55 protein-coding genes and 1 pseudogene (1 of these 56 only partly in view) are annotated in these 55,926 nt (G+C 62.8%); 29 read left to right on the forward strand and 27 right to left on the reverse strand.

Annotated elements, in window-relative coordinates:
* Positions 1 to 498, forward strand: a 498-nt coding sequence (locus AB4Z53_RS09580) for a TOBE-like domain-containing protein (protein ID WP_441595650.1), incomplete at its 5' end; no start/stop codon positions are given.
* 27 nt (positions 499 to 525) lie between these two features.
* Here the strand turns inward: AB4Z53_RS09580 and AB4Z53_RS09585 are convergent.
* Positions 526 to 855, reverse strand: a complete 330-nt coding sequence (locus AB4Z53_RS09585; RefSeq protein ID WP_113535234.1) for a YciI family protein — start codon at positions 853 to 855, stop codon at positions 526 to 528.
* 142 nt (positions 856 to 997) lie between these two features.
* Here AB4Z53_RS09585 and AB4Z53_RS09590 point away from each other — a divergent pair, with 142 nt between their 5' ends.
* The 4 genes from AB4Z53_RS09590 (at position 998) to chrA (ending at position 4,692) form a co-directional block, all read left to right on the forward strand.
* On the forward strand, positions 998 to 1,264 hold the full coding sequence (locus AB4Z53_RS09590; protein ID WP_113535074.1) for a hypothetical protein: 267 nt from the start codon (positions 998 to 1,000) through the stop codon (positions 1,262 to 1,264).
* Between the two features lie 235 nt (positions 1,265 to 1,499).
* Positions 1,500 to 2,258, forward strand: coding sequence for an alpha/beta hydrolase (locus AB4Z53_RS09595; RefSeq protein WP_113535075.1), 759 nt, complete (start codon positions 1,500 to 1,502; stop codon positions 2,256 to 2,258).
* A gap of 204 nt (positions 2,259 to 2,462) precedes the next feature.
* On the forward strand, positions 2,463 to 3,284 hold the full coding sequence (locus AB4Z53_RS09600) for a chromate resistance protein ChrB domain-containing protein (RefSeq protein ID WP_441595651.1): 822 nt from the start codon (positions 2,463 to 2,465) through the stop codon (positions 3,282 to 3,284).
* A 1-nt stretch (position 3,285) separates the two neighbouring features.
* Positions 3,286 to 4,692, forward strand: a complete 1,407-nt coding sequence (gene chrA / locus AB4Z53_RS09605; protein ID WP_441595652.1) for a chromate efflux transporter — start codon at positions 3,286 to 3,288, stop codon at positions 4,690 to 4,692.
* Positions 4,693 to 4,707: 15 nt separating this feature from the next.
* On the opposite strand, the gene AB4Z53_RS09610 is transcribed toward chrA, so the two are convergent.
* A complete protein-coding gene (locus AB4Z53_RS09610; protein WP_441595653.1) occupies positions 4,708 to 4,902 on the reverse strand; it encodes a hypothetical protein in 195 nt (64 codons plus the stop codon).
* Between the two features lie 247 nt (positions 4,903 to 5,149).
* Here AB4Z53_RS09610 and AB4Z53_RS09615 point away from each other — a divergent pair, with 247 nt between their 5' ends.
* The 6 genes from AB4Z53_RS09615 to AB4Z53_RS09640 all read left to right on the forward strand — a co-directional run bounded on the left by AB4Z53_RS09615 (position 5,150) and on the right by AB4Z53_RS09640 (position 10,758).
* On the forward strand, positions 5,150 to 6,178 hold the full coding sequence (locus AB4Z53_RS09615; protein ID WP_441595654.1) for an NAD(P)H-dependent flavin oxidoreductase: 1,029 nt from the start codon (positions 5,150 to 5,152) through the stop codon (positions 6,176 to 6,178).
* 123 nt (positions 6,179 to 6,301) lie between these two features.
* Entirely contained in the window at positions 6,302 to 7,234 is a 933-nt protein-coding gene (locus tag AB4Z53_RS09620) for a LysR family transcriptional regulator (RefSeq protein WP_441595655.1), read from the forward strand.
* A 143-nt stretch (positions 7,235 to 7,377) separates the two neighbouring features.
* On the forward strand, positions 7,378 to 8,091 hold the full coding sequence (locus AB4Z53_RS09625) for an SDR family NAD(P)-dependent oxidoreductase (protein WP_441595656.1): 714 nt from the start codon (positions 7,378 to 7,380) through the stop codon (positions 8,089 to 8,091).
* A gap of 115 nt (positions 8,092 to 8,206) precedes the next feature.
* Positions 8,207 to 8,446: a tautomerase family protein gene (locus AB4Z53_RS09630; protein ID WP_223728808.1), complete on the forward strand. Its 240-nt coding sequence runs from the start codon at positions 8,207 to 8,209 to the stop codon at positions 8,444 to 8,446.
* A 240-nt stretch (positions 8,447 to 8,686) separates the two neighbouring features.
* Positions 8,687 to 9,427, forward strand: a complete 741-nt coding sequence (locus AB4Z53_RS09635) for a response regulator (protein WP_441595657.1) — start codon at positions 8,687 to 8,689, stop codon at positions 9,425 to 9,427.
* Entirely contained in the window at positions 9,424 to 10,758 is a 1,335-nt protein-coding gene (locus AB4Z53_RS09640) for a sensor histidine kinase (protein WP_441595658.1), read from the forward strand. Before AB4Z53_RS09635 ends, AB4Z53_RS09640 begins: the two co-directional genes overlap by 4 nt.
* A 142-nt stretch (positions 10,759 to 10,900) precedes the next feature.
* On the opposite strand, the gene AB4Z53_RS09645 is transcribed toward AB4Z53_RS09640, so the two are convergent.
* The 10 genes and pseudogenes from AB4Z53_RS09645 to AB4Z53_RS09690 all read right to left on the reverse strand — a co-directional run bounded on the left by AB4Z53_RS09645 (position 10,901) and on the right by AB4Z53_RS09690 (position 21,422).
* Positions 10,901 to 11,317, reverse strand: coding sequence for an organic hydroperoxide resistance protein (locus AB4Z53_RS09645; RefSeq protein ID WP_113535085.1), 417 nt, complete (start codon positions 11,315 to 11,317; stop codon positions 10,901 to 10,903).
* Positions 11,318 to 11,634: 317 nt separating this feature from the next.
* Positions 11,635 to 12,687, reverse strand: coding sequence for an alpha/beta fold hydrolase (locus AB4Z53_RS09650; RefSeq protein ID WP_113535086.1), 1,053 nt, complete (start codon positions 12,685 to 12,687; stop codon positions 11,635 to 11,637).
* A gap of 161 nt (positions 12,688 to 12,848) precedes the next feature.
* Entirely contained in the window at positions 12,849 to 13,790 is a 942-nt protein-coding gene (locus tag AB4Z53_RS09655) for a GlxA family transcriptional regulator (RefSeq protein ID WP_113535087.1), read from the reverse strand.
* A gap of 79 nt (positions 13,791 to 13,869) precedes the next feature.
* On the reverse strand, positions 13,870 to 14,508 hold the full coding sequence (locus AB4Z53_RS09660) for a VOC family protein (protein WP_441595659.1): 639 nt from the start codon (positions 14,506 to 14,508) through the stop codon (positions 13,870 to 13,872).
* Positions 14,509 to 14,561: 53 nt separating this feature from the next.
* Positions 14,562 to 15,910, reverse strand: a pseudogene (locus AB4Z53_RS09665) (epoxide hydrolase family protein).
* Between the two features lie 79 nt (positions 15,911 to 15,989).
* Positions 15,990 to 16,790 carry an SDR family NAD(P)-dependent oxidoreductase gene (locus tag AB4Z53_RS09670; RefSeq protein ID WP_441595660.1) on the reverse strand — a complete coding sequence of 267 codons (801 nt, stop codon included), beginning with the start codon at positions 16,788 to 16,790 and terminating at the stop codon, positions 15,990 to 15,992.
* A 352-nt stretch (positions 16,791 to 17,142) separates the two neighbouring features.
* Positions 17,143 to 18,468 (reverse strand): acetamidase/formamidase family protein, encoded by a 1,326-nt coding sequence (locus AB4Z53_RS09675; RefSeq protein WP_441595661.1) that lies wholly within the window; start codon positions 18,466 to 18,468, stop codon positions 17,143 to 17,145.
* 63 nt (positions 18,469 to 18,531) lie between these two features.
* A complete protein-coding gene (locus AB4Z53_RS09680) occupies positions 18,532 to 18,726 on the reverse strand; it encodes a hypothetical protein (RefSeq protein ID WP_441595662.1) in 195 nt (64 codons plus the stop codon).
* Positions 18,727 to 18,908: 182 nt separating this feature from the next.
* Positions 18,909 to 19,643: a peptide-methionine (S)-S-oxide reductase MsrA gene (msrA, locus tag AB4Z53_RS09685; protein ID WP_441595663.1), complete on the reverse strand. Its 735-nt coding sequence runs from the start codon at positions 19,641 to 19,643 to the stop codon at positions 18,909 to 18,911.
* Positions 19,644 to 19,652: 9 nt separating this feature from the next.
* On the reverse strand, positions 19,653 to 21,422 hold the full coding sequence (locus AB4Z53_RS09690) for a cytochrome c biogenesis protein DipZ (protein WP_441595664.1): 1,770 nt from the start codon (positions 21,420 to 21,422) through the stop codon (positions 19,653 to 19,655).
* A gap of 225 nt (positions 21,423 to 21,647) precedes the next feature.
* On the opposite strand from AB4Z53_RS09690, the gene AB4Z53_RS09695 reads away from it, so the two are divergent.
* Genes AB4Z53_RS09695 through tsaA form a run of 4 tightly spaced genes read left to right on the forward strand, consistent with a single transcriptional unit; the run spans position 21,648 to position 25,033 of the window.
* On the forward strand, positions 21,648 to 22,685 hold the full coding sequence (locus tag AB4Z53_RS09695; RefSeq protein WP_441595665.1) for an iron ABC transporter substrate-binding protein: 1,038 nt from the start codon (positions 21,648 to 21,650) through the stop codon (positions 22,683 to 22,685).
* 23 nt (positions 22,686 to 22,708) lie between these two features.
* Complete coding sequence (locus AB4Z53_RS09700; RefSeq protein WP_441595666.1) at positions 22,709 to 23,716, forward strand: FecCD family ABC transporter permease; 1,008 nt, start codon at positions 22,709 to 22,711, stop codon at positions 23,714 to 23,716.
* Positions 23,713 to 24,537, forward strand: a complete 825-nt coding sequence (locus AB4Z53_RS09705) for an ABC transporter ATP-binding protein (RefSeq protein WP_441595667.1) — start codon at positions 23,713 to 23,715, stop codon at positions 24,535 to 24,537. The genes AB4Z53_RS09700 and AB4Z53_RS09705 overlap by 4 nt, the downstream gene beginning before the upstream one ends.
* Positions 24,512 to 25,033, forward strand: a complete 522-nt coding sequence (tsaA, locus tag AB4Z53_RS09710) for a tRNA (N6-threonylcarbamoyladenosine(37)-N6)-methyltransferase TrmO (protein WP_441595668.1) — start codon at positions 24,512 to 24,514, stop codon at positions 25,031 to 25,033. Before AB4Z53_RS09705 ends, tsaA begins: the two co-directional genes overlap by 26 nt.
* 58 nt (positions 25,034 to 25,091) lie before the next feature.
* Here the strand turns inward: tsaA and AB4Z53_RS09715 are convergent, their stop codons facing one another.
* From AB4Z53_RS09715 to ligD, 6 genes are all read right to left on the reverse strand, one after another.
* Complete coding sequence (locus AB4Z53_RS09715; protein ID WP_043613318.1) at positions 25,092 to 25,298, reverse strand: TOBE domain-containing protein; 207 nt, start codon at positions 25,296 to 25,298, stop codon at positions 25,092 to 25,094.
* 162 nt (positions 25,299 to 25,460) lie between these two features.
* Positions 25,461 to 26,234, reverse strand: a complete 774-nt coding sequence (gene xth, locus AB4Z53_RS09720) for an exodeoxyribonuclease III (RefSeq protein ID WP_441595669.1) — start codon at positions 26,232 to 26,234, stop codon at positions 25,461 to 25,463.
* A 13-nt stretch (positions 26,235 to 26,247) separates the two neighbouring features.
* A complete protein-coding gene (locus tag AB4Z53_RS09725; protein WP_441595670.1) occupies positions 26,248 to 26,889 on the reverse strand; it encodes an alpha/beta hydrolase family protein in 642 nt (213 codons plus the stop codon).
* Between the two features lie 2 nt (positions 26,890 to 26,891).
* Positions 26,892 to 27,977: a tetratricopeptide repeat protein gene (locus tag AB4Z53_RS09730; protein WP_441595671.1), complete on the reverse strand. Its 1,086-nt coding sequence runs from the start codon at positions 27,975 to 27,977 to the stop codon at positions 26,892 to 26,894.
* A complete protein-coding gene (gene ku / locus AB4Z53_RS09735; protein ID WP_441595672.1) occupies positions 27,977 to 28,861 on the reverse strand; it encodes a non-homologous end joining protein Ku in 885 nt (294 codons plus the stop codon). Before ku ends, AB4Z53_RS09730 begins: the two co-directional genes overlap by 1 nt.
* Before the next feature lie 26 nt (positions 28,862 to 28,887).
* Positions 28,888 to 31,350, reverse strand: a complete 2,463-nt coding sequence (gene ligD / locus AB4Z53_RS09740; protein ID WP_441595673.1) for a DNA ligase D — start codon at positions 31,348 to 31,350, stop codon at positions 28,888 to 28,890.
* Positions 31,351 to 31,498: 148 nt separating this feature from the next.
* On the opposite strand from ligD, the gene AB4Z53_RS09745 reads away from it, so the two are divergent.
* The 3 genes from AB4Z53_RS09745 (at position 31,499) to AB4Z53_RS09755 (ending at position 33,963) form a co-directional block, all read left to right on the forward strand.
* A complete protein-coding gene (locus AB4Z53_RS09745) occupies positions 31,499 to 32,146 on the forward strand; it encodes a TetR/AcrR family transcriptional regulator (protein WP_441595674.1) in 648 nt (215 codons plus the stop codon).
* 159 nt (positions 32,147 to 32,305) lie between these two features.
* Positions 32,306 to 32,740, forward strand: a complete 435-nt coding sequence (locus AB4Z53_RS09750) for a hypothetical protein (protein WP_441595675.1) — start codon at positions 32,306 to 32,308, stop codon at positions 32,738 to 32,740.
* Positions 32,686 to 33,963, forward strand: a complete 1,278-nt coding sequence (locus AB4Z53_RS09755; protein WP_441595676.1) for a methyl-accepting chemotaxis protein — start codon at positions 32,686 to 32,688, stop codon at positions 33,961 to 33,963. The genes AB4Z53_RS09750 and AB4Z53_RS09755 overlap by 55 nt, the downstream gene beginning before the upstream one ends.
* Before the next feature lie 46 nt (positions 33,964 to 34,009).
* Here AB4Z53_RS09755 and AB4Z53_RS09760 read toward each other — a convergent pair whose 3' ends face one another.
* Positions 34,010 to 34,753: an SDR family oxidoreductase gene (locus AB4Z53_RS09760; protein ID WP_441595677.1), complete on the reverse strand. Its 744-nt coding sequence runs from the start codon at positions 34,751 to 34,753 to the stop codon at positions 34,010 to 34,012.
* Positions 34,754 to 34,852: 99 nt separating this feature from the next.
* On the opposite strand from AB4Z53_RS09760, the gene AB4Z53_RS09765 reads away from it, so the two are divergent.
* Together AB4Z53_RS09765 and AB4Z53_RS09770 are read left to right on the forward strand one after the other, a co-directional pair.
* Positions 34,853 to 35,755, forward strand: coding sequence for an AraC family transcriptional regulator (locus AB4Z53_RS09765; protein ID WP_441595678.1), 903 nt, complete (start codon positions 34,853 to 34,855; stop codon positions 35,753 to 35,755).
* Between the two features lie 114 nt (positions 35,756 to 35,869).
* The gene (locus AB4Z53_RS09770) at positions 35,870 to 36,457 is read left to right on the forward strand and encodes a YqaA family protein (RefSeq protein WP_223728781.1); all 588 of its coding nucleotides are present in this window, start codon (positions 35,870 to 35,872) and stop codon (positions 36,455 to 36,457) included.
* Positions 36,458 to 36,511: 54 nt separating this feature from the next.
* On the opposite strand, the gene AB4Z53_RS09775 is transcribed toward AB4Z53_RS09770, so the two are convergent.
* The 4 genes from AB4Z53_RS09775 to AB4Z53_RS09790 form a co-directional block, all read right to left on the reverse strand.
* A complete protein-coding gene (locus tag AB4Z53_RS09775; RefSeq protein ID WP_441595679.1) occupies positions 36,512 to 37,954 on the reverse strand; it encodes an amidohydrolase family protein in 1,443 nt (480 codons plus the stop codon).
* Entirely contained in the window at positions 37,947 to 39,053 is a 1,107-nt protein-coding gene (locus tag AB4Z53_RS09780) for an amino acid ABC transporter permease (RefSeq protein ID WP_113535109.1), read from the reverse strand. Before AB4Z53_RS09780 ends, AB4Z53_RS09775 begins: the two co-directional genes overlap by 8 nt.
* A 3-nt stretch (positions 39,054 to 39,056) precedes the next feature.
* On the reverse strand, positions 39,057 to 40,205 hold the full coding sequence (locus AB4Z53_RS09785) for an ABC transporter permease subunit (RefSeq protein WP_113535110.1): 1,149 nt from the start codon (positions 40,203 to 40,205) through the stop codon (positions 39,057 to 39,059).
* A gap of 178 nt (positions 40,206 to 40,383) precedes the next feature.
* The gene (locus tag AB4Z53_RS09790; RefSeq protein ID WP_441595680.1) at positions 40,384 to 41,415 is read right to left on the reverse strand and encodes an amino acid ABC transporter substrate-binding protein; all 1,032 of its coding nucleotides are present in this window, start codon (positions 41,413 to 41,415) and stop codon (positions 40,384 to 40,386) included.
* Positions 41,416 to 41,656: 241 nt separating this feature from the next.
* On the opposite strand from AB4Z53_RS09790, the gene AB4Z53_RS09795 reads away from it, so the two are divergent.
* Together AB4Z53_RS09795 and AB4Z53_RS09800 are read left to right on the forward strand one after the other, a co-directional pair.
* A complete protein-coding gene (locus AB4Z53_RS09795) occupies positions 41,657 to 42,343 on the forward strand; it encodes a GntR family transcriptional regulator (protein WP_441595681.1) in 687 nt (228 codons plus the stop codon).
* 157 nt (positions 42,344 to 42,500) lie between these two features.
* A complete protein-coding gene (locus AB4Z53_RS09800; protein ID WP_441595682.1) occupies positions 42,501 to 44,090 on the forward strand; it encodes an ABC transporter substrate-binding protein in 1,590 nt (529 codons plus the stop codon).
* A gap of 54 nt (positions 44,091 to 44,144) precedes the next feature.
* Here the strand turns inward: AB4Z53_RS09800 and AB4Z53_RS09805 are convergent, their stop codons facing one another.
* From AB4Z53_RS09805 to AB4Z53_RS09820, 4 genes are all read right to left on the reverse strand, one after another.
* On the reverse strand, positions 44,145 to 44,798 hold the full coding sequence (locus AB4Z53_RS09805) for an HAD family hydrolase (protein ID WP_419195855.1): 654 nt from the start codon (positions 44,796 to 44,798) through the stop codon (positions 44,145 to 44,147).
* Positions 44,799 to 44,939: 141 nt separating this feature from the next.
* Entirely contained in the window at positions 44,940 to 45,608 is a 669-nt protein-coding gene (locus tag AB4Z53_RS09810) for a metallophosphoesterase family protein (protein WP_113535115.1), read from the reverse strand.
* Between the two features lie 265 nt (positions 45,609 to 45,873).
* Entirely contained in the window at positions 45,874 to 46,245 is a 372-nt protein-coding gene (locus AB4Z53_RS09815) for a hypothetical protein (protein ID WP_441595683.1), read from the reverse strand.
* Positions 46,246 to 46,404: 159 nt separating this feature from the next.
* A complete protein-coding gene (locus AB4Z53_RS09820; protein ID WP_441595824.1) occupies positions 46,405 to 48,150 on the reverse strand; it encodes a phosphoethanolamine transferase in 1,746 nt (581 codons plus the stop codon).
* Positions 48,151 to 48,392: 242 nt separating this feature from the next.
* Between AB4Z53_RS09820 and AB4Z53_RS09825 the strand changes: the two genes are divergently transcribed.
* From AB4Z53_RS09825 to AB4Z53_RS09855, 7 genes are all read left to right on the forward strand, one after another.
* A complete protein-coding gene (locus AB4Z53_RS09825; RefSeq protein ID WP_113535118.1) occupies positions 48,393 to 49,067 on the forward strand; it encodes a response regulator transcription factor in 675 nt (224 codons plus the stop codon).
* Positions 49,064 to 50,416: a sensor histidine kinase gene (locus tag AB4Z53_RS09830; protein ID WP_441595684.1), complete on the forward strand. Its 1,353-nt coding sequence runs from the start codon at positions 49,064 to 49,066 to the stop codon at positions 50,414 to 50,416. The genes AB4Z53_RS09825 and AB4Z53_RS09830 overlap by 4 nt, the downstream gene beginning before the upstream one ends.
* 239 nt (positions 50,417 to 50,655) lie before the next feature.
* A complete protein-coding gene (locus AB4Z53_RS09835) occupies positions 50,656 to 51,360 on the forward strand; it encodes a CerR family C-terminal domain-containing protein (RefSeq protein ID WP_441595685.1) in 705 nt (234 codons plus the stop codon).
* Entirely contained in the window at positions 51,357 to 52,364 is a 1,008-nt protein-coding gene (gene hlyD / locus AB4Z53_RS09840) for a secretion protein HlyD (RefSeq protein WP_441595686.1), read from the forward strand. Before AB4Z53_RS09835 ends, hlyD begins: the two co-directional genes overlap by 4 nt.
* Positions 52,361 to 54,091 carry an ATP-binding cassette domain-containing protein gene (locus AB4Z53_RS09845; RefSeq protein WP_441595687.1) on the forward strand — a complete coding sequence of 577 codons (1,731 nt, stop codon included), beginning with the start codon at positions 52,361 to 52,363 and terminating at the stop codon, positions 54,089 to 54,091. The genes hlyD and AB4Z53_RS09845 overlap by 4 nt, the downstream gene beginning before the upstream one ends.
* Entirely contained in the window at positions 54,088 to 55,236 is a 1,149-nt protein-coding gene (locus AB4Z53_RS09850) for an ABC transporter permease (protein ID WP_441595688.1), read from the forward strand. Before AB4Z53_RS09845 ends, AB4Z53_RS09850 begins: the two co-directional genes overlap by 4 nt.
* A gap of 1 nt (position 55,237) precedes the next feature.
* Positions 55,238 to 55,926 carry the 5' portion of an ABC transporter permease gene (locus tag AB4Z53_RS09855; RefSeq protein WP_441595689.1) on the forward strand. 424 nt of this gene lie beyond the right edge of the window, so 689 of the gene's 1,113 nt are visible here — the first part of the coding sequence; its start codon is at positions 55,238 to 55,240; the stop codon falls past the right edge of the window.

Below are 55,926 nucleotides of genomic sequence, written 5' to 3' on the forward strand. Positions count from 1 at the left end.
AGCAAGGGCACGATCGAGCAGGTCGGCACCCCCGACGAGATCTACGACCATCCGGTCTCGCCCTTCGTCTTCGGCTTCATCGGCCAGTCGAACTGCCTCTCGGTCACGCTCTCGAACGGCGAGATCTGGTTCGAGGACCGGCCGATCGGGCTTAGGGCCCCGGCCGAGCCGGACGGTCCGGCCAACCTGCACTTCCGCCCGCATGACATCGAGCTGATCGACGGCTGCGGCGGCTGTCTTGCCGGCCTCGTCGCCGCCAGCCGCCGTGTCGCCGGCACCCGCCATCTCGAACTCGACCTCGGCCGCAACCATCCGCATGTCGAGATCGAACTCTCCCCCGAACGCGCCGCCGCCGGCGACCACAGCCGCATCGCCTTCAGACCCACAAAGTGGAAACTCTTCAGGGATAAGAGGCAGCAGGCCGTAGCCTCGGAGGCGAAGACCGAGAGCCGCCCGATCGAGATGCAGGAACCAACATTGGTTGCCCAAGCCTCCTAAGAAGCATCGGACATCGGGGCCTCCGTCTCAAGAAGTCTCGAGCGGCCAGACCTCTACCACCCCGTGGGCAACCGCGCACGGGGTGCGCGACACCATATCGATCGCCTCCGCCAGATTGGCCGCCTCGATCACCGCAAACCCCGCCACGGGCAGAGAAGACGACATGAACGGGCCGTTCTTCTTCTCGAGCTGCGCTGCCTCGGCGTTGCGCACCTGTACTGGCGTGCCGGCGATCCCCATCAACGCTCCTCTTGCTTGAAGTTCGGCGTCATGGGCATGCGCCGCATTCCGGACCGCTGCCGGGGTACGGTCGTAGCCCGCACGGTCTCCATATCCGATCGTCACGAACTTCGGCATGAGCAACATCCTCCTGGCAATGCCATTCTACTTCCGACGGGCTAATTGACAGTCGGGTCGGCGAGGCCTTGCGTGAGGGAACGCGGATGCATTGGAAAAGTTGCGACGGCTCCTGTGTCCGCATCACAACAGGGAGGATGCAATGCCGACCATCATCGCCCACCACAAGATCACAAAAGGTGCGGAACACTGGCTGAAGTCCCCAAAGCGCAAGGAATTCTTCGGTTCTCTCGGCGTGACAAACCTTCGTACCTTCGTCGATCCTCGCGACCAGACGCACGTAGCCATTCTCATGGACGTTCCCGATATGGAGACGCTGGCGAAAGCCCTGCAGGGCCAGGCCGCGGCCGACGCCATGGCGTTTGATGGCGTGGTGCCGGAATCAATCAAGATCCTGGTTGAATCATAGGGCACATGCGCCTGCATTCGGCACTGTGCCTGAGGGATTGCGCCGCGGGGTGGACGGCTCCCGCGGTCACTTGGCCATGGCCTGAACCAGAGCCTACGCATCAGGCCGGATTACCAAGCGGCAGATCGCCCTGCCGTACATTGCGGTACATTTCCGGGTGAGGCCAGACATATCCGGGATACCTCTTGGAACCAGATTGAGATCGTCACTTCATGAACACAGAAGGAACGATCGCATGCGCCGCCGTCCTCTCTCCACCGTTGCTCTTGCGTTTGCAACGAGCGTGGTCGCCTTCGCTGCCCAGGCGGCAGATATCAAGAACATCGTCATCGTGCACGGCGCCTTCGCCGACGGCTCGGGCTGGCGCCAGGCCAGCGACATCCTTGTGCGGCGCGGCTTCAACGTGACGGTCGTGCAGGAACCGCTGACATCGCTCGCCGCCGACATCGAGGCGACGAACCGTGTCTTGGACCTGCAGGATGGGCCGACCTTGCTCGTCGGGCACAGCTACGGCGGAATGGTGATCAGCGAGGCCGGCCATCACCAGAAGGTCGAAGGTCTGGTCTACGTTGCGGCGTTTCAGCCAGACAAGGGCGAAGACGTTGCAACGCTTGCCGGTTCGAAGCCGCCGGCGGCAATGAGCATCAAGGAAACCCCTGACGGCAAATATCTCTATCTCGATCCGGCAGCGTTTGCCGCCGATTTTGCTGCCGATCTTCCCAAGGCGGAGGCAGCCTTTGCGGCGAAGTCGCAAGTCTTTGCCGCAAAGGACATTTTCACTGCGAAGGCCGGTGAGCCCGCCTGGCGGACGAAGAAGAGCTGGGCGATCGTGGCGACCGAAGACCGAGCGATCAATCCAGAGCTGGAACGCAGCATGGGCAAACGTGCGGGTAGCCAGATCAGAGAAATCAAGGCGAGCCACGCCGTCTTTGCCTCCCAAGCGGAAAAGGTCGCCGAAATCATCGAAACCGCAGCCAAGGACGCCGGCAAATAGCCCGAACACGCCGCGCGTCTGCGTCCTGAGTGCGGCGCCCTTCCGCACTCAGGACAGCGGGCCTCAAGACGTTCCACGTTTCCTGGCCGCCGGCTTGACAGCCCGGTGAAAGAGCGGAAGACTTCATGCATGGGGGTGCGATCACCCCATGAGGCGCCAGCCGAAGCATCGCGTCCATAGAACCGCTCATCCGGAGGACGCGTCATGTCGTCATTTCTCGAAATATCCTCGGAAAAACTCGCCCGCCTCATCGGCACACCGAACTGCCCCGAACTGATCGATGTCAGGATCGATGACGATTTCGATACCGATCCCCGCCTCATCCCGGGTTCCTACAGGCGCGACTATCGCCAGATGCAGAGTTGGATCGACGGTGTTACCAAGGCATCGGCAATCATCATCTGTCAGCAGGGCAAGAAGCTCAGCCATGGCGCTGCCGCCTGGCTTCGCAATGCCGGCATTGCTGCCGACGTGCTCGATGGCGGTTTCGAGGCCTGGGCCAGCGCCGGCTATCCGGCCGTGCCCGTTTCCGCGATACCCGAACGGGATGCAAGCGGACGGACCATCTGGGTCACGCGGGCGCGACCGAAGATCGACCGCATCGCCTGCCCCTGGTTGATCCGACGCTTCGTCGACCCGAAGGCGGTCTTCCTGTACGTGGCGCCGTCGGAAGCCGAAATGGTCGGCGAACGCTTCGGAGCAACGCCATTCGATATCGATGCGCCGATCCGTTGGAGCCACCGCGGCGAACTCTGCACATTCGATGTCATGGTGGAGCAGTTCGGCCTTGCAACCACGCCGTTGCTCCGGCTCGCGACCATCGTGCGCGGAGCCGACACCGCGCGCCTCGAGCTGGCGCCCGAGGCGCCGGGCCTGCTCGCCGCTTCCCTCGGTCTCTCCCGCATGTATGCCGACGACCTGGAGCAGTTGGAGGCGGGAATGCTGCTCTACGATGCCTTCTATCGTTGGTGTCGGGATGCGACCAATGAGACGCATAACTGGCCCTCGCCCAAGAAGGACCTTTGAGATGACTGATATTGCTGACAAGGCCGCGCCCGATGTGGCGCGGCAAGGGCAAAGCCACGGCATCTCGTTCGGCGAAGCGGTGCGGGTCTGGGCGCGAATTGCGGCGCTGAGCTTTGGCGGACCAGCCGGTCAGATCGCGGTCATGCACCGTATCCTCGTCGATGAAAAACGCTGGATCGGCGAGCATCGCTTCCTGCATGCGCTGAACTATTGCATGCTTCTGCCCGGCCCGGAGGCGCAGCAGCTTGCTGTCTATATCGGCTGGCTCCTGCATAGAACGGCCGGCGGCCTTGTTGCCGGACTTCTGTTCGTGCTTCCGGGCTTCCTGGCGATCCTCGGCCTCAGCTACATCTACGCCGCCCTCGGCAATGTCACCGTCGTCGAAGGGCTCTTCTTCGGCCTCAAGGCCGCTGTGCTTGCAGTCGTCGTCCAGGCCGTCTTTCGCATTGGCGGCCGGGCACTCAAGAACCGAATGATGATCGGCATCGCGGCAGTTGCCTTCATCGCCATTTTCTTCTTCCGGGTGCCCTTCCCGCTGATCATCCTGGCAGCCGGCGTGCTTGGCTACATCGGCGCCCGTTCCGGATCTCCGCTCTTTCGCATCGGTGGCGGGCACAAGGGCGGCACCGGCCCGGTTCTGAAGGACGAGGATTCAGCGCTCGGCGAGGAAATCCCGGGACATGCCCGCCCCAACCTTGCGTGGTCGCTTCGGATTTCCTGTGTCCTGCTGGCGCTATGGCTCGTGCCCCTGGCGCTACTCGTCATCTTCCTCGGCTGGGACAACGTCTTCAGCCAAATCGGCTTGTTCTTCAGCCAGATGGCGGTCGTCACCTTCGGCGGCGCCTATGCCGTGCTTGCCTATGTCGCCCAGGAAGCCGTGCAGCACTACGGCTGGCTCAAACCCGGCGAAATGCTCGACGGGCTCGGCATGGCCGAGACGACGCCTGGACCGCTGATCATGGTAGTACAGTTCGTCGGCTTCATGGGCGCCTACCGCGCTCCCGGCGCGCTCCACCCGATGATGGCGGCGACTTTGGGGGCGATGCTGACCACCTGGGTTACCTTCGTGCCCTGCTTCCTCTGGATCTTCCTCGGGGCACCCTTCATTGAGCGGTTGCGGAGCAATGCCGCGCTTACGGGCGCCATGTCTGCGATTACCGCCGCCGTCGTCGGCGTAATCCTCAACCTCGCCGTCTGGTTCGGGCTGCACACGTTGTTTGCGGAACAGGTAACCTGGCAGTTCGCGTCGTTTGCACTCGACGTGCCGGTGCTGAATTCGCTGGTGATACCATCGCTCCTGCTGACACTTGCCGCCGGCGTCGCGATCTTCCGCTTCAATGCCTCGGTGATCACGACGCTGCTTGCCTGCGCGCTTGCCGGCATGGCCTGGACGCTTGCAACGAGCTGATTGCGAAAGTGGCGTTTAGTCGTCGTAGACCGATTGCGGGAGATGAAATCCCTCCGGCAGTTGCGACCCATAGAAGTGCTCTTCCGGCGGAGGCGGTGGTGGTTCGCGATGCTTCACGGCGCAGGCGGCGAGCACGGCCCTCAACTGTACTGGCCGATAGTTGTCGATCAGGCGCGGAGCTGGATCTTGCTTGTCCGTCTGTTGCGGCATCGGTGTCCTCATGGGAATGGTTCGGCATGAAAGACAGTGCCAGCCAATCGACCTCACGGCAACCGCGCGCCGCAAGGCTGGCGATTCCACAGCGCGCCCGGCGGGATCCCGACAACGATCGAACCGCGAGGGCACACATCGCAAGATAATCGAGCGAATAGCGGCGGCTCACCTTGTGTCGACTGCTTATCACCCTAAGTCTGCACCGCCGCCACACGGCAGGCAACAAGAAGCGAGGACATTGAACATGCGCGATCCACTGGCGAAACTTGGCCTGAAATACCCGTTGATCGTCGCGCCGATGGCCGGCGGCCCCTCATCGCCGGAACTCGTCATAGCGTCGTCGCAAGCCGGAGCGCTGGGCTCGGTCGGCGCCGCCTACTCAAACCCGGCCGCCATCACTGGGTTCGTCGAAAAGGTCCGCGCGCACACCGACCGTCCGTTCGCGATCAACCTCTTCATCCAGCACCTTGAACCGCAGGTCGACGCTTCAATGATCGAGCGGGCCGTGGCGGCGACGGCTAAGTATCGCACCGAACTGGATCTGCCGGAGCCGTCGTTTTCAGCACCCTACGAAGAGGACTTCGATCAGCAATTCGATGCCGTGCTGCAAGCAAAGCCGGAAGTCCTCAGCTTCGTCTTCGGCGTATTGCGCGCCGAGCATATGCGGGCCGCGCGCAAGGCAGGGATGCTGATCGTTGGCACGGCGACGACACCGGAGGAGGCACAGGCACTCGAAGAGAGCGGCGTCGATGCAATCACCCTCCAGGGCTTCGAGGCCGGCGGGCACCGCGGTATCTTCGACCCGAGCGCCGCGGATCCCGAACTTGGACTTGCGGATCTGTTGACGCAAAGTCTTCGGAAGGTGAAGGTTCCGCTGATTGCGGCTGGCGGCATCATGACGGCCGCCGATATCCGTTCGGCGCTCGCCATGGGCGCCAGCGCCGTCCAGATGGGGACGGCCTTTCTCTCGACCACCGAGGCCGGAACCTCGGCACCCTATCGCACTGCCCTCCAAGGCGTGGAACGCACGACGCGCACCACACGCGCCTTCTCCGGGCGGTTTGCCCGCGGCGTCGTGAACCGCTTCATGAACGAGGTGGACGCCGCGACGGTGATGCCCTTCCCCGCGCAGAACAAGTTCACCCGAGACATCAGAGGGGCATCCGCCGCAAAGGGATCGGCAGACTTCCTTTCGCTTTGGGCGGGGACTGGCAAGGGTGAGCTTTGGCAGGGCTCGGCGGCCGACCTGATCGAGAAGCTGTTCGCCGATTGATTGCCATCGTGAAGGATCGTGGTCACGTCCCTCTGACGCGAGAGCCGAGCCTGCCTCTTTACTTCGACCGGAGGGCGGGTGGATGCTTGCCATCTGGCAAGGATCATCGCGAAAGTCGGCAGAATGGATCGTATCGATGCAATGAAAGTTTTCGTGACCGCGGTCGATGAAGGCAGCCTGGCGGCGGCAGCCCGACGGCTGAAGCGATCGCCGACGGCGGTCAGTCGCGCCTTAAACCTGCTCGAAGCTCACGTCGGGGTCGAATTGCTGCATCGAACGACGCGATCGCTGAAGCTCAGCGAAGCGGGTCAGCGATATGCGACGGCCTGCCGCCGGGTGCTGATCGATCTCGAAGAGGCCGACATGCTCGCAGGTGGCGAACGAGCGGCCCCTCGCGGCACGCTGACGATTTCCGCGCCGCCGATCGTCGGCGAGGAGGTACTGCGTCCTATCCTCGACGACTTTCTCAACCTCTATCCAGCGGTCTCGGCCCGGCTGCTCCTGCTTGACCGTTTCGTGAACCTCGTCGACGAGGGTGTCGACATCGCGCTGCGCATCGGCCATCTCGCCGACTCTTCGCTGATTTCGACACGGATCGGCGGCGATATCAGGCGCGTCGTCGTCGCCTCGCCCCGTTATCTCGCCAACCACCCGCGGATCGACGAGCCGGCCGATCTCGCCAAGCACCATATCGTCGCCTTCACCAACTTCGGCCTCGATTCCTGGACATTCACACCCGCCGAGGGCTCCTTGATCCCCCGCACGGTGCAGTTCACACCGCGATACGTCGTCAACAGCGTACGTGCTGCCGCCGAATCCGCCGTCGCCGGTACTGGCCTCACGCGGCTCTACTCCTATCATGTCGCCCGCCATGTCTGTGACGGACGCCTGAAGATCGTACTGGCTGATGCGGAACATCCCGCGATGCCTGTGCATCTTCTTGCGCCGCAGGGCCGCATGTCGGTTCCGAAGGTCCGGGCCTTTGCAGATTTCGCGCTGCCGCGTCTCAGAACCGAGTTCGCACGCATGGCAACGGACGCCGGCACGTTCAGCTAATTATGCCGATTTACGGCTGACTGAGCGCCGTATGGCATCAATTCTCCCACACATCGGATGGGTCTAAATCTGATTGCACCAACGCCGAGGGCGGAGGACGGGCCAAGCGAAACGCCCGTTGCAATCGAATAAGGATCACATCCATGAGCAATGAGCAGAAGGTCGCCATCATCACCGGTGCATCGCAGGGTATCGGCGCCACCCTGGTTCAGGCCTACCGCGATCGCAACTACCGCGTCATCGCCACGTCCCGGTCCATCCAGGAAAGCTCGGACGCCGGAATCCTCAGCGTCGCCGGCGACATCAGCAAGCCGGAGACTGCCGAGCGGGTCGTTCGCCTGGGTCTTGAGCGGTTTGGCCGCATCGATACGCTGGTCAACAACGCCGGCGTTTTCACCGCCAAGCCGTTCACCGAATTCACCCAGGAGGACTACGACCTGAACCTCGGGGTGAACGTCGCCGGTTTCTTCCACATCACCCAGCACGCGGCCCGCGAGCTGCTGAAGCAGGGCTCCGGCCACATCGTCAGCATCACCACCAGCCTCGTGAACCAGCCGATCGCCGGTGTTCCGGCGGCCCTTGCGTCTATCACCAAGGGTGGCTTGAATTCCGTGACCCAGGCGCTCGCCATTGAATTTGCCAAGACCGGCGTTCGCGTCAATGCCGTCTCGCCGGGCATCATCAAGACCCCGATGCACGCACCGGAAACCCACGCAGCATTCTCGACGCTGCATCCGGTCGGTCGCATGGGCGAAATCCGCGATATCGTCGACGCCGTCCTCTATCTGGAGGGCGCCGGTTTCGTCACCGGCGAGATCCTGCATGTAGACGGCGGGCAGAACGCCGGACGCTGGTAGGCAAGACTGAGGCGCGAGGGGTCCAATCTCAGCCGCCCCGCGCCTTGCTAGCCATCGCACAAGTAGGCGGCACCTGATGGTGCCATCAACATCCAGATCTGAAGAGGAAACGACAATGCCGATCGTAACAGTTCAGGTGACCCGCGAAGGTACCACGCCGGACCGCAAGGCAGTCACGGCCGAGGAGAAGGCTGAAATCATCAAGGGCGTGAGCCAGGTCCTGCTCGACGTGCTCAACAAGCCGCTGGAATCGACCTATGTGGTCATCGAGGAAGTCGAACTCGACAACTGGGGCTGGGGCGGCCTTCCGACCGCGCAGTATCGCGCCAAGCTGGTAGCTCAGGCAAAGGGCTGACACCGCGGACAGCGCGATCTCGAAACCCGCCGCCTGACAGCAAGCGGCGGGTTTCGTTTGCAAATTTGTGTCGAAATGTATCTGGAGGCGCTTGCATTACATACTCATGCAAGTCTGGATGTTGCGAACACACCGAGGACATATCCCAGGCGCCAATGGGGCTGCTCGGATGCCTTCGGCCTTGGCCGGGTAAAGCCGCCAGGGAAGCCAAGACCAAACCGGATTTGAGGAGTTTGCTCGATGGAGCATATCGACCACGTGTTGATTGTCGATGACGACCGCGAGATCCGCGAACTTGTGTCCGGTTACCTCAAGAAGAACGGGTTGCGCGCAACGGCCGTCGCCGACGGGCGACAGATGCGCAGCTTCCTCGAGGGCGATACCGTCGATCTCATCGTGCTCGATGTGATGATGCCAGGCGACGACGGGCTCGTGCTCAGCCGCGAACTGCGCGCCGGCAAACACAAGGCGATCCCGATCATCATGCTGACGGCCCGCAGCGACGAGATGGACCRGATCCTGGGCCTCGAGATGGGTGCCGACGCCTATCTCTCCAAGCCGTTCTCCGCGCGCGAACTGCTCGCCCGCATCAAGGCGGTGCTCCGGCGCGCACGCATGCTGCCGCCGAACCTACAGATTTCCGAGGCCGGACAGCTACTGCACTTTGGTCAGTGGAAGCTCGACACCACCGCCCGGCACCTGATCGACGCGGACGGCACCGTAATCGCGCTCAGCGGCGCCGAGTATCGGCTGCTGAAGGTATTCATCGACCACCCCCAGCGCGTGCTCAACCGCGACCAGTTGCTCAACCTCACCCAAGGGCGCGAGGCCGAACTCTTCGATCGGTCGATCGATCTGCTCGTCAGCCGGGTCCGCCAGCGGCTCGGCGATGACGCTCGCGAACCGATCTACATCAAGACGGTGCGCAGCGAAGGTTACGTCTTCTCGGTGCCCATCGAGATCGTGGAGGCGCGTGAATGACGACTAGCGCAGAGCCGAGAGGATTTCGATTGTGGCCGCGCACGCTGAGGGCGCGGCTCTTCGTCATTCTGCTGGCCGGTCTCACCATCGCGCATGTAATGTCGTTCACGGTCCTCTTTTTCGAGCGCTACGTTGCGGCGAAGTCCGTCATGTTCAACACGCTGGAAAACGACATCGCGACGTCGATCGCGATACTCGATCGCCTACCCGCCACCGAGCGCGGCGCATGGCTCAACCGCCTGAGCCGAGACAATTACGGTTTCATTCTCGGCCCAGGCGTTCATGGCAACCCGTCACTCGATCCGGCAACCATGGAGCTTTCCGCCAACATCCAGCGCGCGACCGGCCCCCAATACCCGGTCAAGGTGGAGACGGTTCCCGGCGATCGCCGCCACGTGCAAGCACATCTGACCTTGAGCGACGGGTCGCCACTAACGATCGACGTCTATCCCAAGGGGGTGATGCCCCTGGCCGATTGGTTGCCTTTCGTGCTCGCGGCCCAACTCGCGCTCTTGATTTTGTGCAGTTGGTTTGCGATGCGACAGGCGGTTCGCCCACTCGTCAACCTCGCAGCGGCTGCCGATACGCTTGACCCGAACCGCAATACGCCGCGGCTCAGCGAAACAGGGCCGACCGAGGTTGCCTATGCGGCGAGCACATTCAATGCGATGCGCGACCGCATCGCCCAGTATCTCGAAGAGCGCGTTCAGATCCTCGCCGCCATTTCCCACGATCTGCAGACGCCGATCACCCGCATGAAGCTACGCGCCGAAATGGCGGACGACTTTGCCGACCGCGACAAGCTGATCCAGGATCTCGGCCAGATCGAAAGCCTGGTCAAGGAAGGCGTCGCCTATGCGCGAAGCGCCCATGGCAATGTCGAAAAGGCGACACGCATCGACCTTTCCTCCTTCGTCGAGAGCCTCGTCTATGACTATCAGGACACCGGCAAGGCGGTGACCGCCAACGGCGCCAATGGCGGCGCGATCATCACCCGCCCTCAGGCGCTCAGACGCATCCTTACCAACCTGGTCGACAACGCGCTCAAGTTCGGCGGCAGCGCCGAGATCGAGGTCAAGCGGCTTGCTGACGACAGCGTGACGATCAAGGTGCTCGACCACGGACCCGGCATACCCGAAGATCAGCTGGATGCAGTCCTCAAACCCTTCGTCCGGCTGGAGGACTCCCGCAACCGCGATACCGGCGGAACGGGCCTCGGTCTTGCCATCGCCCAACAGCTTGCCGCCTCCATCAACGCCTCTCTGACCCTGACCAACCGCACTGGCGGCGGCTTGGTTGCGGAGCTTGCCATTCGTCCTCATCGGGCATGAGGCATAACAAGGCGCCGTCGCTTCACACTCCCGTGCCCAACCCACACCAAACGCGGCCAGTCCTCCAATCAAATAAGCGGCGGCCTCATCGGCCGCCGCCTCCGTTTGGTGAGCTAAAGGATCCTTCGCAATCGGACCTCGTTCAGACGAGATTGATCGTCACATCGATGTTGCCGCGCGTCGCCTTGGAATAAGGGCAGGTCTGGTGCGCAGCATCAACCAGTTGACGCGCCACTTCCGCATCAATCCCCGGCAGGCTGACATTGAGCCGCGCCTGCAGGAAATAACCACCGTCCCGATTGCGCAGGTCCACCTCGGTATCGACGGCAAGGTCTGCGGGGAGTGCAACCTTGCGCTGGCCGGCCGCCAATCCGATTGCGCCGATGAAGCACGCCGACCAGCCGGCAGCGAAGAGCTGCTCCGGGTTTGTGCCCGGCCGCGAACTCCCGGGCGTAGAGAGCTTGACGTCCAGGCGTCCATCGTCGCTCCGAGAGGCGCCGTCGCGGCCGCCGGTCGTGTGGGTCTTGCCGGTGTAGAGTACCTTTTCAGCTTCGCTCATCGTATTCTTCCTTTCGACAGCTGTTCCTTTCGGGCCCGATTGCCCTTTGCGACTGTCTAGACACAGATGGCGCGTCGCAGGTGTACGGGATGCTTCATCAGGGAAGCGGAAATGTGTGGCAGTTTGCCAAGTCCCTGAATGGATACATGATGATACGAAGGCGGCCACGGTGCATGGACCTGCGCGCTTGCAGCTGGTCCCTGACCGGGGTGCCAGACACTATGCCGGCCAGGCTCCAAATGCCGCATCAGCACGCAAAAGAGCGCGGGACCGGCGAACCGGAACCCCGCGCCTCCACGCAGGCTGCGGGAGAAGAACTAGAAACGATCGACGTCGACGATTGCCCTGGCGAAGGCCACAGGCGCTTCCTGTGGCAGATTGTGGCCGATGCCGCCGGTGATCAGGCGATGTTCGTACTTGCCGGAGAAGCGCTTGGCATAGGCCGCTGGCTCCGGATGCGGCGCACCATTGGCGTCGCCCTCGAGCGTAATGGTCGGGACAGTGATGGTCGGGAACTGTGCCAGCCGCTTTTCGAGGTCGTCGTACTGTGCTTCACCCTCGGCGAGGCTGAGGCGCCAGCGATAATTGTGGATCGAGATGTCGACGTGGTCGGGGTTCTCGAGCGCTTCGGCGCTTCTGTCGAAGGTGGCATCGTCGAAGTTCCACTTGGGCGAGGCAAGCTTCCATATCAGCCTGGCGAATTCCTTGTGGTTCTGCTTGTAGCCCTCATACCCACGCTCTGTGGCGAAGTAGAACTGGTACCACCAGGCAAGCTCTGCCTGCGGTGAAAGCGGCTTCCTGTTCACCTCCTGGCTGCCGATGAGATAACCGCTGACCGAAACCAGCGCCTTGCAGCGTTCGGGCCAGAGCGCGGCGATGATATTGGCAGTGCGTGCGCCCCAGTCGCAGCCGCCGATCACCGCCTTCTCGATCTTGAGCGCGTCCATCAGCGCAATAATATCCTTGGCAATTACCGCCTGCTGGCCATTCCGAGGTGTGTCGGCAGAAAGAAACCGGGTCGTGCCATAGCCGCGCAGATAGGGTACGATGACACGATAGCCGGCATCTGCCAAAAGCGGCGCCACATCCACATAGGTATGGATGTCATAGGGCCAACCGTGCAGAAGAACGACGACCGGGGCGTCGCTCGCGCCAAGTTCGGCATAACCGACGTTCAGGACACCCGCATCGACCTGCTTGAGGGTGGGGAAGGACTTGTTCGCCCCGGGGGTGATGACCGGCAGGCGCAGCGTGGCGCTCTCTCCCGATTGCGCTCTGGCAACGCTTGTCGAAGCGAATTGCGCCGCCGCCAGCGAAAGCGCGATTGCGCCGATGAAACGACGCCGTGGATGGTTGATTTCGTCCGACATGGGGTGCCTCCGGTGAACTGAACTACCATCAGAAATGGAGCGCCAGTGTATCCCGGTCGTGTGCGCAGCGACCCCTATTGAAAGCAAGTGTAGAACGGCAGGCCGCCGATACACGGCGATACAATTCTACCAAGATACTGCAAACCGCGGTGGCGTCCGGTTCAGGCGATGCCTTCACGCGCATTGCGGCGGATCGTCTGAGGCGGTTGGCCAAGCGTGCGCAGGAAGGCGCGGCGCATGCGATCGCTGTCGGCAAAGCCGGTTTCCTCGGCGATCACGTCCATGGAATGGCGCCCTTGTTCCATCAACAGGCGCGCCGCCTCTACGCGCAGATGTTCAACGGCCTTTGCCGGCGACTGGCCGGTCTCGGAGCGGAAGGCGCGACTGAACTGGCGCGAACTCAAGCCGGCAGCATCGGCGAGCTCCTCCACCGACAACACATTGCGCAAGTTGGCCTTGGCGTAGTTGACCGATTTCTGGATACGGTCCGACTTTGGATCCAGTTCGAGCAGCGCGGAAAATTGCGACTGGCCTCCGGCGCGCCGATGATAGACGACGAGCTTGCGCGCGACCTGGCGCGCGACGTCCTCGCCATGATCCTTTTCGATCATCGCCAGCGCCAGATCGATGCTGGCCGTCATGCCGGCGGAGGTCCACACGCTCCCGTCGACGATGAAGATGCGATCTTCCTCGACCCTAATCTCCGGGAAATGCTCTCGGAGCTGACGCGCAAACACCCAATGGGTTGTGGCGCGACGGCCGTCGAGCAGTCCGGATTCTGCAAGGATGAAGGCGCCGGTACAGGGTGCCGCCACCCGCCGCGAGGCTTTGAGTGCATGGCGCGCAAAGGCAACCAACCCCGGCGTAACCGGTTCGATCTGGGTGCCCGCGCCGAACATGACGGTGTCATAGACCGTATCGTCAAAGGCTTTTGTGAGCACACCGAAACCGGCGGACGACTTGATCTCGCCGCCCGCCTCTGACAGCAACTCGATCCCGTAGGCCTGCTCTCCGAGCGTCAGATTGGCGACCTCGAAAGCGGTGACCGCCGCGAACCCCATGAGCTGGAATCGCGGAAAGACGACGTAGCCTATCCTGTGCATGTCTCAACCATCCCTGTCTGGAATGATCGCTTATAGCAGATTTCCGCCATGAAGGGAACGCGGCGATCATAGCCGCATCTCATTCGGGAAGCGGTTTGCCCGCGTGCTCTGCGACCATGTACGTCGCATACCAGTCCGGCCAGTTGTGATCGTGCTGGCCGCCGCTTCGCTTCTCGTGTTCGCCGTGCGCGGCAGCAGCACGACGCAAGGCAGCCGCAAGATCTACTGCCGAAGCGAAGTCCGCGACATCGGCGTTCACGCGTCCGGGCAGACGTTCGGTCACCTCCTGGAGCAGCCAGCCGTTGCCATCGGGGTCGCGGAAGGTGGCATAAGAGCGGTAGCTTCGACGCGCGGGGTCGCGGCCGCTCATCGGCGGCTTTCCGGGGCCTTCGCGGTGGAAGACTTCGCCGACCTCAGCACCACGCGCGATAAGCTCGGCGCGCGCTGCTTCGATGTCCGAAACGACGAGATAGAGACCAACGGCGGAGCCGGGCGCAGCCGAGGTCAGCCCAGTGCCAAAGTGGATCGACGCCGGCGAGCCCGGTGGAGTGAACTGAACGACCCGGAACGTATCGCCGACTGGAAAATCGGCATCAAGCCGCCAGCCAAGCCGACCGTAAAAACTCTTGGCCCGATCGACATCCGAGACGGGAATGACGGCGACCTCGAACTTCAGATCAACCGATGGGGTTTCGTTGCCGCTACCTACATTTGTCATGACACTTCTCCTTGGTTGGAACGGGCGGGCGCGCCATCGCGCGCCTCTTCCCTTCAGCTCGGTTGACGCAGTGACTTGAACGAGGCCCTCAGCTCATCGACCAGGGCGGCAGGCTGTTGCCAGGCTGCAAAGTGCCCCCCTTGGCGAGGCGATTATAGTGTATGAGCTTGGGGAACGCCTTTTCCGCCCAGGACTTAGGCGCCTGATAGAGTTCGTCCGGGAAGGCGCTGACGGCCACCGGAATCTGAATGCCCTTCGGCTGGAAGAAGGCGAGCTTGTTTTCCCAGTAGAGCCGCGCCGAGGAGACGGCCGTGTTGGTCAGCCAGTAGAGCGTGATGTTGTCGAGCACGTCGTCACGGCTCAGCCCTGCCGATTGACCATCGAAGACACGGGCGATCAGCTCGTAGCTGCGGGCGTCATGATCGAGTATCCAGCTGGCAAGCCCGATCGGCGAGTCCTCGATGCCATAGAGCGTCTGCGGGCGCTTGCTCATCTCCTGGGCATAGGACAGCCCGTTCCTGTAGAAGAAGTCGAGCTGGTCATAGGCGCGACGCTCGTCGGCCGAAAGGTTCGACGGTGCCGGAGCGCCGGCATCCAGGCTCTCCTGGATCTCGGAGGGAACCGTCGCCGGCATGTTGGTGTGGATGCCGAGCAACCCGGCCGGCCGCTGCAACGCCATCTGCTCCGTGACCGCATCACCCCAGTCACCGCCCTGCGCAGCATAGTGGGTGTAGCCCAGACGCTGCATCAGCACGGCCCAGGCCTTGGCGATGCGGACCGGGTCCCATCCGAGTTCGTTGGGTTTGCCGGAGAAGCCGTAGCCGGGCGGCGAAGGAATGACGATGTCGAAGGCATCGGCTTCGCTGCCGCCGTGGGCAGTCGGATTGGTCAGGGGATCGATGATCTTCAACTGCTCGATGATCGAGCCCGGCCAGCCGTGGGTGACGATGAGCGGCATCGCGTTCTTGTGCTTGGACCGCACATGGATGAAATGGATGTCGACGCCGTCGATATTGGTCACGAACTGCGGCAGGTCGTTGAGTTGCTTTTCCACCCGGCGCCAATCGTAGTTCGTCGCCCAATACTCGGCGAGTTTCTGCATGGTGGCGAGCTGAACGCCCTGGGTTCCGTCCTTAACCAGTTCGCGGTCCGGCCACTTGGTCGCCGCGACGCGCTGCTTGAGGTCGGCAAGTGCGGCATCACTGGCATGGAACTGGAAGGGGCGGATGGCTTCGTCGGCCGCCGGCTTTGTGGCGACCGCGATCTGCGTGCCGCCCGCCGAGGAAGCCCCTGCGGCCTCGGCGGCAAGCGGAGGAAGCAGGATCGCGATCGCTCCCGACAGCGCGAAGGCGGCCAAGCGGCTACGCTTGGCATCTGGCAAATAGCGTCTGGACATCATCATTCTCCTGGTTCGGTTGTGGGGGCGATGCCTCAGGCATCGCCAGACAGTTCCGGGTTGGGAGCCCGGTGGAAATCGGGAGCTATCCCCCGATGTTGTAGCGAGCGGCAGGTGCGCTCCTGGAAAGGTTGGGCATGAGTTTCTGGCGAGCCGCCTCGTAGGCCGCCCAGTCACCGGCATCCGGCAGCGCCGGAATGGTGATCACTTCGCCCTGGTCGAGGCCGGCAAGCGCTGCGTCCACCATGTCTTCGGCCCGCATGACGATCTCGCTTGGAACGTGCTCGAGCGGCGTACCGGCAATGCCCCAGAAATCCGTGGCGGTCGCACCCGGGAGTACGGCCTGAATGCGGACGTTCTTGTCGGCGAACTCCTTCTGCAGCGACAGAGTGAAGGCCAGCACGAAGGCCTTGGTCCCGCCGTAGACGCCGTTCAGAAGCTCGGGCGCAACGCCGACGATGGAGGCGATATTGATGATCGTGCCAGTGCTGCGCGCGGCGAATCCAGGTGTCGCCGCATAGGTCAGCCGCGTCAGTGCGCTGACGTTGAGCGTGATCATCTCCTCCATCTTGTCGACATCGGAGGCAAGCAGGGGCGCGGTGGCGCCGACGCCGGCATTGTTGATCAACACCGTGAGGCTCGCATCGCTCTGAAGGATCTTCTCGACCCGCCTCACATCATCCCTGTTGCCGAGGTCGGCAGCGACGACCTCGATGGCGCGCCCCGTCTCGTCCGCCAGACGGCGGGCGAGACCATTCAGTCGCTCACGGTTGCGGGCAACGAGGATCAGGTCGAAGCCGCGGCGGGCCAGGCGATCGGCGTAGATCGCACCGATGCCGGACGACGCGCCGGTGATCAGTGCCGTACCCTTGGAATTCCTGCTCATTTCAAGCTCCTTTGCCTTGGTTGGAGCCTCGATGGTAAGGCGAAACGGCAATGTCTCAAATGTCATATTTCCCGCATTTCAAGACATAGATATCGACTGCTGAAGGTCAGGATCGCGTCTGTGCGATGCAATCCAACTTCGCGGTGACCATGCGTGCGCGGTGTATCCGTGATGTGTTCGGGAGCAACGTCTGTGTATCTCAATGTCTGGAGAGCCAGGATTGCAGCAGAGCGATACGATGTGCCCCAGGAGTTCTCCCGCTGCACTGCGACGTCCGCAAAAGAAGACGGGGCCGACATCACGTCGACCCCGCTCTTCATTCGCAATCGGCTCCCTGCAAGACGCAGACCGCTCAGAGGTTGTAGAGACTGCGTGCAAACGTGCCGATGCCCTTTGCGTCGAGCAGATTGAGCGGAGCGCGGAACGTCACCCGCGCCACGCCCGGGTGGCGACCAATCTCGATGGCACCTGCAATCGTCGCGCGGTTCATCACCTCGGGAACACTGAGGCCGAGCAGTTCTGCCGCCCGTTCCAGCCCGTTCGTCGTCGCATCGTTGAGGTTCGCACCAGTGCCGATGAAGGTGACCGGCGCATCGGCCTCGACATCGCGGACACCGTGCTTGCGCGCAAGTGCTGAAACCCTGGTGCGTTCCGCCTCGTTGAGCGGGCGCGCAAGGAAAGGCACGTCATCCAGCACCGGCAGGAGGATCGGCCCGTCGATCTTGAGCCCCTTGATGACATGAACCTCCAGCGTCACCGTGCCGGCCACGTCACAGGTATGGCCGGCAATTTCGCCGTCTCCCTGCAGCGCGTGCATGTCGCCCATGTAGATGCCGCCGCCAGGCACCTTGACAGGGCAAATCAGGATCGCGCCTTCCCGCACCGTGTTCACATCCATGTGGCCATCGGTCTTGTGCCTGGCGAGTTCGTCCGCGGTCAGGGAATAGGCATGGGGAGCGTCGGTCAGAAACTGGCCGAAATCGCCGGCATTGTGCGAGTCCGGCATCGCCTTCGACGGCGTCGTGCCCAATTGGCCAAGGAATGGTCTGAGCCTTGTGGCAACCCCGACGAGGTCGGCCGGTGCAAAGGTCAGGATGGGGTGCTGGATCGAGCTGTCCGGCAAGGCCAGCAGCTGTTCCGCATCCGTGGCGAAGGTCTCCGCTATCGCCTTGCCGACGGTCAGCCCCACCTGGCGCTCATCGTCGAAAGCGATCGTGTAGCCGTTGGTGAAGACGAAGGGCGTCGCGTCCGCGCCGCATTTCTCGCAGCGGATCGCAGTCTGGCCGATGCCTTCCACGCGCGTACGCGGCCATTCCGTGCCGCAACCCGGGCAAACGGCCGCGCAGAAGGGATCACCGTTGAAGCGTCCCGCCACCACCTCGTCGTTGCCCGAAGCCGTCGCCGCAGAGGTGACGATCAGTGAGCGGATCCGGATAGCGATCGCATCGCCGACTTCAGCGCCCGCGACCGCCACAGGGCGTGTCACCTCATGTCCGCCGCGGATCTCCGGCGTGATCATCGGCCCCCAACATCCCGGCGCCATGTTCGCGATGATGACACCGCCATCAGCGACAGGCCCAAGCATCGGTTCGGTCGGGTCGAGGACCCCGTTGGTCAACTCGTTGACAAATACTGTCCGAGCCCCGCTCGTCTGGCGCTCTCTCGTTTTCTCCAGCATGTCACTTTCCTCCAGGTTGATTGGCATCGAAGGTTCAGGCCGCCCGTCTCGGCGGTACTATCATCAGTTGAAGAATGGATCGGCAAGCTCCTCGCGCGGCGCCTCTTGCAGCAATCCTGCTCCCTGCTCAGCAACCGTTGCTGATCCGGAACCGGAGACGAGTGCGGCAAGAGGCGAGGGCTCGCTCGGGTCGGTATCCCAGGCGCATGGCGCAGCCGCGAGCGCGGCGATGGCGAAAACTGTTGCGAAGATACGCATGGTGGCTCCTTCCGTTGATCATGACCGCAGCGGCGTTTCGCCGCCAAAGGCTCGAAACGTGCTCGCAGCCAGAGTGTCATTTGGGCGTATCGCGGGTGTGTGCAGCCGGCCGCGAAACTGTATCCTTGTGTAAAAGACCGAACTGGCTTGGCCCGCCGGGAGGCCCTACGGCTCCTCATCAGCTAAGCAGCACTGTCCGCTACAAGCACGGGCTTCTCGCGAAAGAGGCCCGGGAACAGGCGATGTAGAGCGCCGATCTTCGGTTGCTCGTAGATGACGACATAGGGCTGGCCCGGATTGTTGTAGACGTAATTCTGGTGATAGGCCTCGGCCTGATAGAAAGCCTTGCCGGGCTCGATCGTCGTCGCAATCGACCGGGCGAAGACGTTTGCCGCGTTCAGTTGCGCGATATAGTCGGCGGCAACCTTCGCCTGCTCGTCATTGCGCGGGAAAATTGCGGGTCGATATTGTGGTCCACTGTCGGGTCCCTGCCCGCCAAGCTGCGTCGGATCATGGGCGACGGAGAAGTAGATCTCGAGCAACTTGCCGTAGCTCACCTGCTTCGGGTCGAACGTTATTTCCACTGCTTCAGCATGCCCGGTAGTGCCGGTTTCCGTCTGCTCGTAGGTCGCCGTACCTGCGCTGCCGCCCGCGTATCCTGACGTGACACCCGTAACGCCGGCCACATGCTGAAACACGGCCTGCACGCCCCAGAAGCAACCGCCGGCCAACACTGCTGTCTGGCGTCCTTCGGCCGGCGCGATATCGTGAAGTGCCTTCGGCACAGGCTTTGCCTCCTGTGCCGCCGATTGCCCGTTGAGCGCGAACGTCAATCCACCGCCGACCATGGTCGCGGCGACGACAAGTCGGGTGAAGAAGGACCAGGTGCGCCCCCGCTGCTTTTGTTTGTCGCTCATGTCCAACTCTCATCCAAAGGTGAAAACGAAAGCTTCCGCGCCGGGCTCCAGAAAGCGGATTTCGAACGTCCGTTCCCGCGAAGCTCCTGACTGACGCACAAGCTGGTAAAGGCGGGTCACCGTGACGGCACCTTTGCCATTCTCGTCGATATCGGCACCATGGTCCGCGCCGGGCGCGGCCCCATCGACCGTCACCTGAAATGGGATTGGCTTGCCGCCAGCACCGGCCCCAAGCACCAAGTGCAGGTCGCGGGCCCGGAACCGATAGGTGATACCTCCACCTGCCGCATTGAGGCGCGCCTCTTCGGCGCCGACAGTCCAGTTGCCGGTGAGGCCCCATTCGTTGAGGCGGGGCTCGCCAACGGTGTAGCGCTGGGCGGCGTCGGCCGAAACGCCTTCCGGCGAGACGAAGTGTTCGGCCCGCGCATAGCCGATATAGGTCTCGCCGGAGCCGAGCCGTGCGAGGTCAGGCGCGGCTTCCGCGCCCGCGGCCTTTGGCGCGACGAGCCCGTTTTCGGTCTTCCGCTTTCCCGCCGCCTCCGCCAACAGTTCCTGGATCACCCGCTCGGAACCTTCATAGTCGCCCTCGCCGAAATGGGTGTAACGGACCTGTCCCTCCGCATCGATGAAGTAGTGGGCCGGCCAGTAGTTGTTGGAGAAGGCGCGCCAGATGGTGAAATCGTTGTCGATCGCCACCGGATAGTTGATCTTGAAATCGCGCACCGCCTTCTCGACGTTGCCGATCTGCTTCTCGAAGGCGAATTCCGGAGCGTGCACGCCGATGACGACGAGGCCCTGATCCCGGTACTTCTCGGCCCAGGCCCTGACATAGGGGATGGTGCGGATGCAGTTGATGCAGGAATAGGTCCAGAAATCGACGAGGACGACCTTGCCGCGAAGCTCGCCAGGCGTCAGCGGCTTCGAATTCAGCCACTGAACTGCACCGTCAAGCGACGGAAACTGTCCTTCGACCGGAAGGTCGCTGCGATAGGCCGCCTGTCGCGTATCCTTTGCGGCAAGGGTCATACGGGTGCTTGCGACGTCCACGGGCGATGCAGCGCCGCGCAGGCGATCGAGGATCGACTGTTCAACGCCCGACGTGCTCGCATAGGAAAGCTGCGCCAAAAGTCCGGTGTCGAGGCCCAGCGCGATCGAGCCAACGCCGGCAAGCACTGCAACGCCGAGACCTTGGCGGATGCGGTCGCCGATGCCGAGGAAGCGCTTCATCGCCGCGAATACTCTGGCGCCTGCCAAAACAGCGAGCGCCAGCGAGGTCGCAGCACCGGCCGCATATGCGACAAGCAACAGCGTCGTCTGCACATTCGCGCCGTTCAGCGCCGCCCCGGTCAGCACCAGACCGAGCACCGGACCGGCGCAGGGCGCCCAGAGCAAACCGGTCGCAACGCCAAGGAGGATCGAGCCGCCGACGCCGCCCTTCTCCCCGGTCGCCGCCTTCCTCGACAATCGGTTGCCGAGCTCGACGAACGGACCGGTCACAAAGGCGGCAGCCCGAGTCGAGAGCAGTGTCACGCCGAAGACGGCGAGCATCGCGATCGCTGCGTAGCGGCCATAGGCGTTCGCCTGCACCGCCCAGTTGCCGCCGAGGGCTGCAAGCGAGGCGATACCTGCAAAGGTCACGATCTTGGCGAGCAGCATCGGGAGAATGCTGGTGGAAAAAGGCTGGCCGGCGCGGGCAAACACGAATGGCAGCACCGGCAGGATGCACGGGCTGACGATCGTCAGCACGCCGGCAAGATAGGCTACAACAAAGAGGATCATCACCGTCTCTCCGCATGGGATCGATGCCCGAGGCACAGATCGCTTGTCACGTGCGGCAGAGGACCATCGCTACGTATCGCGGATGTTTCCGACAGGAGCGGATTTGTATCGCAATGCATCAGGGTGCAGCCCCACCATCGCAAATCACGCAATCAATATATTCCATGAGATATAACGGCATGCCATAGTGCGGCCCGACCGATCCCTCTCGCTATCGTGGCCTCCATGTTGAAATCTCTTGCGATAATCTTTTCCGCCATGCTCGGCCTTGCCTCAGGCGCAGCCGAGGCGCGTACGATCACCGACGCCGCCGGACGAAAGGTGGAGGTTCCCGATACCATCACCCGCGTGCTTGCTGCCGGTCCGCCGGCCACGGTGCTCACCTACGTCCTGGCTCCGGACAAGCTCGCCGGCTGGGTGCGCGAGCCGACGGAGGAGCAAAAGGCATATCTCATGCCGTCGGTCCGGGACCTGCCGACCTACGGCCAGCTCACGGGCAAGGGCGGCAGCGCCAATGTCGAGGCGGTGCTTGCCGCCAAGCCGGACATCATCCTCGACGTCGGCACCGTCAACGACACCTACCGCTCGCTCGCCGACAAGGTGCAGGCGCAGACCGGCATTCCTTACGTGCTGATCGACGGCCGCTTCGCCGATAGCGGCAAGACGCTGCGTGACGTCGGCGCCCTGCTCGGCGTGACCGAACGCGCCGAGACGCTGGCAACCTATGCCGATCAGCGGATCAAGGACCTGAACGACAGTCTCGCCAAGATACCGGCCGATCAGCGGCCGCGCGTCTATTATGGTCGCGGCCCCGAAGGGCTGGAAACGGGACTTTCCGGCTCGATCAATGTCGAGATCCTCGAAGCCGTCGGCGCCGAGAACGTAGCGGCGGCAGCCGGCAAGGGCAGCCTGACCCAGGTGTCGCTCGAACAGATCCTCTCCTGGAACCCGGACGTCATCATCGCTGCTAGCGGCAAGTTTGCGGCCTCGGCCAAGAAGGACCCGCTCTGGGCCGACGTTAAGGCCGTCACGACCGGTCGGGTGTTCACCGCGCCGTCCCTGCCCTACGGCTGGTTCGACTCGCCGCCTGCGATCAACCGACTGATCGGCGTCGTCTGGCTGCAGAAGCTGTTCTATCCGGAAAGCGCCAAGGGTGACCTGAAGGCTGAGACCCGCGACTTCTACAAGCTGTTCTACCAGGTCGACCTGACGGACGAACAAGTGGCCACGCTCCTGAAGGGGGCGGTGCCGGCCTCGAAATGAACCGGAGACAGGAAACATCGGAAATGACGGCCGATGGGCGCAAGGGCAATCTCTGGCTCCTCGTCGGCCCCCTCTTCCTGCTGGCCCTGGTGTCGATGTCGGTCGGCAAATATGCCGGGCCGGCGGAGATCGCAGGGGCGTTGCGCGCGGCCCTATCGGGACAGCCGAGCGATCCCGTTCTTTCGACCGTGCTCTGGAACGTGCGGCTGCCGCGCGTGGCCGGCGCGATCCTGATCGGCGCGGCACTCGCCGCGGCCGGCGCCACCTATCAGGGGCTTTTCCGCAATCCGCTCGTTTCGCCGGATATTCTCGGCGTTTCCGGCGGCGCAAGTCTCGGCGCCGTCATCGGCATCTTTCTGTCGCTGCCGGTCCTCGCAATCCAGGCGATCAGCTTTGCCGGCGGGCTGCTTGCGGTCGCTGCGGTCTATGCCGTCGGCATGGCAATCCGCGGACGCGATCCGGCCCTGACATTGGTCCTGGCAGGGATTGCCATCGGCGCCCTCGTGGGTGCCGGCATATCGCTGATCAAGATTCTCGCCGATCCCTATGACCAGCTGCCGGCGATCACCTACTGGCTGCTCGGCAGCCTGGCTGCGATCACCCGCCTCGACGTCGTCTCGATCCTGCCGGCGCTTTTGATCGGGCTGGTGCCGCTGGTGCTTTTTCGCTGGCGCATGAACCTGATGACACTCGGTGACGAGGAAGCCCAGACCCTGGGCGTCGACACGCGTCTGACCCGCGCATTGCTGATCGCGGCGGCAACGCTGATCACGGCGGCGGCCGTCTCCGTCAGCGGCGTCATCGGCTGGATCGGCCTTGTCATCCCGCACATCGCGCGCATGCTGGTCGGCCCCGACTTCCGCCGCTTGCTGCCGGCCTCGATGATATCTGGCGCTGCCTATCTGCTCGTTGTCGACATGCTGGCGCGCAGCATCGCACTCATCGAAGTGCCGCTCGGCATCCTGACGGCTGCCGTTGGCGCGCCCTTCTTCCTGTGGCTGCTCGCCTCCGGCCGGAGGGCCTGGCAATGACGCTGGAAATCAGGGATCTCGCCTTTGGCTATGGCGAACGCTCGGTGGGCGAGAATGTCTCCCTGTCGCTTGCATCGGGCGAGGTTCTGGCCTTGCTCGGCCCCAACGGCGCCGGCAAGACGACCCTGTTCAAGACCGTCCTCGGCCTCCTACCAGTCAGGGCTGGAGACATTCTGTTGGACGGACGACCGCTTTCCGCCCGGTCACGGCACGAACGCGCCAAACAGATCGCCTATGTACCGCAAGCGCATGCAGCGCTCTTTCCGTTTACGGTGCTGGAGGTGATATTGATGGGGCGAGCCCCTCACCTCGCGCCGTTCTCGTCGCCTGGCGCCCGCGACCGTCGGATTGCTCAGGACGCGCTTGCCGGCCTCGGAGTGGCCCACCTTGCCATGCGTCCCTATACCGAGATCAGCGGTGGCGAGCGCCAGATCGTGCTGATTGCCCGCGCGCTGACGCAAGAACCCGCCATCCTCGTCATGGACGAGCCGACGGCCAATCTCGACTACGGCAACCAGATGCGGGTGCTGTCGCATGTCCGGACGCTCGCAGAACGCGGGCTTTCGGTCGTGCTTTCGACGCACAATCCGGATCACGCCTTCCTGGTCGCAGACCGCGTCGCCCTTCTCCACGCCGCAAAGCTCATCGCGCTCGGCTTACCCAAGGACGTGTTGACGCCCGCCGCCCTCAAACAACTCTACGACATCGATGTGGTGATCGGCTCAATCGACGGCAGCGCGGCCCGTCTCTGTGCGCCGCGCCTCACCACCCCCTCTGCAAGGAAAGGAACAGACGATGGTTCGCCAGAACGAAATCCGTGAGAACGAGGTGGCCGTGGCACCGCCCGCGCCAACCGACGCCGGCCTCGTCTTCATCGGCCGCATTTCCACGCCCTGGACGTCGCGCATGGAAACCCCACGCCAGGGCCGGCATGACGGCCCGCTCTGCCGCATCGAAATCTTCGAACCCTGGGTTCTGGCGCTGACAGGCGTGGGGGCGTTCGAGCGGCTGGAAATCCTCTACTGGCTCGACCGTTCGCGGCGTGACCTGGTGTTACAAAGCCCCGCTAGCAATGGCGAAGTCCATGGGACATTTTCGCTGCGCTCGCCGGTTCGGCCGAACCCGATCGGCACCTCGATCGTCAAGCTCGAAGCCGTGGAAGGCTCGCGCCTTGTCGTGCGTGGTCTCGATTGCCTTGACGGCACGCCGCTCATCGATCTCAAGCCCGACCGGACGTTGTTCAAGCCGATTGCGCCGCCGCAGCGCGGCGACTTTGAGACCGGCGACGGCAACGTGCATCATTGCCAGAAGGCGTGATCCGGCTGCGGTTTGGCAGGGCGCGGCGGTCGATCCGCACGCCCCTGCCGCAAGCGTATCAGTCGATACCGACCATGACGTCCGAGGCCTTGATGACCGCATAGGCTTCGCCGCCGACCTTCAGGCCGAGTTCGTCGACCGACTCGTTGGTGATCGCTGCGGTCACGATCGAGCCGCCGACGTCGATCCGGACATGGGCGGTGGTGGCGCCCTTGACGACTTCGACGATCTTGCCTTTGAGGCGATTGCGTGCGCTGATTTTCATGCGGTTCTCCTTCGTGTTGGCTAGGCTGAATGTCGCGGTGGCCCAGTCGTCCGCTAGACCGGACGGGGTTTACTCCGGATCGTCGCTGCGAATAGCAGCTTGCGCGGCGAAACAGTATCATCGTCGCGCAGGGACGTGCAGTCTCCCCGCAGTATTGTCATCTCAATCGCGAAGCGTGATCCACACCGGCGCATGGTCGCTCGCCCCCTCCATGCCACGAGCCTCGCGGTCAATGCCGGCACCGGTGAGCTTGCGGAAAAGCTTGCGGCTGAGCAGCATATGATCGAGCCGGAGCCCCGCGTCGCGTTGCCAGCGGTTCCGGCGATAGTCCCAGAATGTGAAGAGCTGGTCCTTCGGGTGGATCTTGCGCAGCGCATCGAGCCAGCCCTGGTCGAGAAGGTCGCGGAATGCGGCGCGGCTTTCGGGTTGGACCAGCGCATTGTCGTCATAGGAAGTTGTCGGGTAGATGTCGCGAGGCTCCGGCACGATGTTGTAGTCGCCGGCAAGCACGACAGGCAGGTCGAGCGCGTAGAGTTCGGCGGAATGTTTGGCCAGACGCTCGTGCCAGCCAAGCTTGTAAACGAACTTGGGGCCCGGCTGCGGGTTGCCGTTGGGCGCGTAGAGACAGGCGACCAGGATGCCGCTGACGGCAGCCTCGATATAACGCGCCTCGGCATCCGACGGGTCGCCGTCGAGACCGACGCGGGTCAGCACCGGCTCGCTGTCACGGGCGAGGATCGCCACACCGTTCCACGCGGTTTGCCCCTGCCAAACGGCGCCATAACCGGCCGCCTCGATCGCCGAGCGCGGGAACTGCCGATCGGTGGCCTTGAGTTCCTGCAGACAGACAACATCCGGCTTGGTTTCCTCCAGCCAGGCGAGCAGGTTATCGAGCCGCCTGTTGATGCCGTTGATGTTGAAGCTGGCGATCTTCATCCCGGCGATCGGATCAGCGTGTCAGCCGGGCAGCCCAGGCCGCCACCGCATCGGCCACGGTCCTCAAATGATCGGCCGCCGAAAAACCGGAAAGGCTCTTGCGCGGCTTGAGATCATGATCCCCATCCTCGAGCCACAGGACTTCGATCGCGTCGGAAAGCGTATAGCCAGGAACCTCCTCGCGCGTGCCGAACTCGTCGCGGGTCCCCTGGCAGATCAGGGTCGGCGTCTTAAGATCGGCCAAGTGCTTTGTGCGCAACTGCTCGGGCTTTGCCGGCGGATGGAAGGGATAGCCGAGGCAGAGCAGCCCGGTGATCTTGCCGGCGGCGTGCAGCTGATCGGCGACCATGCTGGCGACGCGCCCACCCATCGACTTGCCGCCGATAATGAGCGGTCCCTTCGCTCCCAGCGCCTCGATAGCGGCCAAATATTCCGGGTTGAGTGTTTCAGCGCGGGGCGGCGGCTTGCGCCCGTCTGACGTGCGTCTTGCTGCCATATAGCCGAACTCGAAACGAGCAACGCGAAAGCCTGCTGCGGCGAGCGCCTTGGCGGTCGCATTCAGCGAGGCGGAATCCATCGGCGCGCCGGCACCATGGGCAAGAAGAATGGTAAAGGCCGCATCCCCAGGTCCGTCGAAAAGGAATTTGTCGCTCATTATCAGCCCGCTGTCCTTGGCCGGCCCTGCAGATCGACATATTGCACGCCGCGCTCCGCCGTCCGCGCCCATTCGCTATCGCTATCGAGTTCGAGATAGCGGCTCCACCATCGCCGCGCCTCAGCGAGAGCGCCGTCATCGAATTCGAGTTTCGCCAGATTGAAGACAGCGTCGGCATAGTCGCTGTCAAGCTCGATCGCCTTCTTCAGATGCCTGCGCGCCGCGTCGATCCGCCCCCTTTCACTCATCAGCCCGCCAAGGTTGAACCAGGCCTCGACGAAGGAGGGATCGAGCTTGATCGCGCGGGCATAGTCATGCGCGGCGTCCAGCTCCCGTCCCGCCGCCTTCAGGCAATTGGCGCGGTTGAAAGCCGCGACAGAATCCGTCCGGTCCATCGCGAGATAGCGCTGATAGAAGGCGGCAGCCTCCTCGAAGTCGCCATTCGCTTCCGCCTCCTCGGCCCTATCAAAGAGGTCTTCCAAGGCGGCATCGTCGGGCGTGCCGAGATCGAAGAGCAATTGCCCATTCAGCTCGCTCAGTCCCTCGGCGCTCCGGGCATAGATCGCATCGCTACCGCCGTGATGCAGCGAAAGCGCCGTCAAAGAAGCGACCTGTCCCGAACGGTGAACGGACCTTGCGATCGTGCTCCAGCTTGCACCGCTGGCTATCAACACGGCATATTTCCTGGCGAGGATCAGGTCGCGGAACGAATAGGGCTCGCTGTCATGTTCGAAGGCATCAAACAGGGAAAGCAGGTCGAAGACCCGCGGAGAAAGCCTGGCCTGATCGACCAGCGACTGGCGCGTGAGCGCTGACGCCACTGGCACCGACATCAGGCCCAGGAGGCGAAGAAAGCCGTTCTCGCTGATAGGCCAGCGCCCGGCCGCAAGTTCGGCGCCGAAACGGGCTTCGATCTCCGCTTCGCTCGATTTCGCAAGCAGGCTGCGGCCGAATACCAGATAGGTCGTTTGGCGCGTGACGCCACGGCGCAAGTGGCCGTGCTGGCGTTCGACCTCCCGCGCCACAAGCCGGCGCGGGAAGGCCGCAAGCGACCCGACGATACCAAATGTCTGGCCTGCAACCACCATCAGGCTTTCTTCTTCGCCGCCGGTTTTGCGGACGTACGCTTGGCAGGGGCAGCCGCCTTGGCAGTTTCCTTTGCCGCTGGTTCGGCCTTGGTCTTGCTCTTTGCCGGCGGCTTCGACTGCGACAGGCTCGCCTTCAGGGCATCCATGAGATTGATGACGTTGCCGCGTTCGGGCGCTGCAGCAATGATCGGCTTATGGCCTTTGAGCTTCTCGCGGATCATCTTCATCAGCGCGATCTCGTAACGGTCCTCGTAGTTCTTCGGATCGAAGACCGTCATCTTCTGCTGGATCAGCGCTTCGGCAAGCTGCAGCATTTCCGGATCGGGATGTCCGACCGGAACGTTGCCAAAATATTCAGCAGTCCCACGCACTTCGCTCGGGTTTCTCAGCGTACACACGAACATGCCGGTTTCACGCGCGCCGATGGTCACGACGCGTTCGCGGCTCGAAAGCACGAGGCGCGCAATCGCCACCTTGCCGCTTTTTTTCAGCGCTTCGCGCAGCACGACGAAGGTTTCCTCCGCCATCGCGCCGTCGGGGGCGAGATAATAGGGCGCGTCCTGGTAAATCACGTCGACAGAGCCTTCATCGACGAAGGCCTCGATGTTCATCGTATGATTGGACTCGATCCTGACGCTGTCGAGATCGCTGTCCTCGATGATGATGTATTTCTTGTCTTCGTATTCATAACCCTTGACCAGATCCGAGCGCTCGACGAGGCCGAGCTCGGGGTCGACCGGCTTCATGTTGATCCGGTTATGGGTGTCCTTGTGCAGCTGATTGAAGCTGATGCGTTCGCTCGAACTGGTCGCCGGATAGAGCCTGACGGGGCAACTGACGAGACTGAGTTTCAGATAACCTTTCCAACTTGCCCTGGGCGCCATTGATGTCTCCTACGCGGCCAAACGCATTACGTCCTCGTTTCGGACAGAAGCGGCAAATCCTTCGCGAAGTCGTCGATATCGGCCCAAGGATCGCCAAAAGTATCCAGAAGTCCAGGCAGCGAAGAATAGTTCAAATCCTCCGGAGCGTCGATAGTCTCCAGATCAGGCCAGTTGAGTGGCGTCGAGGCGGGCAGATTCGTGCGTGCACGCAAGGAATAGGGTGCGGCCGCCGTGTGGCTGCGGGCATTACGGTGGAAGTCGATGAATATCCGCTTGATGCGGTTTTCCTTACCCATCGTTGTGGTGAAGGTCTGGGGCGCGGTCGCCGCCAGACGCGTCGCTATTGCGCTCGTCGCCTGGTGCGTCTTCTTCCAGTCGAGTTTCGGTTTCACCGGCACGACGATATGGATGCCGCTGCCGCCGGACGTCTTCACGAAGGGAACGAGGCCCAGCGCCTCAAGTTCTCCACGAATATGGACTGCGGCCTCGACCACGTCGCGCCAGGCGATGCCCTGCCCGGGATCAAGATCGAACACGACGCGATCGGGTTTCTCCAGCCTTGCGCGCTTCGTGCCCCAGGCATGAAGCTCGATGACGCCGAACTGCGCCAGGGCCAGATAACCCTTCGTGCCTTCGATCGAGAGGAAGGACTTGCTCTCACCTTCCGAATTGGTCGACGTGAAGCTGACGATCGAAGGTGGCATGCCGGTAAAGGGATGGCGCTGGAAGAAACAGTCCGCGTGTTTTCCGGTAGGACAACGAAAGAGCGAGACCGGCCGCCCGAGAATGTGCGGCAGCATGAAGTCGCCGACTAGCGCGTAGTAGACGGCAACGTCGAGTTTGGTCGGCCCGGATTTGCCGAACACCCGGCGGCCTGCGTTGGTCACCTGGATGCTTGCAAGATCCGCATCCGTGATCAGCCGCTTGCGCGGCGCCCGTGCCGGCGCCGAAAGCTCGACATCGCGTAGTCCCTTGAACACGGCGTGACGCAGGAGATTGTCGGTCGTCCGGTTGGAGTAGTGGACGCGAGCGCTCAGCACCGGGCGAACCCAGGCGATTTCCCTTGGCGCGCCATCGAGCGCGGTGGCATCGCCGCGCAGCGCCTCCAGCCGGATGAGCAACTGCTTGGCCGTTTCCGCATCGAAACCGGTACCGACCTTGCCTCGATAGTGAAGTTCGCCCTCCTCCCACTCGCCGAGAGCGAGGGAAGCAAGGCCTTCAGCTGCCTGCGAGGTCGTGTAGCCGGCGATCACGAAATCACCGAACTGAAGCGCCTTCGTCTTGGTCCAGGTCTGCGTGCGGCCGCTCCGATAGAGTGCCGAAGCGCGCTTCGAGACGATCCCTTCCAGCCCCAGCTCTGAAGCCTGGTCGTAAAGCCCACGCCCATCACCTTCGACATGGTCGCTGTACTGGATGGCCGAGCGACTGGACACCTGCCCTTCGAGCAGTTGGGCCAGCAGCGCCTTGCGTCTTTCCAGCCCGACCTCGGTCAAGTTCCACCCGTCGAGATAGAGGATATCAAAAGCATAAAAGACGAGCTTGCTGTCGACGCCGGTCGAAAGCGCGTCCTGCAAGAGCCCGAAGCGGCTGATCCCCTTGTCGTCGAGCACGACGATCTCGCCATCGATGATCGCTTCGTGGCAGGGCAGCTTCCGAAATGCATCCGGCAGATCGCCATAACGCTTCGTCCAGTCCAGCCCGCTGCGGGTGCTCAGCCTAATATTGCCATCCGAGATATCCGCCATGGTGCGATAGCCGTCGAACTTGATCTCGTGCAGCCAGACCTCCTTGCCCGGCAGGCCGCCCGGCGGTTTCGGTGTCGGGCTGGCAAGCTGCGGCTCGATGCGCAGCGGCTTCGGGCCTTTCACGGCGCCCGCCAAGGCGCCGGGTTTGAGAACGGCCCGTTTCGACGGTTTCTTCGGCTGTTCGACCAGTTCTTCAATCCGCCGTCCGCTTTTCACGCTTTCGGGGCGCGTTTCCAGGATGTCGACGTCAGGGCTCGCTGCAAGGTCGTGTTCCTTGAAAAGCAACCAGTTACGCTGGTCTTCCTCGTCCGATTTCGATTTCAGCCGTGTCAGCATCCAGCCGCCATTGAGCTTCTCGCCGGCCAGTCGAAACTTGAAGGCCCCGGTCCTCAGGCTCTTTTCGATATCGTCCATCGGCGCCCACACGCCGGTATCCCAGACGATCATCGGCCCGCCGCCATATTCGCCTTCCGGAATGACACCCTCGAAATCGATATAGTCGAGCGGATGATCTTCGGTCTCGACCGCCAGGCGCTTGTCGGCCGGGTTGAGCGACGGCCCCTTGGGAACCGCCCAGCTTTTCAGCACGTCGCCGACCTGAAGCCTCAGATCATAGTGATCGGCGGTGGCATGATGCTTGTGCACGACGAAACGATTGCCCTCCCCGCCGGTTCTCCCGGCAGGCTCCGGCGTCCTGGAAAAGTCCCGCTTGGCGCGGTAGGTCGTGAGCTTCGACGTCGCCATATCGCAAAACTAGGGCGTGTTCGCAAAGGCCGCAATATCCGGTCAAGGGCACGGGGAACGCCGCCACCATCCGAATGCCCACTTCGGAAAACGTTTGCTTTCCCGCGTGATGACGACTAGAAATCACCAAGGAATTTGGAAAGTCGCAATGGTCGAAAAGCAGAAATCACCACGTTCCCGCGGCCGCCCGCAGGTCCGCTCCGACGACGAGACGCGGCAGGTGATCATCCTCGCCGCCGAAAGGCAATTCTGCGACCTCGGTTACGAGACCGCCAACATCAACGTCATCGCCCAGAATTCCGGCGTCTCCACCAAGACGCTCTATCGCCTCTTTCCGACCAAGGCCGATCTCTTCGAACGCGTCATCTCCCTCAGGATCGCCGAGTTCGTGCTCGAAGCCGATGAGGAGCACCTTGACGCCGTGAGCGTGAAGACCGGTCTCGTACGGCTGCTCGCCGCCTATGGCCACCTTGTGCTGGCCTCAGACACAATCGCTATCATCCGCCTGGTGCTCGCAGAGGCGGAGCGCTTTCCAGAGATCGCCGCCACCTTCTGGGAGCGGGCGATCGAGCGGACAAACGCAACGCTGGAGCGCTGGCTGAGGGCACAGTCGGTTCACGGCCGCCTCGCAATCGACGATCCCCATATGGCGGCAGGAATGCTGCGCGGCATGATGGCGATGGAGCCGCAACGCGCCGTCATGATGGGCCGCATCCGCGACATCGATGAAGCGACGATCATGGCGCGCGCGGAGCGTTGCGCAGAAATCTTTCTCAATGGCGCACTATCGAGATAGGTTCACAAGCCAAACTTCGGCATTGTCATCCAAACGTCATCAAACTGTAACATCGGACCGTATAACTCTCCGCGCGGGAGCTCTCCCGCCGGGCGCATGAGGCGTCGCGACCAGCCCTTCGGCATGGCCCCTCTTCCCCTCGCACGTCCGGTGATTGTCATGCGTTTGTCCGCGAAGCTACCCCTCGCAGCGGCGGCTCTGGCTGCCTTCTCCATTGCTGCAACCAGCCTTGCCAGCCTGAAGGTGAGTGGCGACCTGTCGTCACGCGCGGCGATCGAGAAGCTGGAGGCGCTTGCCGACGCCCGCCGAAACGAGCTTCGCCATTACCTCACCACCGTGGAAAACGATCTGCGCAATCTGCAGGTTCAAAAATCAGTATCGAGGGCGCTCAGCGACCTGAATGGCGCGGTCGCAAAGTTCGGCGACAAGGCCGAGAGCGAATTGCAACGCCGCTACCTGACCGAAAACCCCAACGCCGAAGACAAGCGTGCGCTCTACAGCACCGCCGGCGTCGACGACTATTTGCTGCCGTCACCGCCTTGCGCAACTGGACGCTCGCAACCGCGCTCGCCGTCCTTGCGGCAGCGCTGGTGATCTCCATCTGGTATTCGYGCCGGCTGACGCGCCCGATCACCGGCCTTGTTTGTGACATGAGCCAGCTCGCCGATGGCGACACGACGATCTTCGGCGTCGGCCGCAACCGCAAGGACGAGATCGGTGACATGGCCCGCTCCGTCCTCGTCTTCCGTGATGCGCTTCTAGACCGCGCCCGCCTTGAAACCGAGGCTGCGGAGACGCGCACCATGATCGAAGGGGAGCGGCAGACCCGCGAGGCGAGCCAGTCCGAGGTATCGCGCCAGATCAACGAGGCGGTAGAGATGCTGGCGTCTGGGCTCGAACGGTTGTCTCATGGTGATCTGACTGCCCGCATCGACCGACCCTTCGGCGCCGGATTCGACCGCCTGCGCTCGGACTTCAACCTCTCGCTGGAGAGCCTGGCCGTCACGCTTGGCGACGTGAAGGCAAGAAGCGCTGACATCGACGGCGAGACCGGCGAGATGCGCGACGCCATCGGGCAGCTCGCCAAGCGCACCGAACATCAGGCGGCAACGCTGGAGGAAGCGACCGCGGCGCTGAGCGCTATCACTGCCACCATCGGCCGCACCGCCGAGCACGCCACATCGGCCACGACGATCGCGGCTGCCGCCAAGGCAAGCTCCGATCGCTCGGGCCAGGTGGTGATGAATGCCGTCAGCGCCATGGCCCAGATCGAGAAGGGATCGGTCGCGATCTCCCAGATCATCGGCACGATCAACGATATCGCGTTCCAGACCAATCTCCTGGCGCTGAATGCTGGCGTCGAAGCGGCCCGTGCAGGCGAAGCGGGAAAGGGTTTTGCAGTCGTCGCCCACGAGGTGCGGGAGCTGGCGCAGAAATCGGCGCTGGCCGCACGGGAGATCAAGGCGATCATCACGACTTCAACCGAAGAAGTGACGAAGGGGGTTACGCTGGTGCGGGCAGCCGGCGACGCGCTCGACGAGATCTCCGGCCAGATCCATGCGATCAACGAGCAGACGCAGCAGATTGCCGGCGATGCGCGCGACCAGGCAACCGACCTGCAGCACATCAACCAGACGATGCTGTCGTTGGACGCTGTGACCCAGCAGAACAATGCGATGGTCGAAGACAGCACGGCCATGACCCATCGGCTTTCAAGCCAGGCGTCAGGCCTGTTCGATCTGGTCGAGCGCTTCCGCACGACATCCGGCGTGAGGCAGGAGACGGAGGCCGATGCGCGTCTCCGCCGGATCGCCTGACACCGATGCGGCTACGCGCCGTCGCGGTTCGCATGGGAAGGCGATGTCAGCTCGCCATGGCGAGCGCCACAGCGTCGGCGCCAGCTGGGAAATGGAGCTGGGCGGACAGGTCGTTGGCCGCCCGCCACACAGCCTCGGCGACGTCTGCCTCCGTCGTCACCAAAGGCGGTGCGGCAAACTGCGCGAAGATGGGCGCTGCGAACTCGGCATAGGCCTCGGGGATCAGGTCCTCGACACGCAGAGTCGTGTTGTGGGCGAAGCGGGTCGTCGGCGCATAGCCCGGCTCCACCAGCTTGACGCAGACGTTGAACGGCGCCAGCTCGTGAGCAAGCGAACCGGTGAAGCCGCTGATCGCCGTCTTGCTGGCAGTATAGGCCGCGGCCAACGGCATCGAGGCAAGTGTCACACTGGAGGTGACGTTGACGACCACGCCCGACCGACGGGCGCGGAATTGCGGTATCACCGCCTGCGTCATTGCCATCACGCCGAAGGTATTGGTGTCGAAAACCTTGCGGACATGAGACATCGGCGTCACCTCGAAGGCACCCACGACGCCGACGCCGGCATTGTTGACCAGCGCGTCGATCGGGCCGCTTTCCTCGATCGCAGCCGCAATGCTGTCGGGATCGGTGACATCGAGGGCCAGGACACGCAACCGGTCGGCGCTCGGAAGGACGTCTCGCCGCGGCGTGCGCATCGTGGCGATCACGTTCCAGCCTTCGGCATGAAAGCGCCGGGCCGTTTCCAGCCCGTAGCCGGAGGAGCAGCCAGTAATCAGTACGGTCTTCATCGCGACTTCCTGTCCGTTGTTTCGATGGATAAGGGATATTCCCGCGAATGCGGACGATCTACGGCTTGAAGTCCTGATTTCATTTGCTATCGTCTTGATATGATCGATCCGCTCTCGCAGCTCATTCAACTTCTCCGCCCGCGCACGGTCTTCACCAAGGGCATCAGCGGCGCAGGCCGCTGGGCGGTGCGCTATGCCGACTTCGGACAGCCAAGCTTCTGCACGGTGGTCGAGGGCGCCTGCCGGCTCGCCGTCGATGGCGAGACAGCCGTCACGCTGGAGGCAGGCGACTTCGTGCTGCTGCCGACCACACCGGGCTTCACGCTCTCGGGATTCGAGCCGGTTCAGCCGACTTTCATCGATCCGAAAGTGACCCCGGCTCCGACGGATGAGGTTCGCCACGGCAGGCAAGACGGCGAACCGGACGTGCGCCTGCTCGGCGGCTATTTCGTCCTCGACTCGCCCGATGCCGGGCTGCTGGTTTCACTACTGCCGACATTGATGCATCTGCGCGGGATCGATCGACTTTCGACGCTCGTACGTCTGGTGGGCGAAGAGGCGCGCGAAGATCGCCCGGGACGGGACCTGGTTCTGGCGCGGCTTGTGGAAGTGATGCTCGTGGAGGCACTTCGCTCGATCCAGGGCGAAAGTGCAACACCCGGCCTGCTGCGCGGTCTGGGAGACCCGCGGCTGGCGGCGGCCATTCGCCGGATCCACGCCGATCCGGCCCATGCCTGGACCGTGGCGGAACTCGCGGGCCAAGCAGCGCTCTCCCGCTCCGTCTTCTTCGAGCGCTTCACCCGTGCCGTCGGCGTGCCGCCGATGGAATATTTGCTGGTCTGGCGCATGGCGCTCGCCAAGGACCTGCTGCGGCAACGCGATGCCGATCTCGCCGCGATCGCCGAACGCGTCGGCTACAGTTCCGCCAGCACTTTCAGCACCGCCTTCAGCCGCCATGTCGGCCAACCGCCGAGCCGTTATGCGCGTGTGGCTGCCGCCTAGGGCGACCACACCTTGTCTTTCGTGAGAAATCCCTCAAATGCCTTAATCGGTCACATTTACACCCCGCTCGGTCGGCTATAGAGAGGTTTACCACCAACAGCGAACCTTAACCCCATGCTCCGACGCCTCTATGATTGGACGATGTCGCTCGCGACACGAGAGACCGCCATCGTGTGGCTTGGCATCATTGCCTTTGTCGAAAGCTCGATCTTTCCGGTCCCCGCCGATCTGCTCCTCATCCCCATGGCGCTGGCGCGCCCGGAACGGGCATGGCGCTACGCGCTGGTCGCCACCGTTGCCTCGGTGCTTGGCGGTATCGCCGGCTGGTATCTCGGCCACTACGCCTTCGATACGCTGGCAAGGCCGCTTCTGGAGTTCTACGGCAAGCTCGATACGTTCGAGCATCTGAAAGCGTCGGTTGACTCCGAAATGCTGGCGTTGCTGCTCGTGACTTCGGGTCTGGCGCATCTGCCGCCGATCAAGGTCGTAACCATCCTCTCGGGCGCGGCCAACATTAACCTCGGCTTCTTCATCGTATCGGCGATCGTTGCGCGCGGTGCACGCTTCTTCCTGCTCGCATGGCTCTTGCGCCGCTTCGGCGAGGAAATCCGTGACTTTCTCGAGCGGCGGCTCGGCGCATTGGCCGGCGGGGCGGCGGCGGTGCTGATCTGCCTTTTCGCCGCCCACCGCCTTTTCTACTGATCGATTCCCGCCCGCCTCTTCTCGAAGGCATCGAAGGGCGGGCAACGGCCTTCCCTAACCGGCAGTGGGCAGGGAGAGTGGCGCCAGCGTCCGCATCCCACGGCCCTTCGGATCGTTTTCGGGGGCCTTGCGGCAGGCGTAGTCCTGCGCTTCCTGAAGCTTTGCAAGCGCGCCGTCATAGTCGATCAGGGTCGGCCGCCCGCCGCTGACGACACAGGTACCATCGACATAGACCCGGTCGATCGCCCGCTCGGCGGCGCAATGCAGGAGACTGCGCAGCGGATCGTAGACCGGCTGCATCGCATGGTGGCGAAGATCGACCACGAGGAAGTCCGCCTTGGAGCCGACGGCGATGCGACCGATATCATCGCGGCCGAGCGCCCGCGCGCCGGCGATGGTCGCGGCTTCCAGAATGTCGCCGGTCGTCACGTCGAAGACGGACTTGCCGGACAACCGTGCACAGATCATCGCCTGGCGCATTTCTTCCAGCATATTGAAGGGGTAACTGTCCGTTCCCAAGGCGACGTTGACGCCCGCACGCCGATAGCGGCCGACCGATTCCAACGCCATGCCACTCCGCGAGAAAGTGACCGGGCAGTGGGCGACGGTGGTCTGGCGATCGGCCAGGAGACGCAGGTCGACTTCCGTGCGCTGCCGCGTCCAGGAGTGGCTGTCGACGAAGATGCAATGGCCAAGGATCAGGTCCTTGCCGAGCAAGCCCAGGCTTTCGAGATATTGAACCGCCGTCAGCCCGTGCCGACGCAGGAGCTCCTCGTGCTCAGCCATGGTCTGCGCCGCGTGGATGGTGACCGGAACGCCGCGCTTGCGCGCCGCTGCCACCGCATCTTGCAACAGTTCCGGCGAGCAGGTCTCAATCTGCGACGGTGCCACGACGCCGCCGAGGCGGCCCGAGGGGTGGGCAGTCGCCGTATCGACGACCTCCAGAGCGCGCTGAAAGGCATCGCGTCCGCGCGCCTTGTCCCAACGGAAGTCGAGACGGTGGCCGTCTTCCACATGCCACCGTGCCTCGCGGAAGCCCGGCGCGACGAAGGCACGCGCGCCGCTTCGCGCGAGCGTCGGCAGCCAGCTTTCGTGCGGGCCTGCAATATCGAGCAGCGTGGTGACGCCGCTGCGCATCAGGTCGCCAACCATGACGGTCAGCGACGCCTCGATCGCGTCGTCATCGATCTCCAGAAGGTTGGAGTATTCGTAGAGCGCATTGCCCCAAAGGGCCGCCGTGCCCATGTCCTCGAAAATGCCCTTGGAAATCGGCTCCTCGCCGGAATGGCAATGGACGTTGACGAAACCCGGCATGATCATCCGGTCGCGGCCGGAACTCTCGCTGTGGTACTGCCCGTCATAGCGACCGCCGACATGGACAAAGCCTTTGTCGTCGTAGGCGATGTCGACGTCGTGCAGGTAGACGTGCCCGTTACGCTCGCTGTCGAAGGCGACGAGAGTGTGCACATTGCGGATGACGTGAATCTCTTTAGTCATGCGTGGTCCTGAAGTATCGTTCGAGGAAACGGCTGTAAGCTCCCATGAGAGCACTGAAAACGAAGTAGACGACGGCCGCGAAGACATAGCCTTCCAGCACCGCGATACCCTGCCATTCCGGATCGCGCATGGCGGTGCGGACGGTGTCGAGGAAGTCGAGCAGGCCGACGATGGTTACCAGCGTCGTGTCCTGGAAGAAGCCGATGAAAAGGCTGACGAGCGGCGGGATGACCTTCTTCAGCGCCTGCGGCAGCACGATCTTGCGCATGATCTGCCAATAGTGGAGGCCCAGCGAATGTCCGGCCTCCACCTGCCCATTGGGCACCGCCTGCAAGCCGCCACGAACGATCTCGGCGATATAGGCGGCGGCGAAGAGGATGATTGCCACCTGTGCGCGGATGAGCTTGTCGACGGTGATGCCGTTGGGCATGAACAGCGGCAGCATGACCGTTGCCATGAACAGGATGCTGATCAGCGGCACGCCGCGCACGATCTCGATGAAGCTCACCCCCAGGATACGGATTGCCGGAAGGCTGGAGGCCCGGGCGAGCGCCAGCGCGATCCCGAGCGGCAGCGCACAGGCAAGCCCGATGAAGGAGAGCATGAACGAGAGCGGCAGGCCGCCCCATTGCGTCGTTGGCACGACCGTCAGGCCAAAGTACCCGCCCGCCATCAACACATAGAGCACGGGGAGGACGACCGCGATCCAGGCGATCAACAGGGCCCGTCCCCAGACCCTGGGGACCATGGAAACGATGCAGGCTCCGAGAAACAGGAGCATCGCCGTCAGCGGCCGCCATTGCTCCTCGAAGGGATAGAAGCCGAAAAAGATGTAGCGCATCTTCGCTGACAGAAACGGCCAGCAGGCACCGATCGTCACCTTGCACTCCGCCGGCGTGCCGACAAAGGTGGCGTCGATGAACAGCCAGCCGATCGCAAGCTTGGCGAGCGCGAAGATCGTTCCAAGGCACAGGATGGTGATCAGCGCGTTGCCCGGCGTTCCGAAGTAAGCGCTAAGCCAGCGGCCCTTCGGGGCCGGTGGCGCTTCGCGCTGGGATGCAAGCGACGGATCGCCGATGAGGGTATCGATCTGTGTCATGGCTCAGCGCTCCCTCAGCGCGACCTTGGCGTTGTACCAGTTCATCACCAAAGAGATGAGGATCGACAAACCGAGATAGACACCCATGAAGATGGCAATGGATTCAATCGCCTGGCCGGTCTGGTTCATGATCGTGTTCGAGACCATCACCAAGTCGGGATAGCCGATGGCGATCGCGAGCGAGCTGTTCTTGAAGACGGTCAGATAGGTGTTCGTCAGCGGTGGGATAATGATTCTGAGCGCCTGCGGCAGGATCACCAGCTTCAGTGTGCGTGCGCGGGACAGGCCAAGCGCCGTCGAGGCCTCCCATTGTCCCTTGCTGACCGCCTGGATGCCGGCCCGGACGATCTCCGCGACGTTTGCCGATACGCTCAGCGTCAACCCGAGGAGAAGCGCCACGAACTCCGGACGCAGGTGATAGCCGCCGCTCAGGCGAAACCGGCCGAGTTCAGGCACGTCCCAGGTGACGGAAATGTTGGCGAGCAGCAATACCGCCACGAGCGGCAGAAGAAATGCGATCGTCGCGATCAAGGCGACCGGTCTGTCCTTGCCGCTAACGACGCGCTGGCGGCCGAGCATCCGGGCAACGAAAGTGGCCGCAACGATGCCGACGAGGAATGCCGTAACCAGTGCCGCAAACCCACTTTCCCAATGCAGCGCGGGCATGACCAGGCCACTATTCGACAGGAATACGCCCGGAAGCATCTGGATCGCCTGTTTGACCGGCGGAAACGTGGAGATGATCAGCGAGTACCAGAGCAGCAGATAGAGCAGCAGCGGCACGTTGCGGAGCGCTTCCACATAGGCAAGCATCAGCCGCGAAAGAACAGGATTGTGCGACAACCGCCCGATGCCGACGAGCAGGCCGAGAATGGTGCCGAGGATCGCCGCGAGCAACGAGACCTTGACCGTGTTGGCGATGCCGACAAGGATCGCACGACCGATCGTATCGGTCGGTTCGTAGGTGATCGCGGTTTCCGTAATGACGAAGCCGGCCTGGCGCGCCAGGAAGCCGAAACCGGTCGCGATGTCCTGCTTGGCAAGATTGGCGCTCGCGGTGCTGAACATCACCCAGGCGACGAGCAAGACGAGGCCGACGGCGATCACTTGATAGAGATAGGCGCGAATGCGCGCGTCATAAAACAGGGGCATCGGCACCCGTCCCTTGGAGCATGATGATCTTGGGTCGGCGCGACCCAAAATCATAAACCTGATCGATTTTCATCGTTTAGAGCGGGGTGCGGGCGGAAAACCGCGCGCACTTTCCTCATCCCGCCCAGGGCAGAATGGGGAGAGGTGGGCCCGCACCGAAGCGCGGGCCCGTCAATCCTCAACGGAACGGCGGTGCGTAGAGCAGGCCACCTTCGCTCCAGCGCGTGTTCGGACCGCGCGTCAGGCCAAGCGCAGTCTTGGTGCCGAGGTTGCGCTCGAACACTTCACCGTAGTTACCGACGCCCTTGATGATGTTGTAACCCCACTTGTTGTCGAGGTTCAGCATCTTGCCGAGTTCTTCGTTGACGCCGAGCATGCGCTGGATCTCCGGATCCTCGCTCTTGGCCATCTCGTCGACGTTCGCCTGGGTGATGCCGCGCTCTTCGGCCGCCATCAGCATCCAGGCGGACCAGGATACGATGTCACGCCAATTGGAGTCGTTCTGGCGAACGGCCGGCGCCAACGGCTCCTTGGAGATGGTTTCCGGCAGGACGACGTAGTCGTCCGGGTTGTTGGCGACGGCGCGGATCGAAGCAAGGTCCGAACGGTCGGACGAGATCGCTTCGCAACGGCCGGAGAAGAAGGCATTGCGGTTTTCGTCCGGGTTTTCGAAGACGACCAGCTCGAACTTGCCGCCGATCGTGCGGAAGAAGTCGCTGAGGTTCTGTGCGGTCGTGGTGCCCGGCAGCGTGCAGATCGCCGCATCGGTCAGTTCCTTGGCGCTGTTGACGCCGAGCGACTTCGGCACCATCAGCCCCTGGCCGTCGTAAAACACGGTCGGGCCGAAATCGAGCCCGAGCGACGTTTCGCGCGAAAAGGTCATGGTCGTCTGGCGCGACAGCATGTCGATTTCGCCGGACTGAAGCGCCTGAAAGCGCGTGTTGATGTTGGTCAGAACGAAATCGACTTTCTCCGGATCGCCGAAGACAGCGGCGGCCACGGCGCGGCAGACGTCGACGTCGAAGCCTTCCATGTGGCCCTTGGCATCAGCGGTGGCAAAGCCCGGCGTGCTCATCGAGACGCCGCAGATCAGCTTGCCGCGCGCCTTGACCGTTTCGAGCGTCGTCGCCGCGTTCGCAGACGTTGCCGCCACAAGTCCGACCGCAATGCCCGCGACCGTCGCGCAGAGCTGCAGAATCCTGCTTTTCATGAGTTCCCTCCCATTGGCTGTCCTCGTTTTCGCCTGCCCAGGTCGCGCGATCCTCTTCGCACGCCTCCTCCTGAACCGGCCGGCACCGACGTTGTTTTTCAGCGCCAACAATTGCATACGACAAGAGAATACAAACATCAACATTATTGTATACAATATTGACGACCATGTGGACGGGAGCTATCGAGGATATTGGACATGTTCGGCCGGTCCTCGATCGGCCCGTTGAGGGGAGGCAACCTTGTCTGAGAAGTCGAGCCGCAGCGACGTCGTCTACAAGCTCCTGCGCCAGGCGATCCTGGAGCAGGCCTTGAAGCCGGGCACGAAGCTTTCCGAAGACACTATCGCCGATCACTTTAAGGTCAGCCGTACCAGCGTTCGCGCGGCCCTGGTCAGGCTGAACGCCGAGGGCATTGTCGATCTGAGAGCCAACAAGGGCGCTTGCGTAGCGGAGCCGACGCTTGAGGAAGCCCGCGATATCTTCGCGCTGAGACGCATGCTGGAGGCAGAGGTGATCCGGCGGCTGGTGGCCGACCTCGGCAGCGCCGACGTCAAGCGGCTGGAGCAGCACGTGAAGGAGGAAGAGGCAGCCCTTTCCGATCACGGCCCGCTGTCGATCCGGCTCGCGGGCGAGTTCCATATTCTGCTCGCCGAACTCACGGGCTCGCAGGCGCTGACGCGCTTTGTCCGGGAAATCGTCTCGCGCTGCTCATTGATCCTTGCGCGTTTCGCCCGACTGCATTCGCCGGAGTGCGCCGTCGACGAACATGTGCGCATCATCCGCGCGCTGCAGTCGCGCGACACCGCCATGGCGGAACGGATCATGCTCGAGCATCTTGATGCGGTCGAGCTGCGCGCCGAACTCGATGTAAACAAAGCCGAGCCGGATATCTCCGCCATTCTGCAACGTTACGCCCGCAAGGGTTGATCCCGCCCATCGCCGCCAGCGGTCGAAGACACGACGTTCTTCAGTCAATCTGCGGCACCAACTGTCGCGCCGCAAGAATCCAGGCGCGATATCTGCCTCCAATATCCTGCAACGATACCGGTGCGCCGGGCGGGTCTTACAAGGGAGGGAGTGAGCCATGCCAAGAGAACTGGAATTCATGAGCCAACAGGTAGCCGCAGGAAGGCTGTCGAGACGGGAGTTTCTCGGGCGCGCAGCAGCGCTCGGCGTGACCGTCGCCTCGGCGAACCTGCTGCTCGGGCAGGCGGCCCGTGCGGCCGGGCCGGTCAAAGGGGGGACGCTGAAAGCCGGCCTTGTCGGCGGCGAATCGACGAACAGCCTTGATCCCGCGACCTGGGCGAGCCAGGTCCCCTACACGCTCGGGCGCTGCTGGGGGGAGCAGCTTCTCGAGGTCTCGCCGGCCGGTGAGATCGAGTACCGCCTTGCCGAGTCCTACGAGGCAACGCCCGACGCCAAGACCTGGCGGTTCAAGATCCGCAAGGACGTCACCTTTCACAACGGCAAGGAACTGACCCCGGCCGACGTGGTGGCAACGCTTGAACGTCATGGCGACGCCGATTCCAAGTCGGCCGCCCTGCCCTTCGTCCAGGAATTCGAAACGATCAAGGCCGACGGCGACAGCGTGGTCGTCACGCTGCGGTCACCGAACGCCGACCTGCCCTATGTCGTCAGCGACTACCACCTGATGATCCAGCCGAACGGCGGCAAGGACGACCCGACCGCGGGCATCGGCACCGGCCCTTACAAGGTCGTTTCCAACGAGCCGGGCGTCAAACACATTGCCGAGCGCCACGAGGGCTACTGGGGCTCTGCCGAGCGCGGCCATGCCGACCAGATCGAAATCGCCGTGATCAACGATTCGACCGCGCGCACTGCAGCACTCCAGAGCGGCCAGATCCACATGATCAACCGCATCGAGCCCAAGGTCGTCGCGCTGATCAAGCGCCTGCCGGGCGTCGTCATCCGCAACGTGCCGGGCAAGGGCCACTATGTCTTCATCGCCCACTGCAACACGGCGCCCTTCGACAACAACGATCTCCGGCTGGCGCTGAAATACGCCGTCGACCGCGAAGAGATGGTCGCCAAAGTGCTCGCCGGCTACGGCACCGTCGGCAACGACACGCCGATGATCAAGGGCTACCCGCTCTTCGACAACGACATTGAACAGCGGGTATTCGATCCGGAAAAGGCGAAGTTCCACTACAAGAAGTCCGGCCACAGCGGCGCAGTGCTGCTGCGGACTTCCGATGTCGCCTTCCCCGGCGCGGTCGACGCGGCACAGCTCTTCCAGATGAGCGCCGCCAAGTGCGGGATCACCATCGACCTGAAGCGCGAACCGGGCGACGGCTACTGGTCGGACGTCTGGAACAAGCAGCCCTTCAGCATGTCCTACTGGACCGGGCGGCCGACGCAGGACCAGGTCTATTCCATCGCCTACCTGTCAAAGGCCGAATGGAACGACACGCGCTTCCAGCGCGAAGACTTCGACAAGCTCATCTTTACCGCGCGCGGCGAACTCGACACGACCAAGCGCAAGGCGCTTTATCGCCAGGCCGCCGTGATGCTGCGCGACGAAGGCGGCGTCATCGTGCCGATGTTCAACAACTACATCGACGCGACCAGCGACAAGGTCGGCGGCTGGGTCGATGATCCGAACGGCGAACTGATGGGCGGCCACGCGCTGACGAAGTGCTGGCTCAACGCCTGATCCGGATTGGGCAGAGCCGAAGGTCAGCAACGACCTTCGGCTCGTCTGAAGCGTTCAGAGCGCCTGACGCAGCGACAGCATGCCGTCGCTTGCGAGTTCGACCTCGATGTCATGGTAGCGGGCAAGCGTCAGGTGCGGAGTACCTTCTGCAGCTTCATGGGCGCCGGTGACAACGACGACGTCGGCGCCGGCCGCAATGCCGGCCAAAATGCCGGCGGGCGCGTCTTCGAAGACCAGGCAATCCTCCGGGCGCACGCCCAGACGCTCGGCAGCCATCCGATACCCTTGCGGATCGGGTTTGCCGGCAGAAACATCTTCGCCCGTAATCATCAGCTGCGGCGTCGGGATGCCGGCAGCGGCAAGGCGGCGCACCGCCAGATCGAGCGGCGCCGACGTGACGATCGCCCATTTTTCCGCCGGCAGCGAATTCAGGAAGGCGACGGCACCCGGAATTTCGACGATGCCCTCGACATCGGCGATCTCTGCGAGCGCCAGATCATGGGCTTCCTTTTCCGGGTCGACATCGGCCAGTTCGAGATTGCGGATCGTATCGACAGCGCGCACACCGTGAACGGTCTTTATGAACTCGACCGGATCGATCCCGTTGCGCACCGCCCAGGCGCCCCAGACGCGCTCGACGACGGCCATGGAGTTCAGCAATGTGCCGTCCATATCGAACAGCAGGGCAGCAAAATTCTTCGTGAACACGGATGAAGGCGCGGCGTCCAAGGCAATCCCCTGAGATGGTGAAACGGGCGGCAGCAGACATCGCCCTATGGAGAAGGCACACCTACTACCGGATGGCCTGGCGCACAATGACATTTGCGCCGCATGCGCCAGCGATGTTGCTCAGCTTGCAGCCTGGATTTGCGTTGTCATGAGGAAGTCGATCGGGCCGCCCGGCTGATCGTCATCGAAGACGGCACAGGAGAGCACCCCGCCGAAGACGGCACCGGAATCGACATTGGTGCGGTTGCCGACGGTGCGTGGATTGGCCAGGCTGGGCGTGTGCCCATGGCAGAGATGCTTTCCCCAATATTCGCCGGAATAGTCGTCGGGTCGCCTGATCCACAGGAAGATCTCGTCGCCTTGCTGCTCCAGCGGCAGCGTCTCGTCGATACCCGCATGCACGAAAATGCGGTATCGTTCGACCAGGATCGTCGGCAGTTCCTTGATCCACTTCAGATGCCGCCCGGGAACGACGCCGTTGTAGGAGACCAGCGTCTCTTGGCCGCCGTTCATCAGCCACCAATCAACATCGCTCTCGCCGCTGCTGGCGCCCCATAGCATCTCCTCATGGTTGCCCTTGAGGGTCAGCCAGGTCCAACCGGGCTTGGACGGGCCGGCCATGACCAACTCGACGACACCGCGGCTTTCCGGCCCTCGGTCGATCAGGTCGCCGAGAAAGATCACCCTGCCCGTCGGCGCATAGGCTTCAATCTCGCGCAAAAGCACGCGCAACTGGTCGAGGCAACCATGAATGTCGCCGACTGCGAAGGTGAGTTGCCGGACGGCCATACGTCTACTCTCCACACATACTCCAAGCCCCCCGAACCGAGCCGATCCAAGGGAAAATATCGATAAATCAAAATACTATAGCAAGTCTTTCGTCGAAACGTATGCGCGCGATGTCGATTGAGACAACCGACTCACGTCCAAACGCCCGACAATTTTGCCGATAGTCCGCCGAAATGGCCGAAACTGGGCGGAGGTACGCTTTCGAACGAGGGCGCGAAAGCGCACTCGCCGTCTTCAGGTGGACGGCGGGATTGTCGTTGGCCCCTCAGCGGCGGGAGTGGCCTTTTGCAATCGTCGACGTGGCGATCGATACCGGGTCGCTCGCCGGAAATGTGTCTTCGAGCCCCTCATCGAGTTGCTCTTCCATCACATTCTGGTCGTGGGCCCGACGTGCAGTCGGCAACGCTCCGCGCGTGGACGCCTTCGCACCGCTTACAGACTGAAGCTCTTCGTCTGCGTCCAGCGCTGTTCTGAGCATATCCTTTGCCTTCGCGACCGCATTGAGCCGATTCAAGGAGCCCGCACTGTCCTGCGGGCACATCACGGTCACCACTTCCCCGCCATCGCCGACGAATTCGACGCTGAACCCGGCCCGCCCGGCTCTTTCCGGGGAAACCTGTATACCGACGACGTGCATGCAATCCTCCTGCGAATAGCACCTCGATCCTTCAGACCGATTGGCAAAAGGAGGTCGCCGACCATCCGGACGTATCGAGGACATCTATGCAAGGAAGCGTCGAAACGCGCTTTTGTTCCGTGAGCCGCAGAAAAATCGCGACCGTGGTCGCGATTGTGATCAGAGTGCGCCGGGAGAGATGGCTGGGCGCGCCGTATTGGCCGGCAGGTCCTTGGCGGTATCAGCGGACTGGAATGCCGGGCCACCTGCCGGCTGCTTCCTCGTGCAGTTCGCGAATGCGTCGAGGTCCTGCTTGTAGACCTTGGTCTCGACATTCATCATGCCGAGGACGGTATGGAAGAGATTGTCGTGCGACTTGGGCTGTGCCGTGTCCTTGGCGAGACAGGCCGCGTCGACCCCCATGGCCGCCTGATAGGGCTTCGAGAACCAGGCGACGAAAGGCACCTGCGTCTGTTCGCGTGGGGCGATGGCGTAAGGCGCACCGTGCAGATAGATGCCGTCTTCGCCGAGCGACTCGCCATGGTCGGACATGTAGATCATCGCGCCGGCGACACGGTCCTGATGCTTCTCCAGCAGACGCGCGACGCTTGCCAGCACGTAATCGGTGTAGAGGATCGTATTATCGTAGGCGTTGGTGATCTCGGCGACCGAGCACTTCATCAGCTCCGGCGTGCGGCAATCCGGCGTGAACCGGCGGAACCTTTCAGGGTAGCGCAGATAGTAGGAAGGGCCGTGGCTACCGAGCTGGTGGAGAACGATCACGCTGTTGGAAGTCGTCGCCTGAAGTTTCTTGTCGAGTTCGCCGAGGAAGATTTCATCCAGGCATTCCCCGTTCTTGCAGAGCGGGCTGTTCTTCTGGTTGGTCATGCTGGCGAAATTGATGAGATCGGCAATGCCCTTGCTGCCGGTGTTGTTGTCCCACCAGGTGGTCGCGACGCCTGCACGTGTCAGCACGTTCATCAGATTTTCCGTCGAACGCGCCTTCCAATCGCTGTATTCACTGCGCGGATAGACGGAGAACATGCAAGGTAGCGAGGTCGCCGTTGCGGTCCCGCAGCTCGTGGTGTCGGTATAATTGACGACGCCGAGGGCCTTCAGTTCGGGATTGGTCTCGCGCCCGTAGCCGTTCAAGGAGAAGTTCATTGCCCGTGCGGTCTCGCCGGCAACGACGACGACCACCACCGGCTTGCCGGCCGCCGCAATGCGCGGACCCTGGCGGGCGTCGATGCCAAGGGGCTGCACGACGATGTTGCGCTCCTTGTAGGTCGAAGCGGCATACCGGACGGCCGCCGAGACCGGCCCGGTCGGATTGAACCGCTTCATCAGGTCCTTGTGCTCGCGAATGACGTAGGCGACGTTCGCAAAATTCGCATAGACCAGCCCGCTGCTGACGATGAGACAGGGGATGATCACCGCAAGATTGACGGCCGCATTCGCAAGGAAGGGCCGACGACGGACCTTGAGCCAGATGACGAGAAGTGAAGGCAGCAGACCGTAGAGCAGCAGGTGTATCGCCAGGCTGCCGGTCAAGAGGTGGCCGGCTTCCGCCTGTGTCGTCACGGCCGCATTGCCGATCATGTCCTTGTCGATGATGACGCCGAATGTGTCGATGAAGTAGGAGGCAGACGCCGACACCATGATGAAGAAGATCAACACAGGCTTCATCACATATTTGACGGAAGCCAACGTGAACCCGGCAAAAGTCAGCAGGCAAAGCGCCGCGCTGAAGGATACAAGCGCCACGACGGAATCGTTGAAATAGGCAAACGTATGCGTCCAGAAGGATTTATTGGTGCCAACAAGCAGATAGGCGCTAACGAGCGCGCTCAGAGCGATACCACCAATCTCTGGCCGGCGAATTCTCAAAAATGTCAAAGCAATCGTCTCCAGCCGCAACTGTATCATATCCGAGACGATCGATACAGGCGCAGGCATTTCAGTCGAAGCGGAGACCGCGATACGGCCACCTGTTCAGTCGCAGCCTCCCCCTCACCAGTCGAGATACGACGTGCAACCTGTCCAAACCCCGTCAAGATTGCTCATCGATAGTTTTATGCACGCGGTGGTGGGTATTGCGACCGGGAGTTGGCAGTCCGCGCGAAAGCCCATATGGTCGCCAGCGGCCCCTGTAATATCGAGACGATTCAATGCGCCTGCTCCTGGTTGAAGACAGCCCGCGACTGGTAGAACTGGTCGGAGAAACCATGCGGGACGCTGGCTGGCGCCTCGATTCCGTTTCAACCGTTGCGGACGCCGAAACGGCTATCGCAGGCCGCGAGCACGACCTCGTGCTGCTCGATCTCGGCCTGCCCGACGGCGACGGCCTATCCCTGCTTCGTCGCCTCCGGCACGACTATCCCGGACTGCCGGTGCTGATCATCACTGCCAAGGGATCCGTCGACGAACGCATCGCCGGGCTCGATGCCGGCGCCGACGACTATCTGGTAAAGCCGTTCCATCATCGGGAGCTTCTCTCCCGGTGCCGCGCCATGCTCCGTCGCAACCCACAGGCGGTGCAGCCCGTGCTGGAGGCTGGTGCCTTGCGCTATGATCCGGCGACTGCAGACCTCACCTGCGACGGCACCGTGGTGCCGTTGCCGCCGCGCGAGCGGTCGCTGATGGAAATCCTGATGCGCGAAGTGGGGCGCGTGGTGCCAAAGCGCAAGCTCGAAACGGCGCTTTCCGAATATGGCCAGGAAGTCACGCCCAATGCGCTTGAGCTTGCGGTTTCGCGCGTGCGCAAGCGCCTGCAGCCGCTTGACACCGGCGTGCAGATAGAGACCGTACGCGGTATCGGCTATCTGCTCAGGCGCGCCTCATGAAACCCCGCAATCCGTCGCTGATCGGCATCGTCGCCCGCCGCATCATCGCCTTTTCGCTGGTTGCCATGGCCATCCAGATCGGCGTCGTCCTCGCCGACTACTGGTTCGACGACGAAAAGCTGAGCGTCCTCATGCTCCAGCAGGAAACCGAGAACCTCGCGGCCCATGTTCAAGTCCGCAATGGCGTCGTGACCTATGAACCCAACCATGAGATGCGCGAGCGCTATCAGGACCGCCGTGACGACGATGGCGCGATCTTCCTTCGTATCCGCACGGCCGCGGGCGTCATCGTCTATTCGAACTGCACCAGCGAATGCGCCCAACATTTCCTGCCCGTCGGCGTTGACGCGCCGCAGTTCTGGAAGCGGCTGATCGCCCCAGGCAAACCCTTCAGTGTCGCCGGTGGCCAGACTTTTGAACGGGGCGGCACCACCGTGCTCATCGAACTTGCGATCCTCAACGATCCGAACGGCTTCGTGTATGGGGCTCTGCTGCACGAGATGTTCGATTCCATGATCGTGCCGATGACACTAATGTTCTGCCTTGTCATTGGTGCCACCATCTGGTCCATTCGCAGTGCACTGAAGCCCGTGGCTATGGCGGCCCAGGCAGCCGACGCACTGGACCCGCGCGACGGCAAAGCGCGCCTGCCGGTGACGCGGATGCCGCAGGAGATTGCGCGGCTGGTCACCGCTGTCAACCGCATGCTCACGCGCGTTGCCGATCTCATCCAATCGCAAAAACTGTTCTCGTCCTCGATCGCCCACGAGATCCGGACGCCGGTCTCGATCGCCAAGATGGAGTTGAGCCGCATCAATGACCCCAGGGCCCGCAACGCCGAAAGGGACCTCGACGCTCTGACCCATATTCTGGAGCAGCTCACCTCTCTGGCAAGGGCCGACGCGGTCGATCCCGCCGCCTATCAGCGCACCAGCCTGTCTCAGATCGGAGCCGCAGTTGCCGAAGCCATCGCGCCGTTCGTCTTCGACCACGACAAGTCGCTCGAATTCGTCGACGACGGCACGCCGCCGGTCACGGCTATCCCGGCGCTGGTCGAGAACATGCTGCGCAACCTGATCGAGAACGCCGTCAAGCACAATCCTCCGGGCACGCGCATCATTCTTGCGTGCGGTCCCGGCCCGGTCGTCTCGGTCGAGGACAATGGAAAGGGGCTTGTCGACCTGCCCGAACACCACGAAGACCTCGGCTACGTGAAGAGTTCCGGCCAGCTCGGGCTCGGCTTGAAGATTGTCCGCCGCATCAGCGAGTTGCACCAGGCAACCATCGCGATCGATACCGCCCCGGAGCGCGGTACCAAGATCTCGATAGATTTTTCGGCCGCAGTCTAGGCATCGCCTAACGGCCTGATCTGCCCGACATGCTTCTCCCCTTGTGCGCGCGTTCGGTCGCAGTGAGCGCCAGTCTGCGCCACATGGCAGTTTCACACCAAGCCCTCACGTCGCTCGATCGAGACCGCGGACGCTTCCTTGATCCACCGATTGCCAGGACCGAAAGCGGACTTTAAGACCGCCTTCAAGTTAAAATTCATTCGATTGACTTAATCAATGGAATGACGTAATTTAAAGACATGATGAAGAACAAAACCTCGACCCAAACACCCAAGCAGGACCGCGGCGACGTCACTCGCGAGAAGCTTCTGACGAGTTCCATCGATGTCTTCGGCCGCTACGGCTTCGATGGCGCCAGCACACGCATGCTTGCGGAAACCGCCGGCGTGAACCTGCAGGCGATCCCCTACTATTTCGGCGGCAAGGAAGGCCTCTACATTGCCGCAGCGGAACACCTGGCGTCGATTATCGTCGGCCACGTCGGCGCTCTTAGAAACGTGATCCTCGAGCGCCTTGCCCGCCTCGACGCCAAAGGCCAGGCGATGTCGACCGAAGAAGCCCGCGAGTTGTTGACCCAGATGGCGCAACACATGGTCGCGATCTTTGTCAGCCGGCAGTCCGAGAGCTGGGCGCGTTTCATCATTCGCGAGCAGATGGAGCCGACCGAAGCTTTCGAACGGGTCTATACCAACGTCATGGGTCCGATGATCGGCATGGCCGGCAGATTGGTCGCAACCATCCTCGCTGAGCCGCCGCAATCCGAACATGTCCGCCTGAAGACCCTCTCCTTCGTCGGCAGCATCCTCGTCTTCCGCATGGCCCATGCCGCCATGCTCCGGCAGATGAACTGGCAGGCCGTCGGCTCCGACGAACTCGACATGCTGCGTCGTCACGTCGCCGAACTTGTCGCCGCACTGGGCGGCACGAAGGAGGGGCGGTCATGAACAAGCCCGCAATCGCCCTTCTGTTGCTCGCCGGCGCCGCCGCCGGCGGCTGGTGGTTCGACGTGCCCCAGCGGCTCGGCTGGACCGAGACGATGCGAACCTCTGTGCTTTACGGCAATGTCGATATCCGCCAGGTCTCCTTGGGTTTCCGCGTCAATGGCCGCATCGCGAGCCTCGCGGTCGATGAGGGGGACGCGGTGAAGCCCGGCGATGTCCTTGCAACCCTCGACGCCGTTCCGTTCGAACAGGCAGTCGCGGCAGCCGAAGCCGAACTCGGCGCGCTCAAGGCTAACCTTGCGAAACTGAAGGCGGGCGCTCGACCAACCGAAATCGCCCAGGCCCGTGCCGCCCACGACGAACGCGTCGCCGACCTGCAAAATGCCGACCTCGCCTACGAGCGCGCCCGGCAGTTGCGGCCGAATGGCACAATTTCCCAGGCCAATCTCGACGAGGCGAACGCCAACAGGGCGGCAGCCGCGGCGCGCGCCACGTCCGCCCGCGAGGCGCTGGCGCTCCTCGAAGAAGGGAGCCGGATCGAAGATATCGAGGCGGCTCAGGCACAGGTCCTGGCGGCCGAGGCCAAGCTCGAGAGCGCCCGCACATCGCTTTCGGACACGCGCCTTCTCGCTCCGAATGCTGGGACCGTGCTCTCCCGAGTTCGCGAAGTCGGCGCAATCGTCGCGCCCTCCGACATGGTCTATGTCGTCTCGCTGAACGAACCCGTCTGGGTGCGGGCCTATGTCGCGGAACCGGATCTTGGCCGGGTGCATCCGGGCATGGCCGTCGAGATCACCTCGGACACTGCACCGGAGCGCCCCTACAAGGCCACGGTAGGCTTTATCTCGCCTGTCGCCGAGTTCACCCCGAAGTCAGTGGAAACGCCGGAACTCAGAACCGATCTCGTCTATCGCCTGCGCATCGTCGTCGACAAGCCGGGTCCCGATCTCAGGCAGGGCATGCCGGTGACGGTGCACCTGCCCGAAGCCGCAGAGGCAAAACGATGAGCGACGAAACACCGTTCGTCCGGATCGCGGACGTGGTCAAGCGCTTCGGCTATGCCCCGCCGGCGCTCGACCACATCGACGGCGAAATCCTCGGCGGGCGGATTACCGGGCTCGTCGGCCCTGATGGCGCGGGAAAGACCACGCTCATCCGATTGATGACGGGGCTGATGGCGCCGGACGCCGGCAAGGTCGAGGTTCTCGGCTTTGACACGGTGACCAACGCCGCCGACATCCAGGCGGCGATCGGCTACATGCCGCAGCGCTTCGGCCTCTATGAGGATCTTTCCGTTCAGGAGAACCTGAACCTTTACGCCGATCTGCGCGGCCTGCCGCTCGCCGAGCGTCCGGCGACATTCGACGAGCTGCTCGAATTCACCGACCTTAAGCGCTTCACCGCGCGCCTTGCCGGAAAGCTATCCGGCGGCATGAAGCAGAAGCTTGGCCTCGCCTGCGCGCTGCTGCGCAAGCCCCGTCTGCTCCTCCTCGACGAACCGGGCGTCGGCGTCGATCCGATCTCCCGCCGCGATCTCTGGAAGATGGTCGAGAACCTGACGGCCGAAGGTATCGGCGTCGTCTGGTCGACGGCCTATCTCGACGAAGCCGAGGCCTGTGACAGTGTTCTGCTGCTGAACGAAGGCAAGTTGCTTTTTGCCGGCAGTCCTGCCGAGCTGACCGCGCGCGTCGCCGAACGCGTCTTCAAGGTTTCGGGCATCGCGCATGGGCGGCGCCAGAAGCTCGCGCGCTTTCTCGATGACGACGATGTGGTCGACGGTGTCATCCAGGGTGAAGCGATCCGACTGGTGATGAAGCCCGACACCAAGCCACCGGCACCGGACGATGGCTCGTCGACGCCTGCGGTGACGACCACGCCTCCCCGCTTCGAGGATGCCTTCATCGACATGCTCGGCGGCGGTCCCCGTGGTCGCTCGAAATTGGCGGAAACGCAGACACCTTTCACAGTGGAAGACAGCAAACCCGTCATCGAGGCCCACGGCCTGACGAAACGCTTCGGCGACTTCACCGCAGCCGACGACATCACCTTCGACATTCCACGCGGCCAGATCTTCGGACTTCTCGGCCCCAACGGCGCCGGCAAATCGACGACGTTCAAGATGCTCTGCGGTTTGCTGAAACCCTCGGCCGGCGAAGGCCGCGTTGCCGGCTTTGATCTCCGCCGCGATGCGGCCGAGGCACGCAATCGGCTCGGCTACATGGCGCAGAAGTTCTCGCTCTATGGCGACCTCAGCGTCGCGCAGAACCTCAGTTTCTTCGCCGGTGTCTACGGGCTTTCCGGCACGCGCAAGCGCGAACGCATCCAGCTGATGACCGATATCTTCGCCTTCGGCCGTCTTCTCGACATGTCGGCCAAGGATTTGCCGCTCGGGCTCAAGCAGCGGCTGGCCCTTGCCTGCGCCGTGCTGCATGAGCCGGAAGCACTGTTTCTCGACGAACCTACCTCCGGCGTCGACCCCATCACGCGGCGCGAATTCTGGACCCACATCAACGGGCTGGTCGAAAAGGGCGTCACAGTGCTCGTGACCACGCACTTCATGGACGAGGCCGAGTATTGCGATCGCATCTCCCTCATCTATCGCGGGAAGTCGATCGCGCTCGGCTCACCGGATGAGTTGAAGGCCCAGGTCGCCAGCGACAAGCTTCCGGACCCGACGATGGAGGATGCCTTCATCGCCCTGGTTCAGGGTTCGGAGGAAAAGGAGGCGGCATGAGCGCACAGACCTCAACCATGGAAAGCCGGGCCGCCCGGGCCAGGCGCTTTGCCGCGCTGGTTCGCAAGGAAAGCTACCAGATCGTTCGCGACCCGAGCAGCATCCTGATTGCCTTCGTGCTGCCGATGATTCTGCTCTTTCTCTTCGGCTACGGCGTATCGCTCGACACGACGCAGACCCGCGTCGGGCTCGTCATCGAAGAGGAAGCGCCGCTGACGCGAGATCTCGCCGCCGGTTTTCAGGCGTCGCGCTATTTCAAGGTGACGGTCGGTCGCGACCGACGGGATTTCGAAGAGGATCTGGTGCTCGGCCGCGTGCGCGGCATTGTCGTGATCCCCGCCGGCTTTACGGCGGACTATTCTGCCGGACGCCATCCGACGGTGCAGGTGCTCGTCGATGGTTCCGATCCCAACACCGCCAACTTCGTGCAGAACTACGCGCAGGCGACCCTTGCCAACTGGGAGCGCCAGCGTTTGAGCGAAGGAGCCGGACGACCACCCGCAATTTCGGCCGAGCAGCGCTTCTGGTTCAATCCGGAGCTGGCCAGCCGAAACTTCCTCGTACCCGGATCGATCGCCATCGTCATGACGCTGGTCGGCACACTGCTGACCTCACTTGTCGTTGCCCGCGAATGGGAACGCGGCACGATGGAGGCGATGATGGCCACCCCCGTCTCGGCCGCCGAACTCTTGGCCGGCAAGCTGCTACCCTATTTCATCCTCGGCCTCACCTCGATGACGCTGTGCGTGCTGCTTGCCGTCTTCCTTTTTGGCGTCCCCTTCCGCGGCTCCGTCGCAGCGCTCTATGCGCTGTCGGCAACCTTCCTGATGCCGGCGCTCGGCCAGGGCCTGCTGATCTCGGCGGCGACCAAGAACCAGTTTCTCGCCTCGCAGCTCGCGTTGATCTCAGCCTTCCTGCCGGCGTTCCTGCTCTCCGGATTTCTCTTCGAAATCAACTCGATGCCGAGGGTCATTCAATGGATCACCTTCGTCGTGCCGGCCCGCTATCTGATCCCGAGCCTGCAGACCGTGTTCCTTGCCGGCGACATATGGCCGATGTTCACGCGTGCGATCGCGGTCATGCTCCTGATCGGCTGCGTATTCTTCGCGCTCGCTGCCCGCAGCACCCGCAAGAGGATTGGCTGAGATGTGGTGGACAAGACTGAAGGCGCTGATCGTCAAGGAATTGCTGGCGGTATTGCGCGATCCCAAGGGACGCACGGTGCTGATCGTCCCGCCGATCCTGCAGCTGCTGGTGTTTTCCTATGCCGCAACGCTCGAAGTGACGAATGTCGACGTCATGGTGCTGAACCGCGACAATGGCCACTGGAGCCAGGACCTCGTTGAGGGAATCCAGGGGTCGCCGACTTTCCGCAGCATTCGCTTCACCAACAGCCCCGACGAGGTGCGCGCGGCAATCGACACGCAAACCGTCATTGCCGCGATCGAGATCGGCCCCACCTTCTCGCGCGAGATCGAAGCGAGCCGGCCGGCCGAAGTACAGCTCATCCTCGACGGGCGCCGCTCAAACGCGTCGCAGATCGTTGCCGGCTATCTGAGCCGCATCGTGGGAACGCTTGCCGCCGAAACGCCGGCCGGCAAGCGCATGGCTTCCGGCGCAGTCACCGTCGTCGCGCGTAACTGGTTCAATCCGAACCTCACCTATCAATGGTTCATGGTGCCGAACCTGGTCGCGAGCATAGCGCTTTTGATCGGCCTCATTGTAACCGCGCTGTCGATCGCCCGCGAACGCGAGCTCGGCACTTTCGACCAGCTCATGGTTTCGCCGCTTAGGACACATGAGATCCTGATCGGCAAGCTGATCCCACCAATGAT

This window comes from Ensifer sp. 2TAB8 (genome assembly GCF_052115125.1).
Lineage (GTDB): Bacteria > Pseudomonadota > Alphaproteobacteria > Rhizobiales > Rhizobiaceae > Ensifer.

Bases quoted from the DNA above. Each gene is read 5' to 3' on its own strand.
- AB4Z53_RS09765 (WP_441595678.1), top strand. From the start codon at position 34,853: ATGATCGATCCGCTCTCGCAGCTCATTCAACTTCTCCGCCCGCGCACG.
- AB4Z53_RS09600 (WP_441595651.1), top strand. From the start codon at position 2,463: ATGTCGTCATTTCTCGAAATATCCTCGGAAAAACTCGCCCGCCTCATC.
- msrA (WP_441595663.1), bottom strand. From the start codon at position 19,643: ATGAGCGACAAACAAAAGCAGCGGGGGCGCACCTGGTCCTTCTTCACC.
- AB4Z53_RS09615 (WP_441595654.1), top strand. From the start codon at position 5,150: ATGCGCGATCCACTGGCGAAACTTGGCCTGAAATACCCGTTGATCGTC.
- AB4Z53_RS09690 (WP_441595664.1), bottom strand. From the start codon at position 21,422: ATGATCCTCTTTGTTGTAGCCTATCTTGCCGGCGTGCTGACGATCGTC.
- AB4Z53_RS09700 (WP_441595666.1), top strand. From the start codon at position 22,709: ATGACGGCCGATGGGCGCAAGGGCAATCTCTGGCTCCTCGTCGGCCCC.
- AB4Z53_RS09680 (WP_441595662.1), bottom strand. From the start codon at position 18,726: ATGCGTATCTTCGCAACAGTTTTCGCCATCGCCGCGCTCGCGGCTGCG.
- AB4Z53_RS09815 (WP_441595683.1), bottom strand. From the start codon at position 46,245: ATGCACGTCGTCGGTATACAGGTTTCCCCGGAAAGAGCCGGGCGGGCC.
- AB4Z53_RS09825 (WP_113535118.1), top strand. From the start codon at position 48,393: ATGCGCCTGCTCCTGGTTGAAGACAGCCCGCGACTGGTAGAACTGGTC.
- AB4Z53_RS09750 (WP_441595675.1), top strand. From the start codon at position 32,306: ATGCGTTTGTCCGCGAAGCTACCCCTCGCAGCGGCGGCTCTGGCTGCC.
- AB4Z53_RS09650 (WP_113535086.1), bottom strand. From the start codon at position 12,687: ATGTCGGACGAAATCAACCATCCACGGCGTCGTTTCATCGGCGCAATC.
- ku (WP_441595672.1), bottom strand. From the start codon at position 28,861: ATGGCGCCCAGGGCAAGTTGGAAAGGTTATCTGAAACTCAGTCTCGTC.
- AB4Z53_RS09660 (WP_441595659.1), bottom strand. From the start codon at position 14,508: ATGACAAATGTAGGTAGCGGCAACGAAACCCCATCGGTTGATCTGAAG.
- AB4Z53_RS09780 (WP_113535109.1), bottom strand. From the start codon at position 39,053: ATGACACAGATCGATACCCTCATCGGCGATCCGTCGCTTGCATCCCAG.
- AB4Z53_RS09775 (WP_441595679.1), bottom strand. From the start codon at position 37,954: ATGACTAAAGAGATTCACGTCATCCGCAATGTGCACACTCTCGTCGCC.
- AB4Z53_RS09695 (WP_441595665.1), top strand. From the start codon at position 21,648: ATGTTGAAATCTCTTGCGATAATCTTTTCCGCCATGCTCGGCCTTGCC.
- AB4Z53_RS09790 (WP_441595680.1), bottom strand. From the start codon at position 41,415: ATGAAAAGCAGGATTCTGCAGCTCTGCGCGACGGTCGCGGGCATTGCG.
- AB4Z53_RS09760 (WP_441595677.1), bottom strand. From the start codon at position 34,753: ATGAAGACCGTACTGATTACTGGCTGCTCCTCCGGCTACGGGCTGGAA.
- AB4Z53_RS09585 (WP_113535234.1), bottom strand. From the start codon at position 855: ATGCCGAAGTTCGTGACGATCGGATATGGAGACCGTGCGGGCTACGAC.
- AB4Z53_RS09595 (WP_113535075.1), top strand. From the start codon at position 1,500: ATGCGCCGCCGTCCTCTCTCCACCGTTGCTCTTGCGTTTGCAACGAGC.
- AB4Z53_RS09830 (WP_441595684.1), top strand. From the start codon at position 49,064: ATGAAACCCCGCAATCCGTCGCTGATCGGCATCGTCGCCCGCCGCATC.
- chrA (WP_441595652.1), top strand. From the start codon at position 3,286: ATGACTGATATTGCTGACAAGGCCGCGCCCGATGTGGCGCGGCAAGGG.
- AB4Z53_RS09610 (WP_441595653.1), bottom strand. From the start codon at position 4,902: ATGCCGCAACAGACGGACAAGCAAGATCCAGCTCCGCGCCTGATCGAC.
- AB4Z53_RS09645 (WP_113535085.1), bottom strand. From the start codon at position 11,317: ATGAGCGAAGCTGAAAAGGTACTCTACACCGGCAAGACCCACACGACC.
- AB4Z53_RS09785 (WP_113535110.1), bottom strand. From the start codon at position 40,205: ATGCCCCTGTTTTATGACGCGCGCATTCGCGCCTATCTCTATCAAGTG.
- AB4Z53_RS09725 (WP_441595670.1), bottom strand. From the start codon at position 26,889: ATGAGCGACAAATTCCTTTTCGACGGACCTGGGGATGCGGCCTTTACC.
- AB4Z53_RS09820 (WP_441595824.1), bottom strand. From the start codon at position 48,150: ATGATACAGTTGCGGCTGGAGACGATTGCTTTGACATTTTTGAGAATT.
- AB4Z53_RS09730 (WP_441595671.1), bottom strand. From the start codon at position 27,977: ATGGTGGTTGCAGGCCAGACATTTGGTATCGTCGGGTCGCTTGCGGCC.
- AB4Z53_RS09670 (WP_441595660.1), bottom strand. From the start codon at position 16,790: ATGAGCAGGAATTCCAAGGGTACGGCACTGATCACCGGCGCGTCGTCC.
- AB4Z53_RS09675 (WP_441595661.1), bottom strand. From the start codon at position 18,468: ATGCTGGAGAAAACGAGAGAGCGCCAGACGAGCGGGGCTCGGACAGTA.
- xth (WP_441595669.1), bottom strand. From the start codon at position 26,234: ATGAAGATCGCCAGCTTCAACATCAACGGCATCAACAGGCGGCTCGAT.
- AB4Z53_RS09640 (WP_441595658.1), top strand. From the start codon at position 9,424: ATGACGACTAGCGCAGAGCCGAGAGGATTTCGATTGTGGCCGCGCACG.
- AB4Z53_RS09850 (WP_441595688.1), top strand. From the start codon at position 54,088: ATGAGCGCACAGACCTCAACCATGGAAAGCCGGGCCGCCCGGGCCAGG.
- AB4Z53_RS09625 (WP_441595656.1), top strand. From the start codon at position 7,378: ATGAGCAATGAGCAGAAGGTCGCCATCATCACCGGTGCATCGCAGGGT.
- AB4Z53_RS09620 (WP_441595655.1), top strand. From the start codon at position 6,302: ATGGATCGTATCGATGCAATGAAAGTTTTCGTGACCGCGGTCGATGAA.
- AB4Z53_RS09655 (WP_113535087.1), bottom strand. From the start codon at position 13,790: ATGCACAGGATAGGCTACGTCGTCTTTCCGCGATTCCAGCTCATGGGG.
- AB4Z53_RS09630 (WP_223728808.1), top strand. From the start codon at position 8,207: ATGCCGATCGTAACAGTTCAGGTGACCCGCGAAGGTACCACGCCGGAC.
- AB4Z53_RS09745 (WP_441595674.1), top strand. From the start codon at position 31,499: ATGGTCGAAAAGCAGAAATCACCACGTTCCCGCGGCCGCCCGCAGGTC.
- tsaA (WP_441595668.1), top strand. From the start codon at position 24,512: ATGGTTCGCCAGAACGAAATCCGTGAGAACGAGGTGGCCGTGGCACCG.
- AB4Z53_RS09845 (WP_441595687.1), top strand. From the start codon at position 52,361: ATGAGCGACGAAACACCGTTCGTCCGGATCGCGGACGTGGTCAAGCGC.
- AB4Z53_RS09770 (WP_223728781.1), top strand. From the start codon at position 35,870: ATGCTCCGACGCCTCTATGATTGGACGATGTCGCTCGCGACACGAGAG.
- AB4Z53_RS09705 (WP_441595667.1), top strand. From the start codon at position 23,713: ATGACGCTGGAAATCAGGGATCTCGCCTTTGGCTATGGCGAACGCTCG.
- hlyD (WP_441595686.1), top strand. From the start codon at position 51,357: ATGAACAAGCCCGCAATCGCCCTTCTGTTGCTCGCCGGCGCCGCCGCC.
- ligD (WP_441595673.1), bottom strand. From the start codon at position 31,350: ATGGCGACGTCGAAGCTCACGACCTACCGCGCCAAGCGGGACTTTTCC.
- AB4Z53_RS09715 (WP_043613318.1), bottom strand. From the start codon at position 25,298: ATGAAAATCAGCGCACGCAATCGCCTCAAAGGCAAGATCGTCGAAGTC.
- AB4Z53_RS09800 (WP_441595682.1), top strand. From the start codon at position 42,501: ATGCCAAGAGAACTGGAATTCATGAGCCAACAGGTAGCCGCAGGAAGG.
- AB4Z53_RS09590 (WP_113535074.1), top strand. From the start codon at position 998: ATGCCGACCATCATCGCCCACCACAAGATCACAAAAGGTGCGGAACAC.
- AB4Z53_RS09835 (WP_441595685.1), top strand. From the start codon at position 50,656: ATGATGAAGAACAAAACCTCGACCCAAACACCCAAGCAGGACCGCGGC.
- AB4Z53_RS09810 (WP_113535115.1), bottom strand. From the start codon at position 45,608: ATGGCCGTCCGGCAACTCACCTTCGCAGTCGGCGACATTCATGGTTGC.